This window comes from Streptosporangium fragile (genome assembly GCF_039534445.1).
GTDB classification, from domain to species: Bacteria; Actinomycetota; Actinomycetes; order Streptosporangiales; family Streptosporangiaceae; genus Streptosporangium; species Streptosporangium fragile.
On record NZ_BAAAVI010000004.1, the window covers coordinates 1 to 56,030 of the forward strand.

Here is a 56,030-nt window from a genome sequence, read left to right on the forward strand (position 1 = left end):
GGGACCTGGTCGGGCAGTGCCTGGCCAAGGATCCCGCGCGGCGGCCCAGCGCGGGTGAGGCGCTGATGCGGCTGCTCGGGCACGCCGGCGGCGCGACCGGCGGTCCGGGCACGCAGAGCGCCCCTGCACCCCTCTCCCCCCGGGGCATGCTCGCCGAGGGTGTGGCCGCCGCGGCCTGGCAGACCGGCCCGGACAACCACCCCCACCAGGTCGGTGTGCCGTACCAGACGGATCCGCACAGTCACGCGCCCCACCAGGTCGGTGTGCCGTATCAGACGGGGCCGCAGGTCGGTGTGCCGTATCAGACGGATCCGCACAGTCACGCGCCCCACCAGGTCGGTGTGCCGTATCAGACGGGGCCGCAGGTCGGTGTGCCGTATCAGACGGATCCGCACAGTCACGCGCCCTACCAGACCGGTGTGCCGTACCAGACGGTTCCACAGAACCGCCAGATCAATTCGAGCGGGTACCCGCCGTCGTACGGGCCCGTTCTCCAGGAGGTGGGCTACCCGCCGGGGCCGGGGGTGAAGCCGTTCCCCGGCGGGCAAAGGCGCATGCGCCGGATCTGGACCGTGGTCGGCGCGGGGCTCGCGCTCACGCTCGTCGCGGTGACGGTCACACTGGTGACCCGGGGCGGAACCACGCCTGACGTCGGCTCCAGCCCGCGGGCGGGAGCCGGGTCCACCGCCACCCCCACCCCCTCGGTGCCCACCGTGGATCGCGAGGTCAAGCTCCCGGGCACCTCCGTCACGATCCACGAGAGCGACGAGGATCCGATCAAGCTGACCTCGTACACCACGAAGGCGGGAAACGACCGCGCCCTCTACGTTCGCAAGGCCGGCACCCACGAGTTCGCCAAGAGCAACAAGTACGCCCACTACACGCTGAACCCCTCGGGCACCCAGGCCCTCGCCACGCATCGTTACTACAACGATGCCAACGAGGACATCCTCTCGATCGTCGACCACAAGACCGGGGCGGCCAGTGAGGTGAAGATCACCAGATCGCCGTTCTACGCGATCTACCCGCAGTGGTCGCCGGACGGCACCAAGGGCCTGGTCACCGTGTGCGAGACGGTCGAGGACGACGCCGCTCAGAAGCCATGCGGTTACGCGGTCATCGACATCGCCACGAAGAAGGTCACGCTCGTCCCGGCGAAGGAGAAGGACGTGGGGACGACATGGACCTACTTCTGGCGAGGTGACGGCCGGGCGGTCGGCAACTGGGCGATCAACGGTAAGACCAACCGCGTCCGCTTCTACGACCTGGAGGGCACCGTCCTGCAGACCCTGTTGGACGTGGGCACCCCGCTCTGGGTCGACGGGGACGACATCGCCCCGTCCGGCAAGCTGCTCATCACATACTGCAAGGGGACCACCAAGGAGATCTGCGTCTGGTCCACCACCGCCGACGGGGAGCCGAAGGTCCGGATCCCGTTCGAGACCAAGCGGGCCATCGGCTGGTACGACGACCAGCACATCGTGGTCTGGCGGGAGCGGGGCTCCCTCATCGAGGCCGTGCTGATCGACTTCAAGGGCCAGGTGAAGCGGGTGCTCGCCACCAGCACCAACCCCAAGGAGTTCGAGGATCAGTTCCTGCGCTACACCAGGGTCAGCTGAGCGGACGAGCGCCGCACCCCGTCCGAGGTGGCTCGACGCCGAGGATGAACGGCGGGGTGATCGTGTGGTGCGGGCCGTGTCCGGTGAGACCGTGCACGTCACCCCGTTCCGCCGTGCCCGGTGAGACCGTGCACGTCACGCCCGTTCCGTCGCACCCCGTCGGGGCAGGCGGGCAGGGTCACGGTCACCACCAGGCCGCCGCCCTCCCGCGGGCGGGCGGTGACCTCACCGCCGTGGGCCCGGGCGACGGAGCGCACGATGGACAGGCCGAGCCCGGCGCCCTTGGCGGTGACCAGGCGGTCGCCGCCCAGACGGCGGAACGGCTCGAAGAGCGCCGGGATCTCGTACGGCGGCACCACCGGTCCGGTGTTGCTCACCTCCACCTCAGCCCGGCCGTCGTCCCGGGTACGGCTGACGACGCGCACCCAGCCACCGTCCCCGGTGTTGTGCCGGATGCCGTTCTCCACCAGGTTGTGCACCAGCCGCTCCAGCAGAAGCGCGTCGCCGGCGGTGGGTGCCTCGTCCGCCCGCTCGTTCACGGTGATCCCGGCCTGCTCCGCTTCCAGGGCCGTCTGCGCGACCACGTGGCCGACCACGTCGGCCAGGTCGACGGGGAGCCGTTCGGTGACCTCGTTCTCCGAACCGGCCAGCAGGAGCAGCCCGGCGATCAGCCGCTCGTGCCGGGAGTTGATCTCCAGCAGGTTCTCACCCAGCTGTTTGACGTCCTCGGAGGCCGTCTTGCGGTGCATGGCCAGCTCGACCAACGCCCGGCCCAGGGTCAGCGGGGTGCGCAGCTCGTGTGAGGCGTTGGCGACGAAACGGCGCTGCCCGTCGAAGGACCGGTCGAGCCGCTCGACCATGGTGTCGAAGGTGTCGGCGAGATCCTTGACCTCGTCGTCCGGGCCGCGCAGGGCGATGCGCTCGTGCAGCCCGCGGTCGGCCGCCGGGGCCGCGGCGATTCGCCGGGCGGTGTCGGTGACCCGGTGGAGCGGCGCGAGCACCCGGCCGGCGACCAGCCAGCCGAAGCCCGCCGCGGCGCCGCCGACGACGACGAGCGCGATCCCGCCCTGGGTGAGCAGCGAGGCGGTCGCGGCCTCGTGCAGCCTGTCCTGCTGGTCGTCCATCCATTTCTGGGCGTCGGCCTGGGTGAGGATGTCGCCGTCGCCGGTGAACGCGAACAGCTGCCGGGACGGCGCGCCGTTCCCGGTCGGGGACGGCGCGGACTGGGCGGGAAGCGTCGTGCGGGCGAGGACCTTCATCCCGCGGCGTGTGAGCTCCTGGTTGAACAGCGCGTACGTGGTGCCGAGCAACACCATCCCGGCGACGAGGAACAGGCCGCCGTAGATCAGGGTCAGCCGGGCCCGCAGGCTGATGCGGCGCGGCGGCGGCTTCGGGACGTTCACGGGATCCGGTACCCCACTCCCGTGACGGTCTCGACGACCGGCGGGTCGCCGAGCTTGCGGCGCAGTTTGAGGACGGCGAGCCGGACGGCGCCGGTGAACGGGTCCGCGTGCTCGTCCCACGCCTTCTCCAGCAGGTGCTCGGTGGAGACCGCGGCCCCGTCGGCGCGCAGCAGCTCGGCGAGCACGGCGAACTCCTTCTTCGACAACGGCACGTAGCGGCTGTCGCGGAACACCTCGCGGCGCGCCGGGTCCAGGGTGATGCCCGCGCGGCGCAGCACCGGCGGCGCGGCCGGGCGGGAGCGCCGCCCGAGTGCTTGGACGCGGGCGGCCAGCTCGGGGAAGGCGAAGGGCTTGGTGAGGTAGTCGTCGGCGCCGAGCGAGAGGCCGTTCACCCGGTCGGTGACCTCGGCGGCGGCGGTGAGCATCAGTACCCGCGCCGCCGACCCGGCCCCGACCAGTGCGCGGCAGACGTCGTCGCCGTGCACGGCGGGCAGGTCCCGGTCGAGGACGACCACGTCGTAGTCGTTGACGCCTGCCCGCTCCAGCGCCGCCGCGCCGTCGTAGGCGATGTCGACCGCGTGGGTCTCGTCGCGCAGCCACTCGGCGATCGCGTCGGCGAGCAACGGCTCGTCCTCCACCACCAGCACCCGCATCTGTCGTCTTCCTTTCCACGCGCGGAACCGTTCCGCGTATCGGCGTGGGACGGCTCCCCGGGCAATGGTCGCCCATCGGGGTGTTTCCTTTCCGTTAGTGATCCTTTCCCCGCGCCCGCGGAAACGCCGGGGAAACGCGCCGTCGCGTTGCATCGCCTCCTGACAGGCCGGAACCGGTCCGGCCATGACCGGAGGAGACGACGCGATGCGACTGCGCACCCGCGGCGCGCTGGCGGCACTGCCGCTGGCGCTGATGCTGACCGTGACGGGATGCGGCTCGGACGACGGCGGTGGCACCACGGTGGCCTCGGCGGGCGGCGCCAAGAAGGACGGCGGCGGCAGCGCCGCCGCGAGCCTGAGCCCGGACGAGATGGGACTGAAGTTCGCGCAGTGCATGCGCGAGAACGGTGTCGACATGGACGACCCGGAGCCGGGCAAGGGTGTCCGGCTCGTGATAGGCAAGGACAAGAGCGTCGACCGGGCGACGGTGCAGAAGGCCATGGAGGCCTGCCGGGAGTACGACCCGATGGCGAACGGCTCCGCGAAGCCGGACCCCGAGGCGGAGGAGAGAGGCCGCAGGTTCGCCGCGTGCATGCGCGAGAACGGTGTGGAGGAGTTCCCCGACCCCGCACCCGGTCAGCGCGGGGTCAGGATCGACGGCAAGATCGGTGACGACCCGGACTTCGCCAAGGCCCAGGAGAACTGCCAGGACATCTTCTCGGGTGGCCCGGCCGGCCCGGCCGGCCCGGCCACGGGAGGCCAGTGATGGGCGGAGCCGCCGTGGAGGAGCGGGCGCCCGCGGAGGAGGTGCGCCCACGCCGGCGTGGGCGCGGTGGCGGGCGGGTCGCCGCCGCGGTCGTCGTCGTGGCCGCGGGCGCCGTGACCGCCGCCGTGACCGCCGCCGCGTTCGGCCTCGGCGGCGGCCCGGTGGGCGGTACGGCGCAGAGCGCGCTCCCGCCGAAGACCACCCAGGTGACCCGGGAGACGCTCACCGACGCCCGGAGCGCCGACGGGGAACTCGGTTACGGACCGGCCACCGCCGCGACCAGCCGGCTGCCCGGCACGCTCACCCGCCTGCCCGACACCGGCGAGCGGATCACCCGTGGTGAGACGCTGTACGAGGTGGACGGCAGGCCGGTGACGCTGATGTACGGCTCGATGCCCGCGTACCGCGCGCTACAGCCGGGCACCGAGGGCCGGGACGTCGAACAGTTGGAGAGGAACCTGAGCGCCCTCGGCTACAGCGGGTTCACGGTGGACGAGGAGTACACCTACGCCACGGCGGAGGCGGTCGGACAGTGGCAGGAGGACCGGGGCCTGGACGAGACCGGCGTCGTCGAGCTCGGACGCGTTGTCTTCGCCCCCCGCGCCGTCCGCGTGGACAGCCTCCAGGCGGGGAAGGGCGACCCGACGGCACCCGGCCGCAAGGTGCTCTCGTACACCGGCACCACCAAGGCCGTCACCGTGGAACTCGACGCCGCCGACCAGCGGCTGGCGAAGAAAGGCGCCAAGGTCACCGTCACGCTCCCCGACGACACGACCGTCAACGGCCGCGTCGACGAGGTCACCACAGTGATCGAGCCGGGCGACGGCCCGGGTGACGACCCGCAGACCAAGGTCGAGGTGGTGGTCGAGCTCACCGGTAAGAAGGCCCGGAAGGCCGCCGACGCCTACGCCCTGGCCTCGGTGGACGTCTCCTTCACCGCCGGTACGCGGGAGAACGTGCTCACCGTCCCGGTCGCCGCGCTGCTGGCGCTGCAGGAGGGCGGCTTCGGCGTGGAGGTCGTCACGGGCTCCACCTCGGCGTACGTCCCCGTCCGGACCGGCCTTTTCGCCGGCGGGCAGGTGGAGATCTCCGGAGACGGGATCACCGAGGGCACGACCGTGGGGATACCGAAATGATCTCCCTGACGGATGTGACCAAGGTCTATCCCGGCGGCGTCACCGCGCTCGCCGGTGTCTCGCTGCGCATCGGCCGCGGCGAGCTCGTCGCCATCGTGGGTCCGTCCGGTTCCGGCAAGTCGACCATGCTCAACGTGCTCGGCACCCTTGACCGGCCCACGTCGGGCAGCGTGCGCATCGACGGGTACGACGTGGCCCGGCTCTCCGACGCCGAGCTGTCCGCGCTGCGGGCGAGCCGCATCGGCTTCGTCTTCCAGCAGTTCCACCTCGCCGCGCGCACTTCGGCGCTGGACAACGTGGCAGACGGGCTCCTGTACTCCGGGCTGCGGCCCGGCGAGCGGCGCCGCCGGGCCGCGGCGGCGCTGGAGCGGGTCGGCCTCGGCCACCGCATGGACCACGAGCCGCACGAGCTGTCCGGCGGCGAGCGCCAGCGCGTCGCCGTCGCGCGGGCCGTGGCCGGTGATCCCCCGCTGCTGCTCGCCGACGAGCCGACCGGCGCCCTCGACTCCGCCTCCGGGGCCGGGGTGATGCGGCTGCTGCGGGAGCTGCACGCCGCCGGCACCACCGTTGTGATCATTACGCATGATCGGGAGATCGCCGCGTCCCTGCCCCGCCAGGTGCGGATGCGCGACGGCCGGGTGGTGGCCGACTCCGCGCGGCGCGACGTCGTCGTGTCGGATGTCGCGGTGCCGGACGTCGTCGTGTCGGATGTCGCGGTGCCGGACGTCACCGTGCCGAGGGAGGGCTGATGGCCGCCGACGTGATGCGGCCGGCTCGGATGCGGCCGCGTGATGTGGTCAAGGTCGGCGCGGTGGGCCTGCGCACCCGCCCGTTGCGGGCCTTCCTCTCCGCGCTGGGCATCGCCATCGGCATAGCCGCGATGGTCGCCGTGGTCGGCATCTCCTCCTCGTCCCGCGCCGATCTCGACCGCACCCTCGCCTCGCTGGGCACCAACCTGCTCACCGTCTCGCCGGGCACGACCATGACCGGTGAGCAGGCCCGGCTGCCCGTCGAGTCGGAGGTGATGGTGGGCCGGATCGGGCCGGTGGAGTCGGTGTCGGCCGTCGGTCGGGTCGGCGATGCCAAGGTCTACCGCACCGACAAGATCCCCGCGACGGAGACCAACGGGATCGCGGCCTACGCCGCCCGCGTCGATCTGCGCTCCACCATCGGGGCGCAGGTCCGCAGCGGCACCTGGCTCAACGCCGCCACCGGCACCTACCCGGCGACGGTGCTCGGCGCGACCGCCGCGGAACGGCTCGGGATCGGCCACGCGGGTCCTGGCACGCAGGTGCTGATCGGCGGCGAATGGTTCACCGTCGTCGGCGTCCTCGCTCCGGCCCCGCTCGCCCCCGAGCTGGACAACGCGGCGCTGGTCGGCTGGCCGGCGGCCGAGTCCGAACTCGGCTTCGACGGGCATCCGACCACCATTTACACCCGCTCCGAGGAGTCGCAGGTGGAGGCGGTCCGCGCGGTGCTCGGCGCCACCGCCAACCCGGAGGCCCCCAACGAGGTCGAGGTCTCCCGTCCCTCGGACGCGCTCGCCGCCCAGCAGGCCGCGGGCGAGGCGTTCACCGGGCTGCTGCTCGGCCTGGGCGCGGTGGCCCTGCTCGTCGGCGGTGTCGGGGTGGCCAACACCATGGTCATCTCGGTGCTGGAACGACGGGCCGAGATCGGCCTGCGCCGCTCGCTGGGCGCGACCCGGGGCCAGATCCGCATCCAGTTCCTCGCCGAGTCGCTTCTCCTCTCCGCCCTCGGCGGGGTCGGCGGTACGGTGCTGGGCACCGCGGTCACCTCCGGTTACGCCGTCTACCAGGGCTGGCCGGCCATCGTCCCGCCGTGGGCGGTGCTCGGTGGAGTCACCGCCACCCTCGCCATCGGTGCTCTGGCCGGTCTCTACCCGGCGATCCGCGCCTCCCGCCTCGCCCCCACGGAGGCGCTCGCCACACCGTGAACCTGGCGATCGGGGCTGTCCGCCGTGCCGGGGCAGGCCGACCCGGACCCGCCGTGCCGGGACAGGCCGTGCACTACGGCCGCGTCTTCAAGACGTTGCGCCTGCTGCAGTTCCTGCACGACGAGGGCCGCCGCCGCGTGATCCGCACCGCGGAACCATCGACGGTTCGGCCGCCAGGGCTGCCCGTCGGGTGTCGTGGGTTGGGGGCGGGCATACCAGGCGCGGGCGTACCGGGCGCAGGGTCGGTGTCAGTCGTCGATCGCCTGGTAGAGCGTGGTCCAGAAGTCGTGGATAAGCCGCGCCGAATCCGGGGTGGACAGCCCGACCTGGGTGAGCAGGAGCCCGGTGAGCTGGTTGTCCGGGTCGGCGTAGGTGGTGGTGCCGCTTCCGCCGTCCCAGCCGAACTGGCCGACGGGCGCGTAGTCGCCGCGGTAGGTGCGCACCGCCATCCCCATGCCCCAGCCGCCGTGCTGCCCCTGGCCGTGGGACACATGGACGTTGTTGACGGCCATGGCGTGCCGGGCGGCTTGCTGCTCGGGCGTGAGGCGGTTGGTGGTCATCAGCTGGACGGCGGGCCGGGACAGGATCCGTTCGCTGCCGTGCATCCCGTGGTTGAGCAGCATCCGGAAGTAGGCGTGGTAGTCGTCGACGGTGGAGACCAGCCCGCCGCCGCCGCCCTGGAACGCCGGAGGCCGGCTGTGGCGTCCCCCCTTGGCCTCGTCCCACACGAGGAACTCTCCGGTCTGCGGGTCGGGGGCGTAGAGGGTCGGCAGCCGGTCGATCTTGTCGGCGGGCACGTGGAAACCGGTGTCGGTCATGCCCAGGGGGTCGAAGATGCGTTCGCGCAGGAACGTCTCATACGACTGGCCGGTGACCCTGGCCACCAGCACGCCGATCAGATCGTTGCTGATGTGGTACTGCCAGTGTTCTCCGGGCTGGTGCATCAGCGGAAGCGCGCCGAGGCGGCGCATCCACTCGTCCGGCTCGGGCATCGGCTCCGGTCCCGAGGGCGTGAGCCCCTGCTCGAAGATCGCGCCCATGATCGGCGTGCCCAGCGCCGTCATATCCATGCCGAGTCCGAACGTGGAGGTCAGCAGGTCCCGTACGGTGATCGGCCGCCGCGCCGGCACGGTGTCGTCCAGCGGGCCGTCGATCCGCTTCAGCACCCGCCGGTCGGCGAGTTCGGGCAGCCACGGCTCCACCGAATCGTCCAGCCGCAGCCTGCACTCGTCCAGCAGGACCATCGCCGCCGCGATCGCGACCGGCTTGGACGTGGAGGCCATCCGGAAGATGGTGTCCCGGCGCATCGGCGTGCCACCGTGATGGCGCATCGTCCCGATCGCTTCGACGTGCGTCTCACCGCCCCGGCTGACCAGGGCGACGAGTCCGGGGATCTTCCCGGTCTCGACATGCCGTGCCAGCACGTCGCGCAGTCTGCGCAGCCCCGTTTCGGAGAAACCGCTGTTGCTTTTTTCCATCATGAATCTCCTTGCGCACAGTGTTCGATCTGCCGGACCGTCCCGGCCTGGCGCTCATGGCTTCGATGGGCGACGCACGGGGGTCGGGGTGAGCTCGGTCCTGGGGACTCCCTCTGCGGCGTCACCGGCATCCGCCGTCGTTCGGGAATCTCTGAACGCCTGCGACGCTACATTGCGTTCAGAAATCAGTCAACATACGACGAGGGCCTGTTTTTCCTGCTTCTCCCAGTAATAGCGGTCTCATTTGCAATGAGTGTGAAGCTGAATGCAATCAATGATCAGTTTTGCATTGCAATGAGATGCGAGTGAATGCATACTGTGCAGCGGGTGCGCGGGCACCGGGTCCCGCGCATGTCGACACATGGGAGACGAGCACCGATGCCCGGAGGCAGACTCACCAATGAGGACCGTCAGCACATCGCTGCGGGGCTGGCCGAGGGACTCGGATACACAGAGATCGGCAAGCGCCTGGGGCGGCCCGCCTCGACCATCATGCGCGAGGTCACCCGCAACGGCGGACCCGGCGGTTACCGGGCGGACCGGGCGCACGAGGCCACACGCCATCGTGCGCGCCGGCACAAGCAGGCCCGGCCTCCGGCGCCGCCGGTCCCCGGCAGCGGCCATGGGCGGGACCCCCAAGCGGTCCGGGACTTCACGGAGTCCTTCACCGCCCTCCTCGTTCGGCAGGGGCTGCCCCGGATGGAGGCCAGAGTGATGGCCTGCCTGCAGATCACCGACTCCGGCGCTCTCACCGCCGCCGACCTGGTCCAGCGGCTTCGCGTCAGCCCTGCGTCGATCTCGCACGCCGTCGCCTTCCTCGAACAGCAGGGAATGCTCAGGCGGGACCGAGTTCCCGGCGAGCGCCGCGAACGTTATGTCATCGACGATGAGATCTGGCTCCGGTCCCTCCGCGCATCTCTGCAGATGAACGACGCCCTGGTGGCCGCATCGCAGCGCGGAGCCGAGATTTTCGGGACCGCGACCCCGGCGGGTGCCCGCTTCGAGTCCTCCGCCGAATTCCTTCTCCTCGTGAGCGAGGCCCTCCGGCAGGTCATGGAGCAGTGGCGGCAGAGCCAGGCCGCCCGGAGCGCCCGGCACCCGGACACGCCGACCACACGGGATGAACTCGCGTACTGGACCGAGAAGACGAGCGGGCAGCCGGCGGGTGATCGGCAACGCTCTGACAGGCCCGCCTCGGGGGCGGAGGGTGTTTCGTGAACGGCCGCCCGGTGGACGGCCGGAGCCGGACCGCCTCCGCCGCCCGCCTCGCGCTCTTGCAGGCACGGGTGTTCACCCCCGGAGAGCCCTGCGACGATCCGAGGGCTCCGGCCTCGGGGCGCGCGGCCGGGCCTGCCGCGTCGGCGAGCCGGGGGCACCGCGGCGGTCTTCCCGCCGTGCGGGAGGGACGCGGGCGTGGCGGGAGGCCGCCCGGCTCAGGAGCCGGGCGGCGGGGCGACCGAGGACCGCACGATGAGACGTGAGCGGAGGGTGTGCATCTCGCGGCGGGGTTCGGCTCCCTCAAGCGTGTCGAGGAGCACCTCCGCCGCCTTCGCGCCGAGCTGGTGCACGGGCTGCTCGATCATCGTCAGGGGCGGCTCCATGACCGCCGCCCAGGCGCTGTCGTCGAAACCGATCAGCGCGATGTCACGCGGGTAGGAGAGTCCCGCCGCCCGCAGGGCGCGCAGGGCTCCCGTCACCGCCTCGGTCTCGGTGCAGAACACCGCGGTTATGCGGTCGGGGAGGGCGAGCATGCGGGCGACCTCCTGGGTCGCCCGCTCCTCGGTCTTGGGCCCGACCATCACCAGCTCGGGGTCGAAGAGGATGCGCGCGTCGTCGAGCGCGTCGAGGTATCCGCGCAGGCGCTCCCCGTCGGTCCACAGGTTGCGGGACGTCTCCGCCAGCAGCCCGCGCCGGGTGACGGGCCCCTTCGCCGCGGACGGCCCCCACACGAATCCGATGCGGCGGTGCCCGGCCGCGATGAGCATCTCGACCGCCTCCCGCGCCGCGTCGCGGTTGTCGATGACGACCGCGTCGAGGTCGAGCGACGCGACCGCACGGTCGACGAGGACGACGGGGATGCCCCGGTCCATCGCCGCCTTGATGTGCGCGACCTCGCCGCGGGCGACCGCGGCCGACGCGACGATGATGCCGTCGACGCGCTTGTCGATGAGCACGTTCATCGCCGCGACCTCCTCGTCGAGGTTCTCGTACGTGCTCAGCACGATCGTGTCGAAGCCCCGGGCGCGGGAGGTGTCGGAGATGCCGCGCATCACGCCGGCGAAGAAGGGATTGCCGATATCGGCGACGATCACTCCCAGGGTGTGGCTCACGCCTGTCGACATGCTGCGCGCGAGCGCGTTCGCGCGGTAGCCGAGCTTCTCGGCCGCCGCGAGCACCCGCTCCCGCAGTTCCGGGCTGACGTACCCATACCCGCCGAGCGTGCGGGCCGCGGTCGCGCGGCCGACGCCGGCCTCGGCGGCCACCTCGGAGATCGTCGGCGGCCCCGCCGCCTGGCTCCGGTCAGCTGGCATGGATCCCGCCCTCATTTCTCACGTTCGGAGGATCGCCACATGCTAACCACGGCCGGTCACCACGGCGGTGGGTCTGCCGTGGCCGAACGCGCCTTCGACGAAGCACTGATCGTAGGCGGCTTCCGCGCCGTCGCGCAGGGCTCTTTCGATCATGTCATGTCGCGGCGGGGTGCTCGTGGACCAGCCGGCGCGCAGCAGGGAGACCTCGAATCCGGCGAGGAAGGCGTCCCCGCAGCCCATGGTGTCGATGATCTGCCCCGGGTCGTCCACCCGGCGCGCCGGAGCCTCGACCGTGACGTGGCCGTCGTACGCGATCGCCCCGTCCACGCCGCGGGTGGCGAGCGCGAGCCCCGCGCCCCGCCGCACGACCTCGGCCAGGAGCGTGCGCGTGGCGGTTTCGTCGAGGTGGGAGCAGGACATCAGCACCAGGTCGGTGTGCGGGCAGACGCGGTCGAGGTACGCGGGGGTGCGGTACTCGTCCTCGCTGGAGAGGTCGAAGCTCACCAGCGTGCCGAGTCCGGCCAGCTTCGGCAGTTCGCTCTCGCTGCCGGAGTACACGCTTGAGTGCACGAGGTCGAAGGACGACACGTAGCCGAGCAGCCCGTCGTCGAGCACGAGCGGCTCCCGCACCGTGACCCCGCCGCCGTTCCAGCCGAGGAAGACGCGGTCGCCGTCGTCGACGCGCAGGGTGGAGACGCCGGTCTCACCGGCTCGCACGACACAGCGGTCGACGGCGATCCCCTGGGCGGTGATCGCCTCGACCAGGAAGCGGCCGAGCTCGTCGTCGCCGAAGACTCCCAGGTAGCCGGCTTCGAGGCCGAGGCGGTGGGCGTACACGGCGACGTTCACGCTGTTGCCGCCCGGGTAGTCGATGCCGCGGTCGACGAATCGGTCGACGACGTTGTCGCCGAAGCCGAGGACTCTCATAGGACTCTCCTGTGCGCGGGCCCGGTGCGTTGCGGAGCGGGGGCCCGGGAGGGGGACGCGCACGCCGGCGGGGCGCCGGCGTACGCGGACGGTCGGTTGCGGCAGGTGCGAGGGGGATCGCCGAAGGCCGCGCGTGGGTGCCCCGCCCGGACGGTCCGCCGGGCGGGGCGGGGGCTTTCTAGTAGTCCATGACGCGGTAGTAGCGGCGCAGGTCGAGCGAGTGGTCGCGGACCCTTTCGAGGTGCTTGCTGACGCGGCCCATCACGGTGTCGAGGACGAGCGGCGCGAGCAGGCCGCGGAACTCCGGGCTGATCCCCTCAAGCGGGTAGTCGCGCGTGTCGAAGACGGTGACGTCCTTCGAGATGCGCTTGGCGAAGGACTCGACGCGGTCGGTGAGGGCACGCGTCTCGTCCTCGCCCTGGAAGATGACGACGCTCGTGTCCTCTTCGAGCAGTTCGAGTGAGCCGTGGAAGAACTCGGCGCTGTGCACCCTGGTGGTGCGCAGCCACTGCATCTCCTCGAGGATGCACATGGAGTACAGGTAGGTGAAGCCCCACAGGTTCCCGCCGCCGACGAGGAAGTGGTAGTCGGTGTCCTTGTGGGCCTCGGCGAAGTCGGACGCGACGGGCTCGGCCTGCTTCGCCACCTCGACGAGGATCTGCGGGATGTTCGCGAGTTCGCCGGCGAACTTCTCGTAGCCCTCGAACTCACCCCTGCGCGAGAGCAGCCGGCCCATGAAGAGCAGCATCTGCGGGTCGAAGGGCCACGCCTTCGGCTCGGAGATGAGGGCGACGTCGACGTTCTGCGCGATGGGCGACTCGGGGTACCCGGTGAAGCCGATCGTGTAGACGCCCTTGGACTTGCAGTACTCGATGGCGCGGATGCTGTCGTCAGTCGTGCCCGAGACCGAGGTGAAGATCGCCACCGAGCGCTCGCCGAGGGTGGCGTCGCCCGAGACGATCAGCTCCGCCGCGATCACGGAGCGCACGCTGAGGGTGGAGCTGCGCCGGGCGAGGTGCTCGTACGGCCACATCTGGGCGTAGGTTCCGCCGGCGCCGACGAGGAAGAGGTTGTCGAACCCCTCGTCCACGAGGCGGTCGACCAGTTCCTCGATCTGGGGGCGCAACGCCACCGTGCTCGCAAGCTGTGAGAGGAATTCGGGCTCGTTGAAGCCGAGCATCTTCGTGTCCTTTCGGGAGTGCGTGGGGTCGGCGCCGCTCCGTGGCTGATGGCGACTGATACCGGTATCACGCGGAAGTCACGCTGGCACAGTAGGCGGCCGACGTCAACACCGCAACCGGCCGCGTATCGTGAACACCGCGCTGACCAGGAATTACAGGTCACATAACGACATCGAACCGGAAAGCAAAAAAAGATCTTGTTTCTGGGTCTGGTACCGGTATCAGAAGGTCTGTACAGTCAGCCCACACCAAACGGTTCGTGTTGGAGACACCACACGACGGATCTGAGGTGCCACGGCACCGGCGGTCCCCTCTCCCCCCGAGAGAAAGGAAGGCCATGCGCCCTCGCGCACTGACGACGTTCGCGGCACTCGTCGGGACCTCTGTCCTCACCCTCACCAGCTGTGCCGGCGGCGGCGGTGGCGGAACGGCCGACGCCCCCGCGGCCGACGTCGCCGCCGCCCCGGAGTTCTCCGGCACCCTGAGCATCCTCACCAAGTTCGCCGGCGACCCCCTTGAGCCCTACTTCAAGGACCTCGCCGCCGAGTACGAGAAGGCGCATCCCCAGGTGAAGGTCGAGCTCATCCAGGAGACCGACCAGAGCATCAAGGACAAGACCAAGACCCTGACCGCCTCGGACGCCCTCCCCGACATCTTCTTCACCTGGACCGGTAACTGGGCGGAGAACTTCGTGCGCGGTGGCCGCGCGGCCGACCTCAGCAAGGTGATCGGCCCCGACACCGAGTGGGGGAAGACCTTCAGCAAGGCGTCGCTCTCCGCCTTCGCCTTCGGCGGCAAGTACTACGGCATCCCGCTGTACAACAACGGCAAGTTCATGGGCTACAACAAAAAGGCCTTCGACAAGGCCGGGATCAAGGTGCCCACCAGCTTCGAGGAGCTCCTCGGCAGCTGCCGGACGCTGCGCGAGGCCGGGTACGAGCCCATCGCCTTCGGCAACAAGGACGGCTGGCCCGCGCTGCACTACATGCAGCAGCTCTTCGCCTACTCCGTGCCGAGCGACGTCTTCCGCGCCGACTTCAACCCCGAGACGGCCAAGCTCGACCACCCCGGCTACGTCAGCGCGCTCAAGCAGTTCAAGACCCTCGTCGACAGCTGCACCGACACCGGCAAGGGCACCAACGGCGTGCTCTACACCTCGGCGCAGGAGGCGTTCGCCAACGGCAAGGCGGCGATGTACTACCAGGAGATCCTGGAGTTCGACTCCGTGACCGGCGAGAAGAAGCTCCCCGTCGACGACTTCGGCATCTTCCCGCTGCCGGTCCCCCAGGGCGCCGCGGGCAACCCCAAGACGATCGAGGGTGCGCCCGAGGGTTACTTCGTCAACGCCAAGTCGCCGCGGGTGGCGCTCGCCGTCGACTTCATGAAGTTCGTCACGAGCGCGAAGAACGCCAAGACGCTCTCCTCGCCCCCGTACGGCCAGCCCAGCACGGTCATCGGCGCCGTCACGTCCGAGACGTCGAGCAAGGCCGTGTTCGAGGGCATCGAGGCGGTCAACCAGGCGCCGGAGCTGGCCAGCTGGCTCGACATGGTGACGGTGCCCGAGGTCTCCGACGCGTGGCTGGCCGGTGGTGAGGCTCTCATCAGCGGCGGCATGACCCCGGAGAAGGTGCTCGAAAGCGTGCGCCAGGCCTCGAACTCGGCCAAGTAGCCCCAGTCGAAGGGAGAGCGTGCCGGTGCGCGCCGTCTTTCACCGGGCACTCGGGCTCGCGTGGGTCATCCCCGCCCTCGCGGTGGTCGGGGTGTTCGTCTACCTGCCGCTCGTGCAGAACTTCGGGTTCAGCGCGCTCGAGTGGGACATCTACAGCGGGGAGCAGGAGTACGTCGGCCTGGAGAACTACAGCAAGCTGCTCAACGACCCGGTCTTCTGGTCGTCGTTCGGCAACAACGTGCTGTACGCGGTCGTCTCGATCGTGTTCCAGGTGTTCGGCGCGCTCCTCCTCGCCGCGCTCATCGAGAGCATCCGGAGCGACCGGTGGCGGCGCAACCTCCGGGCGATCTACTTCCTTCCCTCGGCGATCTCGCTGACCGTCGCGGGCCTGCTCTTCTACTTCATCTACGAGCCGAACCTGGGCCCGCTCAACCACCTGCTCGAAGCGGTGGGGCTCGGCGAGTTCACCCAGGCGTGGCTGGGCCAGGAGAGCACCGCGATGCTCGCGATCATCGCGATGAGCCAGTGGCAAGGCTTCGGGTACTCCACCCTGCTGTTCGCCGTCGCGATCCAGCGCATCCCGTCGGAGATCTACGGCGCGGCGGCCCTCGACGGCACCGGGCCGATCCGCCGTTTCATCCACGTGACGCTCCCCCTGGTGCGGGAGATGACCGGGCTGATGATGATGGTCACCATCTCGGGCGCGTTCCAGGTGTTCAACGAGGTCATGGTGATGACCAGCGGCGGGCCCAACAACTCGACCCAGGTGATGGGGACGTGGCTGTACCGGAGCGGTTTTGTCCGCAACAACTTCGGCTACGCCGCCGCGATCGCCACGGTGCTCTTCGTGATCACCCTCGGCATCGCCCTGGCGCAGATGTGGGTCACCCGCAGAAGAAGGGTGGAATGGTGAGTCGCCTGAGCTTCCTGGGCGTGATCGCACGCCTGTTCCTGTGGGCCTTCCTCCTCGGTCTCGCGGTGATCGTGCTCTACCCGCTGCTGTGGATGGTCCTCAACGGGTTCAAGACCAACGCCGAACTCTTCGGCAACCCCTTCGCCCTCCCCGCCGACTGGAGTTTCGAGAACTACCAGAAGGCGTGGAACCGCGGGGTGAGCGACTACCTCACCACCAGCGTGCTCGTCACGGTGACGTCGACGATCGCCACCGTGTTCATCAGCGCCTGGGCGGCCTACGGCCTCACCCGCGTGGAGATCCCGTTCAGCAGGACGGTCGCCGGGCTGATCCTCGGCGGGCTCATGCTCACCCCCACCGTGGCGCTCGTGCCGCTGGTGAAGATGTTCCAGGCGATGGGTCTGTACAACAGTTTCTGGGCGCTGCTCATCCTGTACACCGCCTTCCGGGTGCCCTTCACCACCTTCCTCATCCGCGCCTACATGATCGACCTTCCGCACGAGGTCGACGAGGCCGCCAAGATGGACGGCGCCAGCCGCTGGACGGCCTTCTGGCGGATCATCCTGCCGATGTGCAAGCCGATCATCACCTCGACGGTCATGCTGCACATCCTCTTCGCCTGGAACGAGTACCTCTTCGCGATGGTCTTCACCAGCGGCGCCGGCGTGCAGACCCTCCCGGTGGGCCTGACGAGCCTGATGAGCAAGCACGGCACCGACTACCCCGTCGTCTTCGCCGGCATGGTCATCGCGGCGGTCCCGGTGGTGCTGCTGTTCATCTTCGGTCAGCGTTACATCGTCAAGGGTCTCGCCGACGGAGTCGGCAAGTGACCGCGGCGCACCCCGTACGGCAGGAGCCTCGATGACTCTCTCCCTCCGGCAGATCACCGGTTCGAACTTCGCGTACCAGCACCTGCCGTTCGAGCGGTTCCTCGACGACGCCGCCGACCTCGGCCGCGAGCAGGTGGAGCTGTGGGGCATCGCGCCGCAGCTCCACGTCCCGCAGCTGAGCGACGCCGAGGCGCGCGCCATCCGCCGCCGCGCCGAGTCGCGCGGCCTCACGGTACGCTGCCTCACCCCCGAGCAGGTGATGTACCCGGTCAACGTGGCCTCGCCCGTCACCTGGCTGCGCGCGGCGAGCATCGGCATGTTCCGCCGCGCGGCCGAGCTGTGCGCGGAACTCGGAGCGGAGCTGCTCCTGCTGACTCCGGGCCGCGGGTTCGAGAACGAACCGGTGGAGGCCGCGTGGCGCCGCTCCGCCGACGCGATCGGCGAGATCGCCGCCTACGCCGGCACCCTGGGGGTGACGTGCGTGGTCGAACCGTTGCAGCGCGTGGAGTCGAACCTCGTCAACGACTCCCGCGCGCTCGCGAGGATGCTCGACGAGATCGGCGCGCCGAACCTGGGCGCCGTGCTCGACACCGTGGGCATGGCCGTCGCCGGGGAGAGCGTCGACGACTACTTCGACGTCCTCGGCGACCGCGTCCGCCACGTGCACCTGATCGACGGCCGGCCCGCCGGACACCTGGCCTGGGGCGACGGGGAGCTGCCGCTGGCCGACTACCTCGCCGCCCTGGACCGCCGGGGATACCGCGGGTACATGACCTTCGAGCTCTTCGGCGACGGCGGTTACGCGTTCGAGCCGCGGCCGGTGGTGGAGCGGTGCCTCGCGGCCGTGCGGGCCGCGCTCGCCGCCTCCGGCCGGCCCTGAGCCTCCGGGACACCGGCGAGTCGCCGGCCGGGGCCGGTCCGCCGGGATCGGCCGTTCGCCGGGACGGCCGGTCCGCCGGGATCGGATCGGCCGTTCGCCGGGATCGGTCGCTCGCCGGGATCGGCTCGGCCGCCGGGCTCGGCCGTCCGCGCCCGCCGCCGTACCCTCGGCGGTCTCACGTCCTGCCGGGTCATCGCCTAAAGTCGGGCGAATGGCCCCGACTCCCTCCCGGCTGGCCTGGCTGGACGCCCTACGGGGGCCCGCCGCGCTGGCCGTCGCACTGCACCACTCCGCCTGGACCTTCATCCCGGGCATCTGGGGCGAGGTGGATCGCAGAATCGACGTCGGCACCTGGGGCGTCTTCGTGTTCTTCCTGGTCAGCGGCTATATCATCCCCGCCTCCCTGGAACGGCGCGGCGACCTGCGGGCCTTCTGGATCGGCCGGGCCTTCCGCCTCCTCCCCCTGCTGCTCACCGCACTCGGCCTGGCGCTCCTCCTCGCGTACGCCGGTGCGTACGCCCTCCACCCGGGGCTGAGCCTGCGTCCCCTTCCCCTCGTCGCGCTCGGGAACGTGACGATGCTGCAGGAACTCCTCGGCGTGCCCCCCGTCATCAACGTGATGTGGACGCTCTCCTACGAGATGGCGTTCTACCTTCTGGCGGCCGGGCTGTTCACCGCGGGGCAGCAGCACCGGCCGGCCGTGACCGCGGTCGTCCTGGCGCTGCTGGCCGTACTCCTCGGGCTCCTGACGCGGGGCCCGGCCATCGGCGGCCGGGCCGACCTGGTCGCCACGCTCCTCGGCGTCGCGGTCGTCGCGGTCATCGTCGTGTCGGCGCGGGCGCGCGGCGGGACACGCACGGCCGCCGCGGTGACGGGCGGACTCCTCGGCCTCGCGCTGGTGATCCTGGGCAGCCGGATCGGCGCGTGGCAGGGCCTGATCATCCTGGCCGTGATGTTCGCCGGCACGGCCGTGTACCGCGCCGAACAGGGGACGATCCGGTGGCGTACCGCCGTCGCCGCCGTGGTGACGGTCCTGGCCTGCGGGGTCTTCGCCAAGGACGACCCCGGCTGGGCGCCGGCGATCCTGTCGGCCGCCGCCTTCTTCGCGGCCGCGTTCGCGCTGCGGCGCAGGTCGTTCCCCCGGTGGCTCGCCCACCTCGGGGTGATCAGCTTCTCCCTCTACCTGCTGCACCCGCTCCTGTTGGGGGTGAGTCCGAACCTTCCGCTGTTCTTCCTCGTCCTGGTGCCGCTCGGCCATCTGACCCACCGCCTGATCGAGGCCCCCGCCCAGCGCCTCGGCCGCCGGCTGGCCCGGTCGTCAGCGGGGGAGCCGGGGTCGCCGGCGGCTTTTCCGCGGTGAGTTGGCCGTCGTGCCAAGGCTCGTGGGATTGTTGCGCCCTATGAATAGATCGTCCAAGATGACGCACATCCTCCTGGCAGCCGTGTTCGCCGCCGGCCTCTCCGCTTGCTCAGGGGAGGGCACCTCGTCCGCTCCCTCCGCCGCCCCGGCCGCCGCCGAGACCTCCCCGGCTCCGGCCGCCGCCGAGACCGCCGCCGACTCCCCGGCCGCTTCCGCCGCCGAGACCGCCGCCGAGACCTCCCCGGCCGCTTCCGCCGAGCCCACGGCGGGGACGCCCGACGAGGGCGACGGGGCGGGGGACACGGGACCCGCCGTCGCGCTGATCGGAACGCTCGGCGTGGATCTGTCACAGCCGGGCTGGATCACGGTGCAGCTCGACGGGGGTGACACCCAGCCGGTCATGCTCAGTCCGGGCGCGGTGGTGCTCGACGTGCAGGGAGCGGTCTGCGACGAGGGCAAGCTTCCGCACAAGTGCACCGCGGCGCAGCTGGAGAAGGCGCTCAAGGCGGGCAAGTCCTTCTACGCCAAGGTGACGCTCAAGGGCGGGGTGGCCATGCAGGTCGAGGAGATCGTCCAGAACTGACGGCTTCCCTCCCCGCCCGGGGCGGGGGGATTCCGCGATTCCCGGGCAGGCGTTCCCGGTATGCCGGGTGTCCGCCGGCCGTCGGCGAACGGGCCGGGCGGCTCCGGGCGTTCCCCGGGGTTCCGGAGGTTTCAGAAGCTCCGGGAGCTTCGGGAGTTCCGGGGGCCAAGGGGTTCCGGGCGGCTTCGCCGGCCCGGCCGGCGACCTGCGACCGCCCGGGGGCAAGCACCTGTCCGGGGCGCGTCAGAACGTGAAGTCCTCGGCGGAGTCCTCCGTCCCCTGCGTTCTCCGCAGTTCGGCCCGGAGGCCGGGCACCAGGAGTTCGAGAGCCCTGTGCCATTCACGGTGACGCCCGGGGTGCTCCACCATGGCTCCGCACGTCCTGCACATGGGTGGCTGGTTCTGCGTCATGCGGGGATCCCTTCGACGTGGGCGATCGGTACCAACACCTGCCCTGCCGTGCGGTTCCGGAACCACCTTTCCGGAACCGGCCGCCGCGCCCGTGCGGTCGCCCCGGTCTTCCCGCACCGCGGTCGCCCCGGCCATCCGGAGCTGACAGGGCGGCGGCGGACCGGATCGTCGACCGGGTCGACGCCGTCCCCGATCGCGGGCACGGTGGGAACGGTCTCCGGCGCGGCTCTGCCGCGCGGCGTCTCCAGGACCGGCTCGTTGAGCGCGTCGACGAGTTGCTCCTCCTCGTAGGCGAAGCGCGCCTCCAGCCTCGGCGGCCGGCCGGTCGAGTTCCGCCCGGGTCCGGGTCAGTGCCCGGGTCCGGGTCGGGCCCGGCCGCAGGTCTGCGTTCAAGGCTCGCTTTCACGGTTCACGTTCAAGGCTGTCGGCCGAGGTTCGGTTCCGGGTCCGCGTTTGGTACGGCAATACGGAAATCCAGTGTCATTCCATGACATAGGGGTACGGCCTGGGGATACCCGGAGGTCCATCACCGGCCGCGGCAGACCTTCCGGTTTTCCGGCGCCCGCGCCGAGGAGACCGCCACGGCCGACGGGGCGGCGTGGCCGCCGGGCCGGGCCGCCGGTGGACCGGGATCGGAAAGCGACCAGTCGGATGAGGTTCGTATGAGCCAGGAACACGTTCGCATGAGCCAGGAGGGCGATCACATGAGCCAGGAGGGCGATCGCACGACGGACCGCCTCGCCCGCGCGCTGGGCTGGGCCAGCCTTGGCCTGGGCGCGGTGCAGATCGCCGCCCCGGGCGCCGTCGGCCGGCTCAGCGGTGTCGGTGACTCGGCCCCGGCCCGGGGCACGGTGGTGCTGGTGGGCGCGCGTGAGCTCTTCCACGCGGCGCTCCTGCTGGGCGGCGACAGACCGGCACCCTGGGCGTGGACGCGCGTCGCGGGCGACGTCCTGGACCTGACGATGCTCGGCCGGGTGGTCGCCGCCCGTACCGGTACGCGGCGCCTCCGCGCCGTGGCCGCGACGGGGGTGGTCGCCGGTATCGCGGCCGTGGACCTGTGGACCGCGCTCCGCGTGGGCCGGCGCGGCGCGGGAAGGCCGGGCGGGCGCGGTGCGGGAGGGCCGGGCGGGCACGTCCGGAGCCTGCGCGCGGCCATCACGGTCAACCGCCCCCGCCAGGAGGTGTATCGGTACTGGCACGACATCGAGAACCTGCCCCGTTTCATGATCCACCTGGAGTCGGTGAAGACGACCGGCGACGGGCACTCGCACTGGAAGGCGAAGGCGCCGGCGAACTGGACCGTCGAGTGGGACGCGGAGACCGTCCAGGACCGGCCGGACGAGGTGATCGCCTGGCGCTCCATGCCGGGCTCCGCCGTCGGCAACCGCGGCCTCGTGCGCTTCACCGACGCCCCGGGCGGGCGCGGCACCGAGGTGCGGGTGGAACTGGACTACGACGTGCCGGGCGGCCGGCTCGGCCTCGCCCTCGCCAGGCTGCTGGGCGAGCACCCCGAACAGCAGGTACGGGACGACCTGCGCCGGTTCAAACAGATCGTGGAGACCGGCGAGGTGGTCCGCTCCGAGGGCAGCCCGGAGGGCACCCGCGCGCTGCGGCAGGCGATGCAGCGACCCGCCCAGCCGGTGAGATGAGGGGGATCCCATGAAAGCCATCTGCTGGATGGGCCGGAACACGGTCGAGGTCCAGGAGGTTCCCGACCCCAGGATCCTGAACGCCCGCGACGCCATCGTCCGCGTCACCTCGACCGCGATCTGCGGCTCCGACCTCCACCTCTACGACGGCTACATCCCCACCATGAAGAAGGGCGACATCCTCGGCCACGAGTTCATGGGAGAGGTGGTGGAGGTGGGCCCGGAGGTGAAGACCCTGCGGGTCGGCGACCGGGTGGTCGTCCCCTTCCCCATCGCCTGCGGCAACTGCGGCGCCTGCGAGCACGGCCTGTACTCGGTGTGCGAGAACTCCAACCCCAACGCCGGCCTGGCGGAGAAGTTCATGGGCCACTCGCCGTCCGGCATCTTCGGCTACTCCCACATGCTCGGCGGCTACCCGGGCGGCCAGGCGGAGTACGCGCGCGTGCCCTTCGCCGACGTGGGGCCGATCAAGATCGAGGACGGCCTGCCGGACGAGAAGGTGCTGTTCCTGTCCGACATCCTGCCCACCGGGTGGATGGGCGCGGAGATGTGTGACATCAAGCCCGGTGACGTCATCGCCGTCTGGGGGGCGGGACCGGTCGGCCAGTTCGCCGTCGCGAGCGCCTTCCTGCTGGGTGCCGAGCGGGTCATCGCCATCGACCGCTTCCCCTACCGGCTGCGGAACGCCGAGCGCGCGGGGGCGGAGACGCTCGACTACGAGGAGGTCGACGTCTTCGACGCGCTGCGGGAGATGACAGCCGGCCGAGGTCCGGACGCGTGTATCGACGCCGTCGGCATGGAGGCGCACCACCCGACCCCGGCCGTGCACGCCTACGACCGGGTCAAGCAGGCGACCCGGATGGAGACCGAGCGGCCGCACGCCCTGCGCGAAGCGATCATGTCCTGCCGCAACGGCGGGACCGTCTCCGTGATCGGCGTCTACGGCGGCTTCGTCGACAAGTTCCCGATGGGCTCGCTGATGAACCGATCGCTCACGTTGCGGGCCGGTCAGTGCCACGTCCAGCGGTACCTGGAGCCCCTGCTGGGCAGGATCCGCAACGGTGACATCGATCCCAGCTTCGTCATCAGCCACCGCATGGCGCTGGAGGACGCCCCGCGCGGCTACCGGATGTTCAGGGACAAGGAGAACGAGTGCAACAAGATCGTCCTCGTCCCGTAGCCGCGGGGGTGTTCCCGTCGAGTCACCCGGTCAGCCGCCCATCCGCTCCACCGGTCTGCCCAGCAGCGCCGCGCGCGCGGGGACCAGCGTCGCCGCGAAGGCCAGGCCCAGCGTGACGGCGACCATCACGGCGTACGTCAGGGGCGGCACGTACGGCAGCGGCGACTCCGTTATGCCGTAGCTGATCGCCACCAGCGTCGGCGCGGCCACCGCCGTGCCGACGGCCACCGCGATCCCGCCGACCAGCACCGCCTCCCAGCGGATCATGCCGAGCACCTGCCGCCGGGTGCCGCCGACCACGCGCAGCAGGGCGAACTCCCGAACCCGCGCCCCGGTGGCCATGACCAGGGTGTTCACCACCGAGATGACGATGAACACGATGATCAGGCCGAGCGCCAGGAGGTTGGCCCAGGCGTTCTGTTCCTGTTCCACGTCCCGCACGGCGGAGGCGCCCGCCCGGTCCAGGACGGCCAGGCCCGGAGAGAGCGTGGTGAGCGCGTCCCGCAGGTCGCTCCGGCCGGCGGTCACGAGGACCAGCCGGTCGGTCAGGCCGGTGGCCGTGTGGGCGCGCACGTGAAGGCGCCCCGGGGCAGGTCGATCGTTATCCCGCGCAGCGCGTGCACGGTCTGCTTCCGCTGCCTGTATATCTTGGTCACCGCGTTCAACCGCACCGCGTATGCCGTCATGGGCCTCTTCCCGCTCCCCGACCGTGCTCCGTCACCCTGCCCGGGAGGCATGACGGTGCCGCGCATGGCGACGCCGCGTCCCCCGGATCTTCGCGACAAACGTACAAATCACCAGATGCCGGGCACGAGCTTGCTCTCCCCCGGTTCGGGGTAGTGCTGGCCCTACCCCTGCCCGCGCGATCTCCCGGTCCCGTACGGAGGGCCGGGACGGCGGCCGACCAGAGCGGGGGCGATATGCGGCGCGGACCGGGGCGGGGGCGATATGCGGCGCGGACCGGGGCGCGACACGGGCGGGGGTGCGACACGGGGGTGTGACACGGGGCGGCGCGAGACGCGGGCCGGGGTGCGATACGGGGCGATGTGAGACGCGCGCCGGGTGCGATACGGAGCGGGGCGGTTTGGGGCGGAGCGAGACATGGGCCGGGACCGGGCGCGGGCCAGGACGGGTAAAGGCCTCCCCAACCCGTTCGTGTCGCGATCGCGAACGAACGCGGGCGCGTGTCTTCTGGGCGGGAGTGTTGCCCCGCTTTCCTGGAGGTCGGAGATGAGAAAGTCGCTCCACGCCGGCGTACTCGCGCTCGGCTTGCTCGCAGCCGGTTGCGGCGGTGCCGAGGAGGGAGGCACGGCCGGATCGATCACTGCGGATCAGGTCAAAGCCTCGCCCACCTCGTACGAGAGCCCTGCCGCGTCCCCGACGGCGGGCGCGGCCAAGGTCGACCTGGGAGAGACGAAGATCGGGAAGGTCCTGGTGGGTGCGGACGGCCGCACGCTGTACCTGTTCGAGAAGGACAAGGACGGGAAGTCGGCGTGCAGCGGCGACTGCGCGACGGCGTGGCCGCCGTACGTCACGGACGGCAAGCCCGAAGCGGGAGAGGGCGTCAAGGAGGGCCTGCTCGGCACCACCGAACGGGAGGACGGCACGAAGCAGGCGACCTACAACCGTCACCCGCTGTACTACTACGCCAAGGACACCAAGGCCGGGGACGTCCTGGGCCACGACATCGAGGGCTTCGGCGCCGAGTGGTACGCGGTGAACGCGGACGGCAAGAAGGCCAAGGGCTGAGGTCCTCGCCGGGGCCGATGACCCCGACCACGCCCGGTGGCCCACAGGACCGCCCCGTAGGCTCGTTCACACGATGAAGATGATGACGTTCAACGTGCTCAACGGTGGCGAGGACCGGTTCGACCGGATACGCGCGATCGTCGCGGCGGAAAGGCCCGACCTCCTGGTATTCCAGGAGTGCGTCGGCTGGGAGGACGGCGAGAGGCTCCGTGCCGTGGCCGCGGCGATCGGGGTGCCCGCGACCGGCGACCACCTCGTCATGGGACGCGCCAATCGCAGGGGAAGCGGCAGGCGGTACAACGTCTGCCTGGTGTCCCGGCCGCCGATCCTGAGCCACCGGGTGCACGCGCCGTCGCCGATGGCCCACTGCCTCGTCGAGGCCGAGATCGCGCCCGCCGGGGACGGCCCGCCGCTGCTGGTCCTCGGTACGCACCTCGTCTGGACGGACGAACGGGCGAGGCTGGCCGAGGTGGACGAGATCCTGCGCCTCGTCCCCCCGGCGGCCGTCGCCGAGCGCGACTGCGTGCTGCTCGGCGACCTCAACGCGCTGTCCCGGCACGATCCCCACCCCGCCGATCTGGGTGACCGCCTCGCCGCGGCGGGCATCGGCAAGTACGGCCACCCGCCCCGGTTCGACGTGATGGACCGCCTGGAGGCGGCCGGCTGGGTCGACGCCCTGCGGGCCGCGCCCCGCTCACCGCGCTGGGTCACCGCGCCGCGCGAGCGGAACGGCGTGCGGGTCGACACGCGCCCGGACTACGTGCTCGTCTCGCGCCCGCTCGCCGCCAGGCTCGCCTGGGCCGACGTGGTCGACACCGGCACGGCCTCGGACCACCACGCGGTCGTCGCCGCCGTGGATCGGGGGCGGGAACCCGCGGGAAAGCCCGCCGATCACACCGCGGCGGGGCCGGGGGCCGTCCCGCGGCTCACATCTTCGTGAACCCGGCCCACCACGTGCACCTGACCGTGTCAGCGCACGGCCACAGCCGGGCCTCCTCGGTGGCGGAGAGCAGGTCCAACGCCCCGATGTCGATTTCCCCGCCCTCAGTCGCGTCGCGCTCCCTCGGGCCAGATGACACGGACGTTCATACCGCGCCGCCGCGCCTCGGCCACGACGTCCGCCGTTCCGCCGTAGCCTCGTGCGGGCCTGCCGTCCCAGACGGCGAACAGTTCGTCGGCGTGGTCGAGCATGAGACAGCCGGCGGCCATGTGCGATTCGGGGGTGGAATCGACGAACTCCAGCTCGTGAACACGCTCGGCCAGGCCCAGCAGGGCGTCGTACTCATGGCGCGTCTCGGCGGGCAGCCCTTCCCGATACCGCCGTGCGGGAATCACCGCCTCCAGGGTTCCGCCCAGGGTGATGACGGCGCGGGCGAAGATCTGGTCGGCGCCGTCCGCGAGGCAGGACAGGCCCGTGATCGCCGGGGCGTGTCCTGCCAGTGATTCCCGGATCGCTTCGCTGACCAGCGCGACGGTCTCGGCGGGAAGGCCACGATGCCCGGAGACGGCGATACGGATCATGAAGCTATTTTTAGAGGAGAATCGTCCGGAGATGGTCATCGAACGCGCGGACGCCGGCCGTCACCGGACCGCCGTAGGTCCGGCGGAACCGCCTGGCGCGCTGGATGACCCGTTCGGAGCCGTAGGTCACCCCCACCGTCAGGGCGCCCGTGGCCAGGTGGAAGGCCTCGTCGTAGTGCCCGGACATGGCCTTCGCCGTGGCGATCTCGATCATCAGCACTCCGCGCTGCTTGGTGGCGGGTTGCGTGGAGGACAGCGACTCGGCGAACGCGGCCACGGCCTCGTCGGCGCGGCCGAGCCGCACCATGACCAGGGCGCGGTATCCCGCGAGCTTCGCATGATCGAACGGGAAGACCCACGGCCAGGGCGGGGCTGACGCCCGTTCGCCGGCCAGCACCGCCGATTCCGCCTCCCGCAGCGCTCCCAGCGCCGCGGAGGCATCGCGGGCGGTCGCGTGGCCGAGCGCCTCGATGCTGGACAACCACGCCCGTGCGATCGCCGGTGGGCGCTCACCCAGCTCCTGCCGGGCTTTCGAGAGCAGTCCCAACGCCGACGCGGGATCGTCCGCGTCGATCTCGAAGGCCGCCAGGCTGCCGATCATGTATCCCGCCAGCAGCGAGTGCCTGGCCTGACGGGCGCTGCCGATCGCCAGACGGTAGTAGGTGCGGGCGGTCCCGGTGTCCTGCATGTCGGCATGGACCCAGGCGGCGAACCCGGCGGCCTCGCTCAGCACCGCGCGGATGTCGTCCGCGAAGCGGGATCGCTCCGCCCGCCCGAGGACGCGGTTCGCCAGGTCCACGTGGGCCACGGCCCCCCGTGCCAGCTCACGGGCGGGGGTGGTGGCTTCCAGTCGTCTTTGCGCGCCGGTGATGCTGGTCAGTGTGGGCGCGGTGGTCTCGTTCACCTCCGCGCGTCTGGGCAGTGGCAGGGCGGCCAGCGCCGTGAGGGCCACCGCCTTACCGAAGTCTCTGCGTTTCGTCGGATCGTCATCCCCTCGGACACCGAATCGGAGCAGGTGAAGAGGAACTCCGATTCGGAGTGATATCTCCCGAACCTGGTCCACGGTGAGCGATTGGCGATTACGCACGACTTTGGACACCCAGCTCTGGGAGTAGCCGACAGCCTCCGCCAGTTGGCCCTGTGTCCATCCGTTGGCACGCTGTATCTCGACAAGAACGGCGGGAATGTCGCACTCGGCAAGAGCGGCGGCCACGGCGGGCGCAGACCAGAACTGAGGCGGAAGACAGCCCTGGTTCTGATTCACAACGTTAGGTTAGGCGCGAGAGTGCCATCGCACGGAAATTCCCGAGGAGAATATCCCCAGCGCCATGAGTGCTACGGCATTCACCGGGGCTTCTTCCGCACTGAGGATCGCTGCATGAGCGCCTCTCCGCTCCACGTAGCCGAGCGACTACGGGTCGCACTGGAAAGTTTCGGCATTTCTGCTGATGTGCATGACGGTCATGGCATCGCTCTCGTCTCGGTCCGGGTGGGTCTGGTCGTCTGGTGCCACGGTGACCGTTACTGGTGGCGTACCGGCTGGAACCCCACCCGTCAGCGGTTCACCTACACCTGGCACGCGGCAACGGACCCTGCCGGGGCCGCACGCCGGGTCGCGAGCCGCTGCGCCGACCTCAGGAACAGGCACCCGCTGTCCGAACTGGTGACGGAAGCCCGCAGTGAGGTCGTCTGACCAGTCCGTGAGCGAGGACGTCGCGATCGCGCCGCGGTCGGGAAGAGGACGTCATGATCGCGCCGCGGTCGGGAAGAGGACGTCGCGACCGCGCCGAGGCCGGGCGGCGCCGGGCCGGTGGCGATCCGGCCCCGTCAGGCCGCTGAACGGCCCCTGATCACCCCTTCACGGACCGGCGGGGTGGCGCAGTGCATGGAGGGCCTGCGCCACCCCGCCCTGCCCGGCCGGGAAGGCCGTCACCCGGGGCGATTCGATGCGTGGCGGCGTTTCCGTCGTCACTCCGCCGGAGCCGCCGAGGCCGTTCCGATCCGGAGAACCGCGTCCTCACGTCGGTCACCGGATTCGCCGGGGTGTCCAAGAACGAAGACCGTGGCGTCACCTCCGTGCCGGGGCCGCACGAGTGGCCTTTCGCGCGTCCCGGGCGAAGGTGACAGTGCGCGGAGGATGGCGAGGAATCCATCACGATCTGCACGTTCAAATCTCGGAGTACTTTATCGAAGGATAATAGTGTCATCCCGAGACATCCATATTTGGCCTTTGGAAGGCGGGGTAGAAAGATCCCCGCGGTCGATGTTCACGGAGAAATCGGGAATGCCGTGTGCCGCCCCGCGCATCCGTTCTGCCGGGGTGTCAGTCATACGCCTTCTTCTGGTGGCGGACGGCCTTTCCGGCATCACCTGGTGGCGGGGCTCTCGCCGCCCCGGCCGGCGGTGAGCCGGTCTCGTGCCGTCACGCGTGAACGGTCGCTACGTGGACTGCCGGATGACCAGTTCCGTGGGGAGGGTCGCCGAGGAGACGGGCCCGCCGTCGAGGTGGCGCAGCAGCAGGCGCACCGCCGCCCGCGCCTGCTCGGCCCGCAGACCGCGCACCGTGGTGAGCGGGGGGACGGCGTAGCAGGCGGCCTCGATGTCGTCGAAGCCGACGACCGCGACGTCGTCCGGCACCCGGCGTCCCGACTCGTGCAGCACCCGCAGGGCACCCAGTGCCATCAGGTCGCCTGCGGCGAAGACCGCGTCCAGGCCCGGGTCGTCGCGCAGGAGCCGGCGCATCGCCTCCGCCCCGGACGCGTGGGTGAGATCGCCGACGGCGACGATCAGCCGGTGCCCCGCCTCCCGCAGGGTCTCGCGGTATCCGCGGAGTCGCTCCTGCGCGGCGGTCACGTCCGGCGGGCCGGAGATGGCGGCGATCCTGCTCCGCCCCCGGTCCAGCAGATGCCTGACCGCCGCCGCCGCGCCCCCCGCGTTGTCGACGTCGACGTACGGCGTGCGGGTCGCCACCGCGGGCCTGCCGAGCAGCACGGCCGGCACGCTCGTCCCGGCCAGCGCGCCGGGCAGCGTGTCGGCGCCGTGCGCCGACACGAGCACGACCCCGTCCACGTGCCCCGAGGTGACGTACTGCTCCACCCGCTGCCGGCTCCGGGGCGTGTCGGCCAGCATCAGCGTGACGTGTTTGCCCGCCTCCTCCAGCTCCCGCACGGTTGAGCGGACCGTCGCCGAGAACAGGGAATCGCCGGCGTGTGACCCGTCGGAGACGTCGGAGACGACCAGCGCGACCGTGTCGGTGCGCCGGGTCACCAGGCTGCGGGCGGCCGAGTTGGGGACGTAGCCGAGCTCGGCGACGGCCTTCATGACGATCTCGCGGAACTCGTCGCTGACCATGCTCTCACCGTTGATCACCCGGGAGACGGTCGATCTCGACACGCCCGCGCGGGCGGCGACCGCCTCCAGGGTGGGCCGTCTGGCGCGCTCGCGGCGCAGTCCGTTGCGCCGGATCACCTCGCGGTACCACAGGGCGCTGTCCTTGGGCAGCCGCCGCTGCGTCTCGAAGTCGACGTGCACGATCCCGAAGCGCTTGTGGTAACCCTCGGCCCATTCGAAGTTGTCCATCAGCGACCAGGCCAGGAAACCGCGCAGATCGACCCCGGCCTCGATCGCCTCGTGCGCCGCGCGCAGGTGGTTGTCGAAGAACGCCGTGCGGTCGGTGTCGTGCACCCGGTCACCGGTCACGACGTCGTCGAACGCGGCACCGTTCTCGGTGACGATCAGGCCGACCTCGGGGAAATCGCGCGAGAGCCGGACGAGCAGCCGGGACAGGCCGGTCGGCACGATCGGCCAGCCCATGGCGGTCGTCGGCGCGTGGGCGCCGCTGAACATGACGTCCTCCGTGCCGGGGTAGGCCGCGTTGGCCGGCTCTCCGGGCTCGGAGCGCACCACGCACGGGGTGTAGTAGTTGATCCCGAGCAGGTCGATCGGCTGGTTGATCGTTTCGAGGTCGCCGTCGAGGACGTGGCCGAGACCGGCGATCCGGTCCACGATCGCCAGCACCGGCTCGGGATACTCCCCGCGCAGGACGGGGTCGAGGAACTGCCGGTTGAGCAGGCAGTCGACCCGGTTCACCGCCTCGGCGTCCGCGGCGGACGGCACGAGATCCGGATCGCTCACCTGGCCCGGGGTCATCACCGGGGCGAGGTTCAGGGTGAGCGCGATCTCGCGGGCGCCCGCGTCGCGCAGCACCCGGGCACCGAGCCCGTGGGCGAGCAGCAGGTGGTGGGAGGCCCGGAACGCCTCCGCCGCCGAGGCGCGGCCCGGCGCGTGCGCGCCGATGCCGTACCCGAGGAAGGCCGCCACCCAGGGCTCGTTGATCGTCATCCAGGTGCCGACCCGGTCGCCGAGGCGATCGTGCACGGCCCGCGCGTAGTCGGCGAAGCGGTGGGCCGTGTCACGGTCGGTCCAGCCGCCGCGGTCTTCCAGCTCCTGGGGCAGGTCCCAGTGGTAGAGGGTCACGTAGGGCGTGATGTCGGCCGCGAGCAGCTCGTTGACCAGCCGGTCGTAGAAATCGAGCCCGGCTGCGTTGACGGGGCCCGAACCCGACGGCTGGACGCGGGGCCAGGCCACCGAGAAGCGGTAGGCCCCGAGGCCGAGCTCGGCCATCATCCGGACGTCGTCGGCGTGGCGGTGGTAGTGGTCGCAGGCCACGTCGCCGGTGTGGCCGCCCGCCACCCTGCCCGGCGTGCGGGAGAACGTGTCCCAGATCGAGACGCCTCGACCACCCTCGCGTGTGGCCCCCTCGACCTGGTACGCGGCGGTGGCCGCACCCCACACGAAGCCGTCGGGGAAGGACAGGGTCTCACCTCGCGCGGAGATGGTCGTTGCGGTCACTCGCCGGCCCCCTCGTCTCGCTCGCGTCCGTGATCGGCGGCACAGCAGCCCGTGCCACCGACAATGGTGCCCCAGCCGGAGGCGCGGGGGTACCCGGCCGTCGGCTGAGGCCGTCCGGCCGCATCACCGGAGGGGACGGTGCTCTCCGGTGGGCGGGTGGTGCCGGAGACGGACGTGAGCGGGTGTCGGGTCGAGGACGTGAGCGGGTGCCGGATGGGAGGCGTGGACGGGTGTCAGGCTGAGGGCGTGAGCGGGTGCCGGGCTGAGGGCGTGAGCGGGCGCCGGGCTGAGGGCGTGAGCGGGCGCCGGGCGGGGGTCAGTCCTCGGTGAGCTTGAACACGCGGTCGACCAGCTGGTGGAGGTGATTCTGGAAGCGCCGCTGCGTCTCGGGGTCGTCGGCCAGGGAACTGCCGCCGCGGGCGAGCGCCTCGCCGTGCAGGAAGCCGTACACGCTCCAGATCAGCGTCCGCACCATCAGCTCCAGATCCACGCGGTCGTCGATCAGTCCGGCCCGCGCGGCGCCGCGCAGCGCGTCGCGGGTGCGGTTGATGAGGCGGAGCGCGTAGTTGCGTTCGAGGTCGGGGATGTCGGCGGCGTCGCCGAGCCAGCGGTGCATCCACAGTGCGGGGATCTGCGGGTTGGCGATGCAGAACCGCAGGTAGTCATCGGTGAGCCGGTACATGGCGGCGGCGACCTCCCGGCGGTCGGCGGCGTCCGGGAGGGCGCTGAGCGCGTTCTCCACGACGACGCGTTCCGCCTGGTGGGAACGCTCTATGACGGCGAGGTACAGGCCGAGCTTGTCGCTGAACCGCTCCTGTATCCAGGCCGGATCCTGCCCGGTGGCCTCCGCGACGGCCTGCAACGACGTGCCGTCGTAGCCGAACGCGGCGAACAGCCGCATCGCGACCTCGATGACCGCATCGCCCTGCCTGTCGTCATCCAGAACCATGGATCCGATTCAAGTCGCTTGATCAGGTAGAGGTGGTCAAGCGCTGGTTCGGGGGTGGTCAAACCTGCGTATGCGATGTCCTGCCGGACCCGTCCCGCCGGTCCGTCCGGCGGGCCGGGCGGTCCGGACGGTCCGCGGGGAGTCGTACGGGCTCTACCGGTCCGTCCGGCGGGGCCGCGCGGTCGGACGGTCCGGACGGTCCGCGGGGAGTCGTACGGGCTCTACGGTCGGCGGGAAGCGGCGCGGGCTCTACGATCCGCGGGTCAGGACGGCAGGATCCGCAACTCGCCCTCGCGGGTCAGCGCGGTGATCCGGCGCGGGGCCTCGGGGTTCCACCGCACCTTGGTGATCGTCTGCGCGGCGTCGACCCGTATGTCGTACCCGTCGGCCTCGGGGACCCGCACCTCCACGTCCCCGGCGGTCCGCACCACGGTCCTGACGTCGGTGGGCGGCCCGGAGAACTCCAGGATGGCGTGGCCGGTGCCGGTCTCGACGTCGGCCTTGGCCGAGCGCAGGGCGACACCGTCCACGCTTCCCTCCTCCGAGCGCACCCAGAGCGTGCCCGGCGTGTCCCGCACCATCACGTCGCCCGTGGTGGTCGTCAGCCGCAGGTCGCCCCGGATGCCGTTCACCCCGACCGTCCCGGAGTGGGTCGTCACCTCGACGTCGGTGGTCACGGGCAGGCCCAGCGTGTAGTCGGCCCGGCAGGCGGGAGGGTGGTCCGGCGGCTCCACCCTGGGGCAGCGGATGCCGAGCCGGAGCGTCTGCCCGTCCCACTCCTCGGTGACCGACGGCCTGAGCCCGATCCAGGAGACCGACCGCTCCAGGTCCAGCCACCCGGTCTGGCCGGGGACGACCGAGACGTTGACGGAGCCCGTGGCGTCCACGACGATCTTCGGCGACGTGAGCGCGCGCGACGACAACGTGGTCTCCACCGTCTCGCCGACCGCGGTGGCCTCGATCCACACCGCCACGGAGGTCACGATCACGGCGAGCGCGGTGAGCGCGCCGCCCACGACGATCCAGGCGATCCGGGCTTTGCTTCGTATCGGCATGCTCTTGTCAGACCTTCAGGAATCGCAGGACGGCCAGTACCCGGCGGTGGTCCTTCTCGGCGCCGGAGAGGTCGAGCTTGGTGAATATGTTGTTGATGTGCTTTCCGACCGCGCTCTCGGAGATCACCAGGGCCTCGGCGATCCCGGCGTTGGACCGCCCCTCCGCGATCAGCGACAGCACCTCGTGCTCACGGCGGGTCAGCCGGTCGAGCGGGTCGCTGTGCCTGCGCAGCAGGAGCTGGGCGACCACCTCCGGGTCGAGGGCGGTGCCGCCCGCGGCGACCCGGCGCAGCGCGTCCAGGAACTCCGTGACGTCGGCCACCCGGTCCTTGAGCAGGTAGCCGATCCCGCTGGTCGCGGTGGACAGGAGTCGGGCGGCGTAGCGCTCCTCGACGTACTGGGAGAGCACGAGGATGGCGAGCGTCGGCCGCTGTCGGCGTAGCACGAGCGCCGCGCGCAGGCCCTCGTCGGTGTGGGAGGGCGGCATCCGCACGTCGGTGACGACGAGGTCGGGCTCGTGCTCGTCCACGGCGCGCAGCAGTCCGTCGGCGTCGGACACCGCGGCCACGACCTCCATGGCGGCCGAGCCGAGCAGGCGGATGAGGCCCTCCCTGAGCAGGACGGAATCCTCGGCGAGTACTACGCGCACGGCAGCTCCACTCTGATCGTCGTCGGCCCGCCCTGCGGGCTGTCGACGATCAGGATGCCGTCCACCGACCCGACCCGCTGGGCCAGGCCGCGCAGCCCGCTGCCCCGGCCGGGATCCGCGCCGCCCCGGCCGTCGTCGCGTACGGCCAGGTGGAGGCGGCCGTCGCGCTGCTCGACCGTGACCTCGGCGCCGGACGCCTCCGCGTGCTTGGTGATGTTGGTCAGCGCCTCCGACACCACGAAGAACGCCACCGCCTCCACCGTCGGGGAGACCCGCTCGGGCATGTCGACGTGGAGCCGTACGGGGAACGGGGCCCGCGCGGCCAGCCCGGACAGCGCCGCGTCCAGGCCCTGGTCGTTGAGTACGGCCGGGTGCAGCCCCCGGACGAAGTCGCGCAGCTCCTTCAGGGCCAGCTTGGCCTCCTCGTGCGCCTGCACGATCACCTCGCGGGCGGGTTCGGGCAGGTCGGTGAGGGTGGCGCGGGCCATGCCCAGGTTCATCGCCAGCGACACCAGCCGCTGCTGGGTGCCGTCGTGCAGGTCACGCTCGATCCGCCGGCGTTCGGCGTCGGCGGCGTCGACCACCTCGGCGCGGCTCTCCTGGAGGGTCTCCACCCGCATCACCAGCTGGTCGCTGACGCTGGGGCCGAGCAGGGCCTCGGCGGCGATCGCGTCGAGCAGGGTGAGCCCGCGGGCCAGCCACGGCCCGGCGACGAGCAGGGACCCGGAGACGAGGACGAACGCCACGCTCTCCACGGTCTCCTCCAGTATCCAGCTCCGCACCGCGAACACGCCGGTGACCAGACCGCCCGCCCAGACCCCGACGACCGCCACGGCCCCGATCCCGCTGGTCAACGGGGCCAGCAGGTGGTAGGCGAGGCGGCGCCAGGCGCTCCACGTCCGCGCCTCCTCGACCAGCCGCCTGAGCGGGTTCCTGCTGAGGCGGCGGCGCGGGACCGGGAGGATGTCGACGCCGAGGAAGGCGGAGAACCGGGATCGCTGCACCTGGGTGAGCAGCCGCACGACCTCGAAGAGCAGCAGCAGCGCGACCACCGGGACCACCACGGTCCACACCAGCAGCACCGACGCCGCCACCAGTACTCCGATCACCGCCGACCCCAGCAACGCGATCGGCAGACCCGTCACCAGGTGCGCGGTGCGGAGCCAGGTCGGCGCTGACCAGTGAGCGCTGATCCTCGCCCAGGGAGTGGTCAACTCGGTGGGGGTCATGGGACCACCGTAGGGACTGCGGCGGCCCCGGGCACATGGGCGAGGTATCCCGGAAAAAGGTGAAGAAAACCCCACCTTTGCGCGGTGAGGGCGTCGGCTACGCGCTCCTCCGCGTCGGGGGGCTCGCCGACCCGGGGGCAGGCATCCCCCGCGACCTGTCGCCGGGCAGGGCGGCGACGGCGGCGGCGATCAGCGTGGGGAGCGCCAGGGACCACAGGAAGGCCGCCCGGTAGCCGTCGGTGAGCGCCTGCGCGCCGGTCGCCCCGCCGGCGACCGCCGCCGCGACCGCGTTCAGCACCGCCAGGCCCAGCGGCCCGCCGAGCTGGAAGGAGGTGTTCAGCAGGCCGGAGGCCAGCCCCTGGTCGCCGTCCGCGACTCCGGTGGTCGACACGATCATCGAGGGGGCGTACATCAGTCCGGCTCCCAGCCCGCCGAGCAGCAGGCCCGGCAGCACCCCGGTCCACAGGGCGCCGGGCGGCGCCAGACCGAGCACGAGCAGCCCCAGCGCGGTGACCGCGGCGCCTCCGGCGAGCATCCGCCGTACTCCGAACCGGGCGACCAGGGCGCCCACCCGCCCCGAGACCACCACGATGATCGCGGTGACGGGGGCGAAGGCGAGCCCGGTCTGCAGGGGGGACAGCCCGGCGACGTTCTGCAGGGAGAGCGTGGTGAAGTACTGCGTCACCAGCGCGGCGGCGGCGGACAGGGCGCAGATCAGGTTCCCGTACCGCACGTTGGGGTCGGCGAGCATCGACAGCTTCACCACCGGTTCGGCCACCCGCCGCTCGACGACCGCGAACACCGCGAGCATGGCGACCGAGGCCGCCGCCATCGCCCAGACGGCCGCCGTCGGGCCCTCCGCGGCCCGGGTGACCGCCGCGACGAGCAGGACCGCGCCGCCGGTGAGGAGGGCGGCTCCGGTCAGGTCGAGGCGGCGGGGCCCGCCGGGGCGGTGGTCGCCGACCAGTCGCAGCACCGCCAGGATCACGGCGGCGCCGACCGGTAGGTTGATCATGAAGATGGCCCGCCAGTGCACCAGGTCGGTCAGCAACCCGCCGACCAGTGCGGCGCCGGTCGCTCCGGCGGAGCCCACCGCGCCCCAGACGCCGAGCGCCCGGTTGCGCGCGTCGCCCTCGGCGAACGCGGTGGCGACCAGCGCCAGCGCCGTGGGTGAGACCAGCGCCCCGCCGACCCCCTGCAGGGCGCGTGCGGCGAACAGCACCGCCGGACTGCCGGCCAGTCCGGCCAGGGCCGAGGCCGCGGTGAAGACCACGAGCCCCGCGACGAGGACGCGCCGGTGCCCGAACAGGTCGCCGACCCGCCCCGCGGTGATCATGAATCCGCCGTACGCAAGGCCGTAGGCGGTGACGACCCACTGCAGATCGGCCTCGGCGACGCCCAGATCGGCGCGGATCGACGGCAGGGCCACCGTCACCACCACCAGATCCAGGACAAGCATGATCTGGGCGGTGCAGAGCACCGCCAGCAGCAGGCCGGGCCGCCGGGCGGCGCGGGGTTCAGCCATGGGCCCGGACCCCGGTGGGGAGGGCGAGCGCCCGCGTGTTCCCATACATGACCGGTCTCCTCCTAGTTTATAAACGAACGTTCGTTTATAAACGTAGACCGGCCGGGTGGAGTTATCAATCGAGCATTCACCAACGGGTCGGGGCACGCCGTCATCCGGCCCGCCCGCGACCAGGCCGCGGGGCTGAGGCCCCACGATGCGGCGGCGGTCGCGCCGACCCCGGGCTTCCTGCGCTCGGAGGCCATGCCGGACCACTTCGGCGTCACCGAGGAGAACCGGCGGGACGGCGCCCTCAAGGACCCGCGCTTCGCGGCCTCGGAGGCGTCCGCCCACATCGGCCGGGCCGCGGTCGCGCCCGCCGCCGATCCGGAGATCATGGCCGGGTCCGGCGGCCCGTACGGCACCGGCGGGCCGGCCGCGGAGTACGGCTCCGCCCACGTCGACGGTTCGCGTCCCGACTTCATGACGTACTACCGCGGCGTCCCCTCGACCGGGACGCGTGACGCCAGCGACATAACCCTAAAGGGGTTATTCATGGGTTATAAATAGAGGCGACCGTCTTCGGGTCATGCCCGCCGCGGCGCGGTTCGCCGCACCCCGGGCGCCGGCACGGCGTGGATTCGCGTGCCCGTCCCAGGACGTGCATGCCGGGCCGACCGAAGGGACCTCGTCCATGAAGCGCGTGCTGCTGCTGGCGACCGGTGACACCATCGCGCACTCCTACGGGCCGGGCCACCCGTCGGTCGCGTCCGGGGCGGAGCTCCTGCGGAGCCTCCCCGCCGGCGCGCTCGCGGCGGACGTCGTCGCGGAGGACGTGATGGCGGAGCCGAGCTGGGACATGTCGCCCTCCACCATGCTGGAGCTGGCGCGCAGGGCGCGGACCGCGCTGCTGGAGCGCGGGTTCGACGGTGTGGTGATCACCCACGGCACCGACGCGCTGGAGGAGACCGCGTACCTCGTCGACCTGCTCGCGGGCCGGGCCGCCGAACGCGGCGGCATCGTGCTGACCGGCGCCGTGCGTTCCCGGGACGAGCTGTCCGGTGACGGCCCGCGCAACCTGGTCGCGTCCGTCACGGCCGCCGCAGACGGGGCGCTGCGCGGCGCCGGGGCCGTCGTCTGCGTCAACGACGAGATCCACGCGGCCCGCTGGGTCACCAAGGTCGACGCCGCGAGCGTCGCGGCGTTCTCGTCGGCGCCCTTCCCCACGCTGGGCAGGGTGTCCGGCGGCCGGGTCGAGACGCTCGCCGCGCCGCCGCCCCGGCCGCCCGCGACGGCGGGGGAGCCGGCCTCGGACGTCGCGCTCGTCAAGACCTATCCCGGGATGGACTCCGTCCTGCTCACCGCGGTCGTGGACGCCGGGGCCCAGGGGATCGTGCTGGAGGGCACCGGCCTGGGCAACGTGCCCGTCAGCCTCTTCTCGACGATCGCCGAGCTGACGGAGTGGGGGATCCCGGTCGTCGTCGCCTCCAGGTGCCGGACCCCGGCGACCCCCCTGGAGGACATGCGCCTGGGCACGGGCCTGGCCGCCACCGTGGGGGCGATCGGAGCCCGCGGTCTGGCGCCCGCCAAGGCCCGCTGCGCGCTCATGGTCGCCCTGGCGACGGGCGGGGTCGACGCCGTCCGGGCCTGGTTCGCGAGGCTCTGACATCCGGACGTGACGGCGGAGATTTAAGGACGGATCAAATTCCGGGGAAGAGGAGTATCCCGGCGCCGGATGGGCAGAGGGAGGAAGTCCGTGGTCCGGCGGAGGGCTGGGGAGGCCTCCGCCGGACCACCCTTCACGCCGCGCTATCGCCTCCGGGCGTCGCCGCCGCGGTATCACTTCCGGGCATCGCGGTGGGTGCGTCGACGCCGCGCGGGACCGTACGGGGTGGTCGCGTCCGTGCGGGTTCGCGCATCCGGCCACGTACGTTTCGGGCTCGCCCCCGGGAATCGGCGCGGCGTGGGCTCACACCGCGTAGGCGGTCCGCCAGTCACCGCAGTGGGACGGGGCGAGGGACGGCAGGGAGCTGACACAGACCCTCGTCTCCACGCGCGTCACGCCTTCCTTCTCGTAGGCGAACCTCGCGGTCTCGCCGGGCCGGCAGGCGCGGTTGGCCACCACCTCCGGGCCGTCGTGACCGCTACCGGGGGCGTACGTGAGCCGCGCCTCCAGGTGGGCGCACGTGCCGTCGTCCTCCATGGCTCGGAGGTCCCCGTTGGCCAGCAGGCCGCTGATCTCCAGGCGGCCGGGCGAGGTCCCGCCGGCCGCGACGATCCGGCCCGAGACCGAGGCCGTGCCGTTCGCCGAGCTCTGCGGTCCCAGGGCCGCGGTCGTGGCGGCGGCCACGGGGCGGGCGGCGAACGCCGCGGAGGGCGCGCCCTGCCCGTCGGCCGAGGCGGTGAGCGGGGATGCGACGGTGAGCGCGCCCACGGTGGCGGTCACGGCGACGGTGACGGCGAGCAGGCCACGCGTGAGCGGCTTCATGATCGGCTTCTCCTTGCGGTGCCCCGGGCCGGCTCGGTGCCGGCGTCGGCGGCGGGGCGTGTGAAGATGAAAGCCTCCGGCGCTTGCAAGGTCCCTGCACGACGCTTATCGCGAGCTGGCGACGGGATGGAGGCCGGGTGCGTGCCCGCGTGGGCGTCCGGCCGCAAGCATGGCGGGGGGTACGCCACGGATGTCCGGCCGCAAGCATGGCGGGGGGTACGCCCACGGACGTCCGGCCGCAAGCTCCGCCACCCGGGTGGCCCACGGAGGTCGCACAGCATAGGGGGATAATCCAGTGCAGTTCAGACTGTCCCCGCCCTAGTGTTCGGCACATGACTCGGACCGTCACGGCGCGGGACCACGTCGACCGCCGGGCGCTCGCCGCGGCCGGCGTCACCGTGCTGCTGTGGGCCTCGGCCTTCGTCGCCATCCGCAGTGCCGCGCGGCACTTCGACCCCGGCGCCCTGGCCCTGGGGCGGCTCCTCGCGGGCTCGGCCGTGCTCGGCGTCATCCTGCTGGTCCGGCGTGAGGGGCCGCCGCCACGGGCCGCGCTGCCGGGCATCCTGGGCTCGGGGATCCTGTGGTTCGGCCTCTATATGGTCGCGCTGAACTGGGGCGAGCAGGAGGTCGACGCCGGCACCGCGGCGATGGTGGTCAACATCGGCCCGGTGCTGATCGCGCTCCTGGGGGGCTGGCTCCTCAAGGAGGGCTTCCCGCCCCGGTTGATGGCCGGAATGGCGGTGTCGTTCGCCGGAGCCGTCGTGGTGGGCTTCTCCATGTCCGGCGGCGGCCACGCGTCGGTGGCCGGCGTCCTGCTCTGCCTGGTGGCCGCGGTGACGTACGCCGCCGGCGTCGTCTGCCAGAAGCCCGCGCTGCGCCACGCCTCGGCCCTGCAGGTCACCGCGTACGGCTGTTTCGTGGGCACCGCCGCCTGCCTGCCGTTCGCCGGGCAGCTGGTGTCGCAGGCGGCGACCGCTCCCCTGCCCGCCACGCTGAACGTCGTCTACCTGGGCGTCTTCCCGACCGCCCTGGCCTTCACCACCTGGGCCTACGCCCTCGCCCGCACCACCGCGGGCAAGATGGGCGCCACCACCTACGTGGTTCCCGCACTGGTCGTCCTGATGTCCTGGGCCGTCCTCGGCGAGGTCCCCGGCTGGTTCACCCTGGCCGGCGGCGTGCTCTGCCTGGCCGGTGTGGCCGTCTCACGGGGCCGGGGGAGAGCCGGGGGCGTGTGACGGCCGCCGGGCCCACGCCGGGAGCGGACCGCTCCGCAGGGACCGGACTCTCCGCCGCGCCGGACATGCCCCCTCGGGGACCGGTTCCGGCCGGGGTGCCGCGCGGAGGGGCGTCCGGCTGCGCCGGCGGGACGGCAGGGACCGGGCCGGGGCGCCGCGCGGCGGCGGGGCGGGTTCCGTGGCGAACGGGACGCCGAACGGCGAGGCGGAGCTCGGCGGGAGGAGCCCGGCTCCGCCGTCACCGTCAGGCGGGGATCGAGACTCCGAGGCCGCCGCGGGTCTCGGCGCCGTAGCGCTCCTTCTCCTTGGCGATGTCGAGCGGCTTGATGGCGGCGCGGCCCCGCAGCAACTCGTCGGTGAGGAGGTCGGCCGGGACGAGCCAGGACACCTCGAACTCCAGCCCGTCGGGGTCCTTGGCGTACAGGGCCTTGGTGGTGGAGTGATCGGAGGCGCCGACCAGGGCGTTGAGCTCGCCGAGCTTCAGGGCGACGCGCTCCAGCTCGGCCAGGGTGTCGACCTCCCAGGCCAGGTGGTAGAGGCCGACGGTCGAGCGCCCGGCGCCGGAGGAACCCGCCTGGGAGCCGATCTGGAACAGGCCGAGGTCGTGGTCGTTGGTGGAGCCGGACGCCTGCAGGAACGCGGCGCCGGGAGCGCTCATGACGACCTTGAAGTCGAGGGCCTCCCGGTAGAAGGCGACGCTGCGCTCCACGTCGCGCACGAAAAGGACCGCGTGGTTGAGTCGCTGGACCGGCATGGTTCCTCCCCTAAAGCTTGAACGCTCAAGTAGATTACCCCCAATTGCTTGAGAGTTCAAGTAAGCTGGCGCCGTGACGCGATGGCTGGACGATGACGAGCAGCGCACCTGGCGGGCGTTCCTGGCGGCCTCCCAGCTGGTCCAGGAGGAGCTCGACCGGCAGTTGCTGCGCGACTCCGGGATGCCGCACGCCTACTACACGGTGCTGGTCAGGCTGTCGGAGGCGCCGGGGCGGACGCTGCGGATGAGCGAGCTGGCGGCGCAGGTCAACTCCTCGCAGAGCCGTCTTTCGCACGCGGTCAAGCGCCTGGAGGAGCGCGGCTGGGTGCGCCGCGAGCCGTGCGCGGCGGACAAACGCGTCAGCTGGGCGGTCCTCACCGACCGGGGGTTCGAGGTGCTCGCCGCCGCGGCCCCCGGCCACGTGGAGGCGGTGCGGCAGAGCCTGTTCGACCGCCTCGACCCCGATCAGGTGCGCCGGCTGGCCGAGATCTGCGCGGCGGTCCTCGCCGGATCCGCCCCGGATCCGGAGACCTCGCCCGATCCGGGGCCGGGCGCCCCCGCGGCGCCCTGACCGGGCGCCTCGCCGTATCGTTCCCGCCCGGTTGTCGGTGGCACGCCGTACCGTTGGGCGCGGCCATTCGACGCAACGGGGGGATACGAGCATGGCGGATGTTTCCCGGACCGGGACGAACATCGACTACGAGGCGAACCGGATGCTCTTCCGGGTCGTCCACGAGATCGCGGTGCGGCACGCCGGGGCGAGCGTGCCCGAGGTGATGGCGGTGTTGCGCCTGCGTCTGACCGGCATCCCGGGGCTGGACGACCACGGGATGCGCCGGATCGCCGAGGAGATCAGCGTGGGGCGGGATCCGTCCGGGCTGTAGCCACGTGGCTCCACGGGTCGGCGACGACCCGGTGGATGACCTGCCCGGCCGCGCCGAGGGTCGCGGCGTCGCCGCCGAGCCGTGAGACGGTCAGCTCGGGGACGGCGTGGCGCATCGCGGCCAGCCGGGCGGTCATCGTCTCGCGCACCGGATCGCGCAGCCATGGGAAGAGCGGGGCGAAGACCCCGCCCAGCACGATCGTCCCCGGGTCCATCAGGTGCACCGCGGAGGTGAGGGCGACGCCGAGCGCCTCACCGGCGCGCTCACAGGCGCCCAGCGCGTCCCGGTGGCCCGCCTCCAGGCGCTCCAGCAGCCTCGGCACGCCCTCGGGCGCCCCGGCCAGTCCGGCGGCCCGCAGGAGGGCGTCCTGGCCCGCGTACTGCTCCAGGCAGCCCCGGCCGCCGCAGCGGCACGCGGGGCCGTCGGGGGAGACGACCACGTGTCCCAGCTCCCCGGCGAGACCCCGGGCGCCGCGGAAGAGGGCGCCGCCGACCACCAGGCCCGCACCGATGCCGATCTCCCCCGACACGTGCAGGAAGTCGCCGGGCGCCGCGCCGAACCAGAGCTCGCCGAGGGCGGCCAGGTTGGCCTCGTTGTCCACCTCGACCGGGAAGTCGAGCAGGTCGGCCACGCGGACGTCGTGCCAGCCGAGGTTCGGGGCCGCGTGCACCAGCCCGTCGTCCACGGGGCCGGGCACCGCGAGGGTGGAACCGGCGATGACGAGACCGGCCAGGCGCGCTTCATCCACAGCCCTGTGGGCAAGTCTCCGCAGGTGAGAGAAGGTTTCCACAGGCGAGGACGCGCGGTTGTCCACAGCCTGTGCATACCGGAGCCGCACCGTGAGGGTGAGGTCGACCACGCATGCCGACAGGTAGTCGACGTTGATCTCCAGGCCGAGCGCCGCGACGCGCCCGCCGCTGAGGGTGACGGCCGTGCCGGGTCGCCCGCGCTCGCCGTCCCGGAGCGTGCCGGACTCGGTGACCATGCCCGCCCGGAGCAGGTCGCCGACCATCTTCGACACCGTCGTCTTGGTCAGCCCGGTGATCTCGGCCAGCGCCGCGCGGGTGACCGGCCCGCTCCTGCGCACCTCGGCGAGGACCACGCCCAGGTTGCGGGCGCGCATCGAGTCGTGGCGTACGGCCTGCGTCATGGAACACCCACCTCTTGACGATCCCACCACCCCGATCCATATTAAGTCCATAACATGGATTAAATCGGAGGAACGCAGATGAGCGCCTACACCCCCAAGCCCGAGGATCGCTTCACCTTCGGGCTGTGGACTGTCGGCTGGCAGGCCCGCGACCCCTTCGGGGACGCCTCCCGGGCCCCGCTGGACCCGGTGGAGAGCGTCCACCGGCTCGCCGAGCTCGGCGCGTACGGCGTCACCTTCCACGACGACGACCTGCTGGCCGTCGAGCCCGACCGCGACAAGGCTGTCGCGAACTTCAAGAAGGCGCTGGCCGACACCGGGATGAAGGTCCCGATGGCCACCACGAACCTCTTCACCCACCCGGTCTTCAAGGACGGGGCGTTCACCAGCAACGACCGCGACGTCCGCCGTTACGCGCTGCGCAAGGTGATGCGCAACGTCGACCTCGCCGCCGAACTGGGCGCGACCACCTACGTCTGCTGGGGCGGGCGCGAGGGCGCCGAGTCCGACGCGGCCAAGGACATCAGGGCCGCGCTCAGCCGCTACAAGGAGGGCATGGACCTGCTCACCTCGTACGTGATCGAGCGGGGCTACGACATCCGGTTCGCCATCGAGCCCAAGCCGAACGAGCCGCGCGGCGACATCCTCCTGCCGACCATCGGCCACGCGCTGGCGTTCATCAACGAGCTGGAGCACCCCGAGCGGGTCGGCCTCAACCCCGAGGTGGGCCACGAGCAGATGGCCGGGCTCAACTTCGTGCACGGCATCGCCCAGGCGCTCTGGCACGGCAAGCTCTTCCACATCGACCTGAACGGCCAGCACGGGCCCAAGTACGACCAGGACCTCATCTTCGGCCACGGCGACGTGAAGAGCGCCTTCTTCCTGGTCGACCTGCTGGAGAACGGCGGCTACGACGGCCCCCGCCACTTCGACTACAAGCCGCTGCGCACCGAGGACTCCGAGGACGTCTGGGTCTCCGCCGCGGCCAACATGCGCACCTACCTCATCCTGAAGGAGAAGGCCAGGGCCTTCCGCGCCGATCCCGAGGTCGCCGAGGCGCTGGCCGCGAGCCGGGTCGCCGAGCTGTCCGAGCCCACGCTGGCCCCGGGCGAGACGCTCGCCGACCTGGCCCGCGACGACTTCGACCCCGACAAGGCCGCCGAGCGGGGCTTCCACTTCACCCGCCTCAACCAGCTCGCCGTCGAGCACCTCCTCGGAGTCCGGGGATGACTCTCGTGGCCGGGGTCGACTCCTCGACCCAGAGCTGCAAGGTGGTGATCAGGGACGCCGTGACGGGCGCCCTGGTCCGCCAGGGCCGCGCCGCGCACCCGGCGGGCACCGAGGTCGACCCCGAGGTCTGGTGGACGGCGCTGCGGGAGGCGCTGGCACAGGCCGGAGGGCTGGCGGGCGTCGAGTCCCTGAGCATCGGCGCCCAGCAGCACGGCATGGTCTGCCTCGACGAGTCCGGCGCCGTCGTCAGGAAGGCGCTGCTGTGGAACGACACCCGCTCCGCCGGAGCCGCCGCCGACCTGGTCGCGGAGCTGGGCGGGCCGCAACGCTGGGCCGAGGCGGTGGGCAGCGTGCCCGTCGCGTCGTTCACCGTGACCAAGCTCCGCTGGCTGGCCGAGCACGAGCCCTCCTCCGCCCGCCGCACGACCGGGGTGTGCCTGCCGCACGACTGGCTCACCTGGCGGCTGGGCGGGCGGTTCGTCACCGACCGGGGTGACGCCTCGGGCACCGGGTACTGGTCGCCCTCGGCCGGCTCCTACCGCACCGACCTGCTCCGGATGGCCTTCGGCGCCACCCCCGACCTCCCGGCCGTGCTGGGGCCCCGTGACTCCGCGGGCGAGGTGCTGGCCACCGCGGGCGTGCCGGTCGAGGGGACGGTCCGCCTCGCGCCGGGCACCGGCGACAACATGGCCGCGGCCCTGGGCGTCGGTGCCGTGCCCGGAGACGTGGTGGTCTCGATCGGAACCTCCGGGACGGCCTTCGCCGTCACCGACACCCCGAGCGCCGACCCGAGCGGCCTCGTGGCCGGGTTCGCGGACGCCACCGGGCGGTTCCTGCCGCTGGCGTGCACGCTGAACGCGGCCCGGGTCCTGGAGGCCGCCGCACGTGTGCTCGGCGTCGGGCTGGACGAGTTCGACCGGCTCGCGCTCTCGGCCCCGGCCGGGGCCGGCGGCCTCGTCCACGTGCCGTACCTGGAGGGCGAGCGCACTCCCAACCTGCCCGGCGCCACCGGGTCGCTGCACGGGCTGACCCTGGGCACCTCGACCCCGGCCCACCTGGCCAGGGCGGCGGTGGAGGGCCTGCTCTGCCACCTCGCCGACGCCTTCGACGCCCTCGGCCTCGACCCGGCCAGGATCCTCCTCATCGGCGGCGGCGCCCGCTCGGAGGCCGTAAGGCGGATCGCCCCCGCGGTCTTCGGGCGGCCGGTGGTCGTCCCCGAACCGGGCGAGTACGTCGCGGACGGCGCGGCCAGGCAGGCCGCCTGGCTGCTCGCCGGCGGCGACGAGCCGCCGGCCTGGGAGACCGGCAAGGCCGAGCACTACGAGGCCGACCCCGTACCGGAGATCAGGGCCCGCTACGCCGAGGTCCGCGACCTCCGCTGACGGTCGTGGCCCTCCCGCGGGGACGGCGTGCCCCCCCGCGGGGACGGCGTGGCTCCCGCGGGGACGGCGTGGCCCCTGCGGGGACGGCGTGGCCCCGCACGGCCGCGACCGTCCCCGCGGGGGAACCCTCCGGAGGGCCCGGGGCTCAGGGACGCCTCAGGGTCGGGTCAGGGATGCCGCCGGATGTTTGAAACGCCTGCCGCGGACAGTCTTGACGCATGCCCGTGTCCAAGAGGCTCTACCCCCTGATCGCGTGTGCCGGGATCGTGACGGCCGTCGTGGCCGCGGTCCTCGGCCGGCTCGACCCGGCGCCGTACCTGGACGTGTTCAACCTGACGATCAGCGAGTACGCCGTGCTGGACCGAGGGGGAGCCGACGAGCTCGCGCTGGCCGCGCTGGGGGGCGCGTCCTTCGTGACGGTCGTGGGGCTGCGGGCCGCGGGGGCACCGATGGGCACCGCGGCCGAGCGGTTGCTGCTGGCGTGGAGCGCGGCGCTGGTCGTCCTGGCGGCGGTGCCCGGCGTGGCGCCGGGACTGGGCGCGGAGCTGACCGTCCAGGCGCACCGCTACGCGTCGGCCGTCGCCTTCGTCGCCCTGCCCGTCGCCGGCGGGCTGATGGCGGGGCGCTTCCGCGAGGACGGGCGGTGGCGGGCGGTGGCCGGGCCGGTGGAATGGCTGGCGCTGGCCGGCGGGTTCGGGCTGCTGGCGATCACCTACGTCGCGCTCCCCGGGCACGGGGTGCTGATCGGCCTCGTCGAGCGCGTCCTGCTCGGCATCGGGACCGCGCTGATCGCCGTGCTGGCGGTCCGGCTCGCGCGGCTGACCTGGGCGCGGAGCGTCCCTCACGCCTCGCGTGCCTCACGCGCGGCTCTGAGCTGACACCTCACTTCTCATCCCTATTTCATGCCATGTCACAAATAGGCTACAAATAGCAGGAGCCGCCAGTGCTATTCTCGTCGGCGATCTAGAGGTCGCCGCGGATCCCTCCCTGGCGTTCCGAGAGCGAACCGTTGAGGTGACATGGCATCGAGCAGGTCCATCCGGTTCAAGGTCTCGGTGCTTCTGGCGATCCCGATCACCTCGCTCGTCGGGCTCTGGGGCTTCGCGGCGACCGTCACGGTCGGCGACTCCGTGAGCCTGCTCACGGTGGGCAGGCTGTACAGCTCCATCGGCACGGCCGCCGGCGACCTGAGCGCCGCGCTCCAGCGCGAGCACATCCTCTCGGCCGAGTACCTGGCCACCCGCTCCGCGGCCGACCGCGACACCCTCGCCGGCCAGCGCGTGGTCAGCGACCAGGCCCGCACCCGCTTCCGGAGGGCGACGAGCACCGAGGAGGTGCAGTCGTCCATGTCGGCGGAGACGAAGGCCCGCTACGACGAACTGATGAAGCGCGTGGACGCGGTCGGCGCGGTCCGCGCCAAGGTCGACGACGGGCGGATCGGGCCGATGGGACTCTCCCGGGAGTTCGCCCTGGTGCCCGACGCGTTGCACCGGCTCTACGTCACCGTGAGCCTCAGCGAGGACCTGCCGCTCTACCGGCAGGTGCGCGGCATCGAAATGATCGGCCAGGCCAAGGACCTGCTCAGCCGTGAGCGGGCGCTCGCCACGGGCGCGCTGGCGCTCAGGCAGCCGATGACGGACGACGAGCTGCGCCTGTTCACCCGGCTGGCCGGCAACCGGGCCTTCCTCATGGAGCAGGCGCTGTCCGAGCTGGAGCCGGAGCTGCGCGGGCCCTTCACCGAGCTGGCCGTCTCGCCGCTGTACGCCCGCTTCACCGACATGGAGAACCGCCTCCTGGGCGGCTCGACCGTCTCCCCGGCCGAGTGGCGGACCGCGGGCGACGATCTGGACGCCTTCTACCAGCGGTCCCTGACCGAGGCCGGCGTCGCGCTCGGCGAGCGGGCCGCCCCCTCCGCCACCGCCACCTTCGTCCGCGCCGGGGTCGCCGCCGTGCTCGGGCTCCTCGCGGTCGCCGCGTCGCTGCTGGTCTCGTACCGGATCGGCAGTGGCCTCACCCGGGAGCTCGCCGGCCTGCGACGGGCCGCCGCGGACCTGGCCGAGGTGCGGCTGCCGCAGATCATGGAGCGGCTGCGGCGGGGCGAGCGGGTCGACGTGACGGCCGAGGCCCCCACGCTGGAGCCGTTGGGCAGCACGGTCGAGGTGCACGACGTCGCCGTCGCCTTCGACAGCGTCCGGCGCAGCGCCCTGGACGCCGCCGTGGAGCAGGCCAGGCTGCGCGACGGCGTGTCCCAGGCCTTCCGCAACCTCGCCCGGCGCAGCCAGTCGCTGCTGCAGCGCCAGCTGAAGCTGCTCGACGGCATGCAGACGCAGGCCGAGGACCCCGAGACGCTGGACGGCCTCTTCCAGCTCGACCACCTCACCACCCGCATGCGTCGCCACGCCGAGGGCCTGGTGATCCTGTCCGGCGGCGCCTCGGGCCGCAAGTGGCGCTCGGCGGTGCACATGGAGGACGTGCTGCGGGGCGCCGCCGCCCAGGTCGAGGACTACGCCCGGGTGCGCATCTTCCCGATGGGCGGCGCCACCCTGGTCGGCAACGCGGCGGCGGACATGACGCACCTGTTCGCCGAGATCATCGAGAACGCCACCGTCTTCTCCCCGCCCGACAGCCTGGTCTCGATCCGGGGCGAGCTGGTGGGCCGGGGCTTCGTCGTCGAGATCGAGGACCGCGGGCTCGGGCTGACCGCGGAGAAGCGCGCGGCGATCAACGAGCGCCTGGCCAGCCCGCCGGAGTTCGACCCCGCCGAGACCGACCGGCTGGGCTTCACCGTGGTCGGCCTGCTGGCCGCCCGCTACAAGGTGGACGTGACGCTGCGCCCCTCCCCGTACGGCGGGACCGGGGTGGTCGTCCTGCTCCCGGAGGAGCTGCTGGGAGACCCGGAGCCGGTCGATCCGCCGGTTCTGACCGTGCTGCCCGAGCCGTCCGCGACCCCCGTGGTCCCGCGACGCGCCGGGCCCGCGGTGCCGGTCCCGGCGGACCTGTGGCGGCCGACGCGGCGCGGCGGCGGCCTGCCCCGGCGGACGCGCCAGGCGGACGCGCCGCCGCGCCCGGTCGAGAAGCCCCGCCTGTCCGGGGTCGAGGCCCGGGAACGCTCCCCGGAGGAGGCGAGGGCACTGATGAGCGCCCTGCAGTCGGGTTGGCAGCGCGGGCGGGCCGAGGACGGGGACGGCGGTGACGAACGGTGAGCCGCGGGCGGGGGGACGACAGGCGCGGGTACGGGTACGGCGGGTGCGGGAGCGCCGCCGCGGACGGATCCGCGGAATCCGATCGATCGGGCCGGTGGGGGCCGGCCACCAGCGAGACCATCAGAGGGGAAGGGGTTTAACCACGTGCCGGGTGAGCTGTATTGGCTTCTTGATGACTTCGTCACGAGCGTCGCGGACGTCTCGCATGCGCTGATCCTGTCCAACGACGGGCTCATGATGGCCTCGTCCCGGGGGCTGAGCAAGGAGGACGCCGACCATCTCTCGGCGGTGGCGTCCGGGTTCCAGAGCCTCGCCAGGGGGACCAGCCTGCAGTTCGGCGGGGGGACGGTACGCCAGACGATGGTGGAGATGGACTCCGCGTTCCTCTTCGTCACCGCCGCGGGCCAGGGCAGCTGCCTGGCGGTCATGACCACCGGCGCCGCCGACGTGGGGTTGATCGCCTACGAGATGGCACGTCTGGTCACCCGGGTCGGCCAGCATCTGGCCACCAACCCCCGGATGGCCGGTCAATGAGCGGCGACGTCGAGTGGGTGGACGAGGAGGCCGGGCCCGTCGTGCGCCCCTACGCCGTCACCGGCGGGCGCACGAGGTCCTCTTCCGCCACGTTCGACCTGCTCTCGATGGCGGTGGCCACGGGGACGCCGATCTCCGCCGGCGCGCACCTCGGCTTCCAGCACCGCCGGTTGCTCCACCTGGTCCGGCGGGCTCGCCCGATCGTGGAGATCGCCTCGGACTCCGGGCTGCCGATCGGGGTGATCAAGGTCCTGCTGGGGGACCTCCTGGACCACGGACTCATCCTCGTCCGGTCGCCGATTCCCGCCGCGTCGGCGCCGCCGGAGAGCCTGCTCCGTGAGTTGATCAGCGGTCTGCGCGCCCTCTGACGGGGCTTCCCAGGGGCTTCCCCCGGTTTCCGAGGGCCCGCCGAGTCTTCGGCGGGCCCTCGGGGCCCCGGGGGTCTCCGGAGGGCTCCGGAGGGCCCGTGAAGGCCCTCCGGAGGGCTCGGGAGGGCTCTGTGAAGGTTCCGCGGGAGGCTCGGGAAGGTCCCGCGAAGGCTCTCTTCGGAGGGCGGGACCCGCGGGAGGGTTCCCGCCGTCGCGGGGCCGGGCCCCGGGGAGGGGCCGCGGCCTGCCGGACCGCTCAGCTCTGGTTCGCGGTCAGCACCTTCAGCGAGTGCTCCACGAGCGTCACCAGCACCGTCTTCGCCGAGGCACGGCGCCGTACGTCGCACAGCAGCACCGGCACGTCCGGGTCGAGGTCCAGGGCGACCCTGACCTCTTCGGCGTCGTGCCGATCGGCGCCGTCGAAGCAGTTGACGGCCACGATGAACGGCGTGCCGCGCTGCTCGAAGTAGTCGATCGAGGGGAAACAGTCGGTCAGCCGCCGGGTGTCGGCGAGCACCACCGCGCCCAGCGCGCCGTAGGACAGCTCGTCCCACATGAACCAGAAGCGCTCCTGACCGGGGGTGCCGAACAGGTAGACGACCAGGCCCTCCCTGATCGTGATGCGGCCGAAGTCCATGGCGACCGTGGTGGTGGTCTTCCCCTCGACGCCCTCGACGTCGTCGATGCCGATGCCGCGGTCGGAGAGCACCTCCTCGGTGCGGAGCGGCCGGATCTCGCTGATGGCGCCGACGAGCGTGGTCTTGCCCACCCCGAAGCCGCCCGCGATGAGAATCTTGAGGGCGACGGGTTCGTCAGAGGGCCCGAAGTCCATTGATCACTTCCTTGAGAATGCGCTCGCTCGCAGATGCGCGCCCGATCGAGATGAGCTTGTGGTCCTTGAGGTCGCCGAGGAGGACGCGGACCACCCCGAGCGGCAGATCGAGGTCCGAGGCGATGTCCGCGACCGAGGTGGCGGTGGTGACGAGGGCGAGGATGCGTTCCTGCTCCGGCCCGGGAACGAATCCTCCGGACGGGGCGACCCCGGTCGCGGTGACCATCGCGACCAGGTCCAGCGTGTCACCGGAGGAGCGTGTACGGCCGCCGATGAGCGCGTAGGGCCGGACGACCGGCCCGGCCTCCTCGTCCATCCACTGTGTCATCCGGACCTCCTGCGATGGGCTAGGGGATCGAACGGTCCGTACGGGAGTGGGACGTCGCCTCGCTCGCTCATGAGAGGCCTTGACGGGGGTTGGTGGAGATGTGCTGGCCGACCCGCTTGACGAGCATCGCCATCTCGTAGGCGATGTGGCCGACGTCGGCGTCGGAGCTGCTCAGCACGGCCAGGCAGGTTCCCTGGCCGGCGGCGGTGACGAACAGGAACGCCGACTCCATCTCCACGATGGTCTGGCGCACCTCGCCGCCGCCGAAGTGGCGTCCCGCGCCGCGCGCCAGGCTCTGGAACCCGGAGGCGACCGCGGACAGATGTTCGGCGTCCTCGCGGCTGAGGCCCTTCGAGAACCCGACGGCCAGCCCGTCGGTCGAGAGGATCACCGCCTGGCGCACCGCGCCCACCCGGTTGGTCAGGTCGTCGAGGAGCCAGTTCAGCTCGCCGGTGCTGCTCAATTTTCCGGTCATTTGTCCCCCTTGTCGCCTGTCGTGTGGTGTGCGAAGTCAGTGCTCTGTTCCTCGCGCCCGCGCCGCGCGCCCGCCTGGAAGGCGGAGAACAGCGCCCGCACCTCCTCGGGCGAGCGCTCTTCGCAAGATTCCGCCTTCGGCGCCCGGTCGGCGGGCGCCGGGTCCGGCTCCTGGCGAAGCTGGGGTGCCAGGTTCGCCTGCCGGATCCGCCGGGGCAGCCCGCCCGGTCCCTTCGGGGGCTCCACGGCCGCGTGACGCGTCGGGCCGCCGTGCCCGGTCGTGGTACGGGCCGGGGCCTCCTCGGGCGTCTCGTGGGCCTTCCGGGGCGCCTGAAACGGTTCGTGGGAGGGCGCCGGCGAGGACGAGACGCGGGAGCCCGCCTCCTGGACCGGCTCGCGGCGGTCCGGCGTCTCCGCCGGGTCCTCGGGCCGTCCCGCGGGCCGGCCGTTCGCCGGACCGCGGGCGGGCAGATCGGTCACCACGCTGAGGGACGGGACGGAGGGCGGCGCGGCCGGCACCGTCGTCCTCGTCCTGCAGGGCAGGCCACCCGCGGGCCGGCCGCCGCCCGCGGGGGCAGGGGGCGCCGCGGGGGCGGGGTCGAGCGCGGTCGGCGGGGCGGCCTCGGACAGCTCACCCGGCCGGTCGGCGATCCGCTCGGCGGTGAGGCTCAGCGGCGAGTCGGGGTCGGCGATCAGCGCGCGGGGGACGAGCATGATGGCCGTGGTGCCGCCGAACGGCGAGCCGCGCAGCACGACCTGGACGCCGTGCCGGGCGGCGAGCTGCCCCACCACGAACAGGCCGAGGCGGTCGCTGTCGGCGAGGTCGAACTCCGGCGGGTCGGCCAGCTTCTCGTTGATCGCGGCGTACTCCATGGCGCTCAGGCCCAGGCCGCGGTCCTCCACCTCGACGGCGAACCCGTTGGCCACCACGTCGCCGCGCACGGTCACCGTGGTCTGCGGCGGGGAGAAGATCGTGGCGTTCTCGATGAGCTCGGCCACCAGGTGCGTGAGGTCGGCGACCGCGGAGCCGTCGAGCGACACGTCGGGCAGCGGCAGCACGTTGACCCGGGTGTAGTCCTCGACCTCGGCGATCGCGGCCCGCAGGACGTCGACCACCGGCACCGGCTTGCGCCAGGCCCGGCCCGGCGCCGCGCCGGACAGGATGATCAGGCTCTCGGCGTGCCGTCGCATGCGGGTGGTCAGGTGGTCGAGCCGGAACAGGTCCTCGAGGCTGTCGGGGTCGGTCGCCCGGCGCTGCATGCTGTCGAGCAGCGTGAGCTGGCGGTGGAGCAGGCTCTGCTTGCGCCGGGCCAGGTTCACGAAGACCTGGCTGACGCCGCGGCGCAGGTTGGCCTGGCCGACCGCGGCCTCGACGGCGGTGCGCTGCACCGAGCTGAACGCGTGGGCCACGTCGTGCACCTCGGCCGAGCCGCCCGCCTTGATCGGCGGCGCCTCGGCCTGCACGTCGACCTCCTCGCCGCGCCGGAGCCGTTCCACGACGCGCGGCAGCCGCACGTCCGCGAGGTCGAGGGCGGCCGAGCGGAGTCCGGCCAGCTCGCCGGCGAGCCGGCGGCCGAAGCGCACCGAGAAGACGATCGAGGCGATCACCGCGATCAGGCCGACGCCGCCGGCGATCGCGATGCGGGCCATGATGTCGGTGGCCACCGCCCCGGTCCGGTCGGACAGCTTCTTCGAGGAGGCCTGGTTGACCTGGTCGAGCCAGGCCGTGATCCCGCTGGCGGTCGCCTTCCACGAGGCCGCCTCCGGCGGCAGCTGATCGCCGCGGGACTCGGAGATGGCCTTCTCCAGCTCGGTGAACTTCTCGAAGGCCGAGGAGGCGAAGGTGTCCCGGTAGGGCTTGCCCAGCTCGGCGTCGAGCGCGGACACGCCACGCGCGTGCAGGAAACGCCGGAGCGAGACGTAGTCGGCGAAGGCGAGGCGCTCCTCGTGGGTCAGCCGCTGGTCGATCAGCGCCCCGCTGACCAGCGCGTTCTCCCGGGCGATCATCTCGTGGGCGTTGCCCATCGCCTGCATGGCCGCGGCCTGCTGGAAGATCGTCAGGTCGGGCACCGCGGACATCTGCTCGTAGACCACGAAGACCGCGTCGAGGATCTGGTTGTAGCTGGAGAGCGCGCTCAGCCGCGAGTGCCGGCCGCTGTCGATGCCCGCGCGAACGGAGGGGAGCCGGTCGAGCTGGCGGAGCAACCCGTTCAGCGACGTGCGTAGTTCCGGACTGCCGGAATCATCCTCGACCGTGGCCTTGCGGAACGCCTCGACGGCCCGGTCGGTCCGGGCGCGCTGGTCACCGATCCCGCTGGTGAGCACCCGGGAGCTGATGGCCACCGATGACTGGGTCCGCTCCGCCTGGAGCTGCAGGCCCAGCTCCGTGGAGGTGACGCCCACCGACTGGTAGAGGCTGTAGGCCCGCAGCAGGCTGATCCCGTCCCCCACGGTCAGGTTGAGGACGAAACCCCACAGCGCGCTCAGGGAGAGCAGCGGCAGGAGCAGCAGCAAGAAGATCTTGAACCGAATCGAGCGGTTTCCAGAGCCCATGTCCACTCGTCCCAACCTCTGAGCGTGTGGAGGCTCGTGCCGTTTTAGGGATGTATACGCCTCCGGAAGATCGCACAGGAGACTAGCACCGAATAAGGTTGCCGCGCAGTGGAGGATCGGATGATTACTGTGATTACAGGGGCCAGTGCCGGGATCGGCGAGGCCGCCGCGGTGGAGCTCGCACGGCGCGGGCAGCGGGTTGTTCTGGTCGGCCGTAATCCGGCGAAGGTCGCCCGGGTGGCCGAGCGGGTGCGGGAGGCCTCCGGGGCCGTCCCGGCCACGTTCACCTGCGACTACACCTCTCTTGACGACGTGCGGCGGCTCGCCGCCGAACTGCGCGGCCGCTACGAGCGGATCGACGTCCTGGTCAACAACGCGGGCGTCATGACCACCGAGCGGAAGCTCACCGGCGACGGCCACGAGACCATGATCCAGGTCAACCACCTCGCCCCCTTCCTCCTGACGAACCTGCTGCTCGACCGGGTGAAGGGACGCGTGATCACCACCTCCTCCCGGGCGGGCAAGACCGGCCGTCTGGACCCGTCCGACCTGAACCGCGACCGGAGGCGCTGGAGCGGCTGGCTGCAGTACGGCGACTCCAAGCAGGCGGGAGCACTGTTCACGGTGGAGCTGGCGCGGCGGCTGGCCGGCACCGGGGTGACCGCCACCTGCTTCCACCCCGGCGTGATCAAGACCGAGTTCGCCCCGTCGACGTTCATGATGTGGATGGTCAAGAACGTCCCCGGCATGGGCCAGACCGCCGAGCAGGGCGCGAGCACCATGGTCCACCTCGCCACCCACCCGGACGGCGCCGCCCACCCGGGCCGCTACTTCGCCAAGAGCGCCCCCGCCGCCGTTCCCAAAGGGATGACCGACCCCGACCTCGCCCGCGCCCTCTGGGACGCCAGCGCCGCCGCCGTCGCCTGACCGCCGCCCGGCCGGGCGGCGCGAAGTCCGGCTCGGGGGTGCGAAGTCCCGTGCCGGGCGGCGCGAAGCCCGGCTCGGGGGTGTGAAGTCCCGCTCCGGGCGGGGCCCGCTCCCTGGTGACGCGGGCGGCGGGAGGGAGGTCGCCCTTCCGGCGCGGGGAAGTTCCCCCGGGCGTCATCGGCCGTTCGCCGGACGTTGGGCGCGGCCGGTTACCGTCCGGGGGCTGTGAGCGCCACGACCCCGCTGCGGGCGGCCCCTGCGCCCGCCACGGGCCGAGACCCCTTCTACGACAACGCCAAGTTCCTGGCGATCACCCTTGTCGTCTCCGGCCACCTCATCGAGGACCTGCGGGACGTGGCCGTCGCGCACGCCGCCTACCTCTTCGTCTACACCTTCCACATGCCGCTGTTCATCGTGCTCAGCGGCTACCTCTCGCGGAACTTCACCTTCTCGTCGGGCAAGGCCCGCAAGCTCATCAGCGCGCTCGCCGTGCCGTACGTGATCTTCGAGCTCGTCTACGCGCTGCCCCGCCTCGTCCTGTACGGCAAGCTGGAGATCAGCCTCCTCGACCCGTACTACCTGACCTGGTTCCTGATGTCGCTGTTCCTGTGGCGGCTGTCCACGCCGGTCTGGCAGCAGCTCCGGTGGCCGCTGGTGATCGCGGTCGGCCTCTCGCTGCTGTCGGGGATGAGCAGGCTCCCCGACGAGCTGTCGATGAACCGCACGCTCGGGCTGCTCCCGTTCTACGTGCTGGGGCTCATGCTGCGCCCGGAGCACTTCGCCTGGCTCCGGCGGCGGCGGGTCCGCGTCGCCGGGGCGCTCACCCTGGCCGCCGGGGCCGCCCTGGCCCTGGCCGTGCACACCCACGTCAAGACCGAGTGGATCCGCTGGCGGCACGCCAACGACGCGATCGGCGTGGACGACCTCACCGGCAGCCTGATCCGCCTCGGCATGCTGGCCGTGGGCGCGCTGCTGGTCGCCGCGTTCCTGGCGGTCACCCCCTCCCGCCGCACCTGGTACTCCGGGCTCGGTGCCGCGACCATGTACGCGTACCTGCT

Annotated in this window: 54 protein-coding genes (1 of these 54 running past the window's edge); 30 read left to right on the plus strand and 24 right to left on the minus strand. The window is 71.9% G+C overall.

The annotated features are described in order from the left end of the window. On the plus strand, positions 1–1,619 hold a 1,619-nt coding region (locus ABD841_RS03780), incomplete at its 5' end, for a TolB-like translocation protein (RefSeq protein ID WP_486389200.1). 98 nt (positions 1,620–1,717) lie between these two features. Here ABD841_RS03780 and ABD841_RS03785 read toward each other — a convergent pair. Further along, positions 1,718–3,022 (minus strand): sensor histidine kinase, encoded by a 1,305-nt coding sequence (locus ABD841_RS03785; RefSeq protein WP_344967875.1) that lies wholly within the window; start codon positions 3,020–3,022, stop codon positions 1,718–1,720. Next, a complete protein-coding gene (locus tag ABD841_RS03790) occupies positions 3,019–3,675 on the minus strand; it encodes a response regulator transcription factor (RefSeq protein ID WP_344967877.1) in 657 nt (218 codons plus the stop codon). The genes ABD841_RS03785 and ABD841_RS03790 overlap by 4 nt, the downstream gene beginning before the upstream one ends. Positions 3,676–3,880: 205 nt before the next feature. On the opposite strand from ABD841_RS03790, the gene ABD841_RS03795 reads away from it, so the two are divergent. From ABD841_RS03795 to ABD841_RS03810, 4 genes are read left to right on the plus strand one after another with little or no spacing between them, the layout of a single operon-like run. After that, positions 3,881–4,441: a hypothetical protein gene (locus tag ABD841_RS03795; RefSeq protein WP_344967879.1), complete on the plus strand. Its 561-nt coding sequence runs from the start codon at positions 3,881–3,883 to the stop codon at positions 4,439–4,441. Next, positions 4,441–5,577, plus strand: a complete 1,137-nt coding sequence (locus ABD841_RS03800) for an efflux RND transporter periplasmic adaptor subunit (protein WP_344967881.1) — start codon at positions 4,441–4,443, stop codon at positions 5,575–5,577. Before ABD841_RS03795 ends, ABD841_RS03800 begins: the two co-directional genes overlap by 1 nt. Further along, positions 5,574–6,326 (plus strand): ABC transporter ATP-binding protein, encoded by a 753-nt coding sequence (locus tag ABD841_RS03805; protein ID WP_344967883.1) that lies wholly within the window; start codon positions 5,574–5,576, stop codon positions 6,324–6,326. The genes ABD841_RS03800 and ABD841_RS03805 overlap by 4 nt, the downstream gene beginning before the upstream one ends. After that, a complete protein-coding gene (locus ABD841_RS03810) occupies positions 6,326–7,531 on the plus strand; it encodes an ABC transporter permease (RefSeq protein WP_344967885.1) in 1,206 nt (401 codons plus the stop codon). The genes ABD841_RS03805 and ABD841_RS03810 overlap by 1 nt, the downstream gene beginning before the upstream one ends. Positions 7,532–7,779: 248 nt before the next feature. On the opposite strand, the gene ABD841_RS03815 is transcribed toward ABD841_RS03810, so the two are convergent. Continuing rightward, positions 7,780–9,009: a serine hydrolase domain-containing protein gene (locus ABD841_RS03815; RefSeq protein ID WP_344968218.1), complete on the minus strand. Its 1,230-nt coding sequence runs from the start codon at positions 9,007–9,009 to the stop codon at positions 7,780–7,782. 378 nt (positions 9,010–9,387) lie between these two features. On the opposite strand from ABD841_RS03815, the gene ABD841_RS03820 reads away from it, so the two are divergent. Beyond that, positions 9,388–10,227, plus strand: a complete 840-nt coding sequence (locus ABD841_RS03820; protein ID WP_344967887.1) for a GbsR/MarR family transcriptional regulator — start codon at positions 9,388–9,390, stop codon at positions 10,225–10,227. 215 nt (positions 10,228–10,442) lie between these two features. Here ABD841_RS03820 and ABD841_RS03825 read toward each other — a convergent pair whose 3' ends face one another. The 3 genes from ABD841_RS03825 to ABD841_RS03835 form a co-directional block, all read right to left on the minus strand. Further along, a complete protein-coding gene (locus ABD841_RS03825; protein WP_344967889.1) occupies positions 10,443–11,540 on the minus strand; it encodes a LacI family DNA-binding transcriptional regulator in 1,098 nt (365 codons plus the stop codon). 42 nt (positions 11,541–11,582) lie between these two features. Next, positions 11,583–12,467, minus strand: a complete 885-nt coding sequence (locus ABD841_RS03830) for a PfkB family carbohydrate kinase (protein ID WP_344967890.1) — start codon at positions 12,465–12,467, stop codon at positions 11,583–11,585. Positions 12,468–12,645: 178 nt separating this feature from the next. After that, the gene (locus ABD841_RS03835; RefSeq protein WP_344967892.1) at positions 12,646–13,647 is read right to left on the minus strand and encodes an SIS domain-containing protein; all 1,002 of its coding nucleotides are present in this window, start codon (positions 13,645–13,647) and stop codon (positions 12,646–12,648) included. Between the two features lie 338 nt (positions 13,648–13,985). On the opposite strand from ABD841_RS03835, the gene ABD841_RS03840 reads away from it, so the two are divergent. The 6 genes from ABD841_RS03840 to ABD841_RS03865 all read left to right on the plus strand — a co-directional run bounded on the left by ABD841_RS03840 (position 13,986) and on the right by ABD841_RS03865 (position 19,883). Beyond that, the gene (locus ABD841_RS03840; RefSeq protein ID WP_344967894.1) at positions 13,986–15,317 is read left to right on the plus strand and encodes an ABC transporter substrate-binding protein; all 1,332 of its coding nucleotides are present in this window, start codon (positions 13,986–13,988) and stop codon (positions 15,315–15,317) included. Between the two features lie 25 nt (positions 15,318–15,342). Beyond that, the gene (locus ABD841_RS03845; protein WP_344967896.1) at positions 15,343–16,230 is read left to right on the plus strand and encodes a carbohydrate ABC transporter permease; all 888 of its coding nucleotides are present in this window, start codon (positions 15,343–15,345) and stop codon (positions 16,228–16,230) included. Continuing rightward, positions 16,224–17,060, plus strand: a complete 837-nt coding sequence (locus tag ABD841_RS03850; protein WP_344967899.1) for a carbohydrate ABC transporter permease — start codon at positions 16,224–16,226, stop codon at positions 17,058–17,060. Before ABD841_RS03845 ends, ABD841_RS03850 begins: the two co-directional genes overlap by 7 nt. A gap of 31 nt (positions 17,061–17,091) precedes the next feature. Next, entirely contained in the window at positions 17,092–17,940 is an 849-nt protein-coding gene (locus ABD841_RS03855; RefSeq protein WP_344967901.1) for a sugar phosphate isomerase/epimerase family protein, read from the plus strand. 211 nt (positions 17,941–18,151) lie between these two features. Beyond that, positions 18,152–19,300 carry an acyltransferase family protein gene (locus ABD841_RS03860; RefSeq protein WP_344967903.1) on the plus strand — a complete coding sequence of 383 codons (1,149 nt, stop codon included), beginning with the start codon at positions 18,152–18,154 and terminating at the stop codon, positions 19,298–19,300. Between the two features lie 58 nt (positions 19,301–19,358). Beyond that, complete coding sequence (locus ABD841_RS03865; protein WP_344967905.1) at positions 19,359–19,883, plus strand: hypothetical protein; 525 nt, start codon at positions 19,359–19,361, stop codon at positions 19,881–19,883. Positions 19,884–20,126: 243 nt separating this feature from the next. On the opposite strand, the gene ABD841_RS03870 is transcribed toward ABD841_RS03865, so the two are convergent. Beyond that, positions 20,127–20,294, minus strand: coding sequence for a hypothetical protein (locus ABD841_RS03870; RefSeq protein WP_344967907.1), 168 nt, complete (start codon positions 20,292–20,294; stop codon positions 20,127–20,129). A 662-nt stretch (positions 20,295–20,956) separates the two neighbouring features. On the opposite strand from ABD841_RS03870, the gene ABD841_RS03875 reads away from it, so the two are divergent. Both ABD841_RS03875 and ABD841_RS03880 read left to right on the plus strand, forming a co-directional pair. Then, complete coding sequence (locus tag ABD841_RS03875; RefSeq protein ID WP_344967909.1) at positions 20,957–21,943, plus strand: SRPBCC family protein; 987 nt, start codon at positions 20,957–20,959, stop codon at positions 21,941–21,943. Between the two features lie 10 nt (positions 21,944–21,953). Continuing rightward, positions 21,954–23,123, plus strand: coding sequence for a zinc-dependent alcohol dehydrogenase (locus tag ABD841_RS03880; protein ID WP_344967911.1), 1,170 nt, complete (start codon positions 21,954–21,956; stop codon positions 23,121–23,123). Positions 23,124–23,153: 30 nt separating this feature from the next. On the opposite strand, the gene ABD841_RS03885 is transcribed toward ABD841_RS03880, so the two are convergent. Together ABD841_RS03885 and ABD841_RS03890 are read right to left on the minus strand one after the other, a co-directional pair. Next, complete coding sequence (locus ABD841_RS03885) at positions 23,154–23,696, minus strand: FtsX-like permease family protein (protein ID WP_344967913.1); 543 nt, start codon at positions 23,694–23,696, stop codon at positions 23,154–23,156. After that, complete coding sequence (locus ABD841_RS03890) at positions 23,669–23,809, minus strand: hypothetical protein (RefSeq protein WP_344967915.1); 141 nt, start codon at positions 23,807–23,809, stop codon at positions 23,669–23,671. The genes ABD841_RS03885 and ABD841_RS03890 overlap by 28 nt, the downstream gene beginning before the upstream one ends. 544 nt (positions 23,810–24,353) lie before the next feature. On the opposite strand from ABD841_RS03890, the gene ABD841_RS03895 reads away from it, so the two are divergent. Beyond that, positions 24,354–24,872 (plus strand): COG4315 family predicted lipoprotein, encoded by a 519-nt coding sequence (locus tag ABD841_RS03895; RefSeq protein ID WP_344967917.1) that lies wholly within the window; start codon positions 24,354–24,356, stop codon positions 24,870–24,872. Positions 24,873–24,945: 73 nt separating this feature from the next. Further along, positions 24,946–25,812, plus strand: a complete 867-nt coding sequence (locus ABD841_RS03900; RefSeq protein ID WP_344967919.1) for an endonuclease/exonuclease/phosphatase family protein — start codon at positions 24,946–24,948, stop codon at positions 25,810–25,812. A gap of 104 nt (positions 25,813–25,916) precedes the next feature. On the opposite strand, the gene ABD841_RS03905 is transcribed toward ABD841_RS03900, so the two are convergent. Both ABD841_RS03905 and ABD841_RS03910 read right to left on the minus strand, forming a co-directional pair. Beyond that, positions 25,917–26,393: a hypothetical protein gene (locus ABD841_RS03905; RefSeq protein WP_344967921.1), complete on the minus strand. Its 477-nt coding sequence runs from the start codon at positions 26,391–26,393 to the stop codon at positions 25,917–25,919. A 10-nt stretch (positions 26,394–26,403) separates the two neighbouring features. Next, positions 26,404–27,657, minus strand: a complete 1,254-nt coding sequence (locus ABD841_RS03910; RefSeq protein WP_486389201.1) for a helix-turn-helix domain-containing protein — start codon at positions 27,655–27,657, stop codon at positions 26,404–26,406. Positions 27,658–27,843: 186 nt separating this feature from the next. Between ABD841_RS03910 and ABD841_RS03920 the strand changes: the two genes are divergently transcribed. Then, positions 27,844–28,086, plus strand: a complete 243-nt coding sequence (locus tag ABD841_RS03920; protein ID WP_344967923.1) for a hypothetical protein — start codon at positions 27,844–27,846, stop codon at positions 28,084–28,086. Positions 28,087–28,832: 746 nt separating this feature from the next. Here the strand turns inward: ABD841_RS03920 and ABD841_RS40735 are convergent. The 6 genes from ABD841_RS40735 to ABD841_RS03955 all read right to left on the minus strand — a co-directional run bounded on the left by ABD841_RS40735 (position 28,833) and on the right by ABD841_RS03955 (position 36,651). After that, the gene (locus ABD841_RS40735) at positions 28,833–31,244 is read right to left on the minus strand and encodes a GH1 family beta-glucosidase (protein ID WP_425581944.1); all 2,412 of its coding nucleotides are present in this window, start codon (positions 31,242–31,244) and stop codon (positions 28,833–28,835) included. Positions 31,245–31,560: 316 nt separating this feature from the next. Beyond that, a complete protein-coding gene (locus ABD841_RS03935) occupies positions 31,561–32,193 on the minus strand; it encodes a TetR/AcrR family transcriptional regulator (RefSeq protein WP_344967925.1) in 633 nt (210 codons plus the stop codon). A gap of 263 nt (positions 32,194–32,456) precedes the next feature. Next, the gene (locus ABD841_RS03940) at positions 32,457–33,248 is read right to left on the minus strand and encodes a DUF4097 family beta strand repeat-containing protein (protein ID WP_344967926.1); all 792 of its coding nucleotides are present in this window, start codon (positions 33,246–33,248) and stop codon (positions 32,457–32,459) included. A 7-nt stretch (positions 33,249–33,255) separates the two neighbouring features. Beyond that, on the minus strand, positions 33,256–33,897 hold the full coding sequence (locus ABD841_RS03945) for a response regulator (RefSeq protein ID WP_344967928.1): 642 nt from the start codon (positions 33,895–33,897) through the stop codon (positions 33,256–33,258). Beyond that, positions 33,888–35,126: a sensor histidine kinase gene (locus ABD841_RS03950; RefSeq protein ID WP_344967930.1), complete on the minus strand. Its 1,239-nt coding sequence runs from the start codon at positions 35,124–35,126 to the stop codon at positions 33,888–33,890. The genes ABD841_RS03945 and ABD841_RS03950 overlap by 10 nt, the downstream gene beginning before the upstream one ends. A gap of 97 nt (positions 35,127–35,223) precedes the next feature. Further along, a complete protein-coding gene (locus ABD841_RS03955) occupies positions 35,224–36,651 on the minus strand; it encodes an MFS transporter (RefSeq protein WP_344967932.1) in 1,428 nt (475 codons plus the stop codon). Positions 36,652–36,894: 243 nt separating this feature from the next. Here ABD841_RS03955 and ABD841_RS03960 point away from each other — a divergent pair, with 243 nt between their 5' ends. After that, complete coding sequence (locus ABD841_RS03960) at positions 36,895–37,200, plus strand: SDR family oxidoreductase (RefSeq protein ID WP_344967934.1); 306 nt, start codon at positions 36,895–36,897, stop codon at positions 37,198–37,200. 124 nt (positions 37,201–37,324) lie between these two features. Continuing rightward, on the plus strand, positions 37,325–38,296 hold the full coding sequence (locus tag ABD841_RS03965; RefSeq protein WP_344967936.1) for an asparaginase: 972 nt from the start codon (positions 37,325–37,327) through the stop codon (positions 38,294–38,296). A 303-nt stretch (positions 38,297–38,599) separates the two neighbouring features. On the opposite strand, the gene ABD841_RS03970 is transcribed toward ABD841_RS03965, so the two are convergent. Continuing rightward, complete coding sequence (locus ABD841_RS03970) at positions 38,600–39,118, minus strand: hypothetical protein (RefSeq protein WP_344967938.1); 519 nt, start codon at positions 39,116–39,118, stop codon at positions 38,600–38,602. A gap of 332 nt (positions 39,119–39,450) precedes the next feature. Between ABD841_RS03970 and ABD841_RS03975 the strand changes: the two genes are divergently transcribed. Further along, positions 39,451–40,353 (plus strand): DMT family transporter, encoded by a 903-nt coding sequence (locus ABD841_RS03975; protein WP_344967940.1) that lies wholly within the window; start codon positions 39,451–39,453, stop codon positions 40,351–40,353. Between the two features lie 244 nt (positions 40,354–40,597). Here ABD841_RS03975 and ABD841_RS03980 read toward each other — a convergent pair whose 3' ends face one another. Continuing rightward, the gene (locus ABD841_RS03980) at positions 40,598–41,107 is read right to left on the minus strand and encodes a VOC family protein (protein ID WP_344967942.1); all 510 of its coding nucleotides are present in this window, start codon (positions 41,105–41,107) and stop codon (positions 40,598–40,600) included. Positions 41,108–41,180: 73 nt separating this feature from the next. On the opposite strand from ABD841_RS03980, the gene ABD841_RS03985 reads away from it, so the two are divergent. Together ABD841_RS03985 and ABD841_RS03990 are read left to right on the plus strand one after the other, a co-directional pair. Then, positions 41,181–41,678, plus strand: coding sequence for a MarR family winged helix-turn-helix transcriptional regulator (locus tag ABD841_RS03985; protein WP_344967944.1), 498 nt, complete (start codon positions 41,181–41,183; stop codon positions 41,676–41,678). Between the two features lie 91 nt (positions 41,679–41,769). Then, positions 41,770–41,991 (plus strand): hypothetical protein, encoded by a 222-nt coding sequence (locus ABD841_RS03990; protein ID WP_344967946.1) that lies wholly within the window; start codon positions 41,770–41,772, stop codon positions 41,989–41,991. Here the strand turns inward: ABD841_RS03990 and ABD841_RS03995 are convergent. Then, a complete protein-coding gene (locus ABD841_RS03995) occupies positions 41,960–43,141 on the minus strand; it encodes an ROK family protein (protein ID WP_344967948.1) in 1,182 nt (393 codons plus the stop codon). The genes ABD841_RS03990 and ABD841_RS03995 overlap by 32 nt on opposite strands. A 78-nt stretch (positions 43,142–43,219) precedes the next feature. Between ABD841_RS03995 and xylA the strand changes: the two genes are divergently transcribed. The 6 genes from xylA to ABD841_RS04025 all read left to right on the plus strand — a co-directional run bounded on the left by xylA (position 43,220) and on the right by ABD841_RS04025 (position 49,858). Then, positions 43,220–44,371, plus strand: a complete 1,152-nt coding sequence (gene xylA / locus ABD841_RS04000) for a xylose isomerase (protein ID WP_344967950.1) — start codon at positions 43,220–43,222, stop codon at positions 44,369–44,371. Continuing rightward, positions 44,368–45,753, plus strand: coding sequence for a xylulokinase (gene xylB, locus ABD841_RS04005; RefSeq protein ID WP_344967952.1), 1,386 nt, complete (start codon positions 44,368–44,370; stop codon positions 45,751–45,753). The genes xylA and xylB overlap by 4 nt, the downstream gene beginning before the upstream one ends. A 218-nt stretch (positions 45,754–45,971) precedes the next feature. Beyond that, positions 45,972–46,631, plus strand: a complete 660-nt coding sequence (locus ABD841_RS04010) for a DUF998 domain-containing protein (protein WP_344967954.1) — start codon at positions 45,972–45,974, stop codon at positions 46,629–46,631. Positions 46,632–46,772: 141 nt separating this feature from the next. Next, positions 46,773–48,956, plus strand: coding sequence for a sensor histidine kinase (locus tag ABD841_RS04015; RefSeq protein WP_344967956.1), 2,184 nt, complete (start codon positions 46,773–46,775; stop codon positions 48,954–48,956). Between the two features lie 144 nt (positions 48,957–49,100). Further along, positions 49,101–49,490, plus strand: coding sequence for a roadblock/LC7 domain-containing protein (locus ABD841_RS04020; protein ID WP_344967958.1), 390 nt, complete (start codon positions 49,101–49,103; stop codon positions 49,488–49,490). Further along, the gene (locus ABD841_RS04025) at positions 49,487–49,858 is read left to right on the plus strand and encodes a DUF742 domain-containing protein (RefSeq protein WP_344967960.1); all 372 of its coding nucleotides are present in this window, start codon (positions 49,487–49,489) and stop codon (positions 49,856–49,858) included. Before ABD841_RS04020 ends, ABD841_RS04025 begins: the two co-directional genes overlap by 4 nt. A gap of 256 nt (positions 49,859–50,114) precedes the next feature. On the opposite strand, the gene ABD841_RS04030 is transcribed toward ABD841_RS04025, so the two are convergent. The 4 genes from ABD841_RS04030 to ABD841_RS04045 form a co-directional block, all read right to left on the minus strand. Further along, complete coding sequence (locus ABD841_RS04030; protein WP_344967962.1) at positions 50,115–50,690, minus strand: GTP-binding protein; 576 nt, start codon at positions 50,688–50,690, stop codon at positions 50,115–50,117. Then, entirely contained in the window at positions 50,671–51,018 is a 348-nt protein-coding gene (locus tag ABD841_RS04035; protein WP_344967964.1) for a DUF742 domain-containing protein, read from the minus strand. Before ABD841_RS04035 ends, ABD841_RS04030 begins: the two co-directional genes overlap by 20 nt. A 67-nt stretch (positions 51,019–51,085) precedes the next feature. Next, positions 51,086–51,493, minus strand: coding sequence for a roadblock/LC7 domain-containing protein (locus ABD841_RS04040; RefSeq protein ID WP_344967966.1), 408 nt, complete (start codon positions 51,491–51,493; stop codon positions 51,086–51,088). Next, complete coding sequence (locus tag ABD841_RS04045) at positions 51,490–54,045, minus strand: sensor histidine kinase (protein ID WP_344967968.1); 2,556 nt, start codon at positions 54,043–54,045, stop codon at positions 51,490–51,492. The genes ABD841_RS04040 and ABD841_RS04045 overlap by 4 nt, the downstream gene beginning before the upstream one ends. Before the next feature lie 120 nt (positions 54,046–54,165). On the opposite strand from ABD841_RS04045, the gene ABD841_RS04050 reads away from it, so the two are divergent. Then, the gene (locus ABD841_RS04050; protein ID WP_344967970.1) at positions 54,166–54,972 is read left to right on the plus strand and encodes an SDR family oxidoreductase; all 807 of its coding nucleotides are present in this window, start codon (positions 54,166–54,168) and stop codon (positions 54,970–54,972) included. Between the two features lie 225 nt (positions 54,973–55,197). Further along, positions 55,198–56,030, plus strand: the 5' portion of a protein-coding gene (locus ABD841_RS04055; RefSeq protein WP_344967972.1) for an acyltransferase family protein. It continues 205 nt past the right edge of the window; only the first 833 of its 1,038 coding nucleotides appear in the window; it begins with the start codon at positions 55,198–55,200; its stop codon lies off the right edge, out of view.

Coding starts and splice junctions, on each gene's coding strand:
- ABD841_RS03790 (WP_344967877.1), bottom strand. CDS start 3,675: ATGCGGGTGCTGGTGGTGGAGGACGAGCCGTTGCTCGCCGACGCGATC.
- ABD841_RS03795 (WP_344967879.1), top strand. CDS start 3,881: ATGCGACTGCGCACCCGCGGCGCGCTGGCGGCACTGCCGCTGGCGCTG.
- ABD841_RS03800 (WP_344967881.1), top strand. CDS start 4,441: ATGGGCGGAGCCGCCGTGGAGGAGCGGGCGCCCGCGGAGGAGGTGCGC.
- ABD841_RS03805 (WP_344967883.1), top strand. CDS start 5,574: ATGATCTCCCTGACGGATGTGACCAAGGTCTATCCCGGCGGCGTCACC.
- ABD841_RS03810 (WP_344967885.1), top strand. CDS start 6,326: ATGGCCGCCGACGTGATGCGGCCGGCTCGGATGCGGCCGCGTGATGTG.
- ABD841_RS03815 (WP_344968218.1), bottom strand. CDS start 9,009: ATGGAAAAAAGCAACAGCGGTTTCTCCGAAACGGGGCTGCGCAGACTG.
- ABD841_RS03820 (WP_344967887.1), top strand. CDS start 9,388: ATGCCCGGAGGCAGACTCACCAATGAGGACCGTCAGCACATCGCTGCG.
- ABD841_RS03825 (WP_344967889.1), bottom strand. CDS start 11,540: ATGCCAGCTGACCGGAGCCAGGCGGCGGGGCCGCCGACGATCTCCGAG.
- ABD841_RS03830 (WP_344967890.1), bottom strand. CDS start 12,467: ATGAGAGTCCTCGGCTTCGGCGACAACGTCGTCGACCGATTCGTCGAC.
- ABD841_RS03835 (WP_344967892.1), bottom strand. CDS start 13,647: ATGCTCGGCTTCAACGAGCCCGAATTCCTCTCACAGCTTGCGAGCACG.
- ABD841_RS03840 (WP_344967894.1), top strand. CDS start 13,986: ATGCGCCCTCGCGCACTGACGACGTTCGCGGCACTCGTCGGGACCTCT.
- ABD841_RS03850 (WP_344967899.1), top strand. CDS start 16,224: ATGGTGAGTCGCCTGAGCTTCCTGGGCGTGATCGCACGCCTGTTCCTG.
- ABD841_RS03855 (WP_344967901.1), top strand. CDS start 17,092: ATGACTCTCTCCCTCCGGCAGATCACCGGTTCGAACTTCGCGTACCAG.
- ABD841_RS03860 (WP_344967903.1), top strand. CDS start 18,152: ATGGCCCCGACTCCCTCCCGGCTGGCCTGGCTGGACGCCCTACGGGGG.
- ABD841_RS03865 (WP_344967905.1), top strand. CDS start 19,359: ATGACGCACATCCTCCTGGCAGCCGTGTTCGCCGCCGGCCTCTCCGCT.
- ABD841_RS03870 (WP_344967907.1), bottom strand. CDS start 20,294: ATGACGCAGAACCAGCCACCCATGTGCAGGACGTGCGGAGCCATGGTG.
- ABD841_RS03875 (WP_344967909.1), top strand. CDS start 20,957: ATGAGCCAGGAACACGTTCGCATGAGCCAGGAGGGCGATCACATGAGC.
- ABD841_RS03880 (WP_344967911.1), top strand. CDS start 21,954: ATGAAAGCCATCTGCTGGATGGGCCGGAACACGGTCGAGGTCCAGGAG.
- ABD841_RS03890 (WP_344967915.1), bottom strand. CDS start 23,809: ATGACGGCATACGCGGTGCGGTTGAACGCGGTGACCAAGATATACAGG.
- ABD841_RS03895 (WP_344967917.1), top strand. CDS start 24,354: ATGAGAAAGTCGCTCCACGCCGGCGTACTCGCGCTCGGCTTGCTCGCA.
- ABD841_RS03900 (WP_344967919.1), top strand. CDS start 24,946: ATGAAGATGATGACGTTCAACGTGCTCAACGGTGGCGAGGACCGGTTC.
- ABD841_RS03905 (WP_344967921.1), bottom strand. CDS start 26,393: ATGATCCGTATCGCCGTCTCCGGGCATCGTGGCCTTCCCGCCGAGACC.
- ABD841_RS03935 (WP_344967925.1), bottom strand. CDS start 32,193: ATGGTTCTGGATGACGACAGGCAGGGCGATGCGGTCATCGAGGTCGCG.
- ABD841_RS03940 (WP_344967926.1), bottom strand. CDS start 33,248: ATGCCGATACGAAGCAAAGCCCGGATCGCCTGGATCGTCGTGGGCGGC.
- ABD841_RS03950 (WP_344967930.1), bottom strand. CDS start 35,126: ATGACCCCCACCGAGTTGACCACTCCCTGGGCGAGGATCAGCGCTCAC.
- ABD841_RS03955 (WP_344967932.1), bottom strand. CDS start 36,651: ATGGCTGAACCCCGCGCCGCCCGGCGGCCCGGCCTGCTGCTGGCGGTG.
- ABD841_RS03960 (WP_344967934.1), top strand. CDS start 36,895: ATGCCGGACCACTTCGGCGTCACCGAGGAGAACCGGCGGGACGGCGCC.
- ABD841_RS03965 (WP_344967936.1), top strand. CDS start 37,325: ATGAAGCGCGTGCTGCTGCTGGCGACCGGTGACACCATCGCGCACTCC.
- ABD841_RS03970 (WP_344967938.1), bottom strand. CDS start 39,118: ATGAAGCCGCTCACGCGTGGCCTGCTCGCCGTCACCGTCGCCGTGACC.
- ABD841_RS03975 (WP_344967940.1), top strand. CDS start 39,451: ATGACTCGGACCGTCACGGCGCGGGACCACGTCGACCGCCGGGCGCTC.
- ABD841_RS03980 (WP_344967942.1), bottom strand. CDS start 41,107: ATGCCGGTCCAGCGACTCAACCACGCGGTCCTTTTCGTGCGCGACGTG.
- ABD841_RS03990 (WP_344967946.1), top strand. CDS start 41,770: ATGGCGGATGTTTCCCGGACCGGGACGAACATCGACTACGAGGCGAAC.
- ABD841_RS03995 (WP_344967948.1), bottom strand. CDS start 43,141: ATGACGCAGGCCGTACGCCACGACTCGATGCGCGCCCGCAACCTGGGC.
- xylA (WP_344967950.1), top strand. CDS start 43,220: ATGAGCGCCTACACCCCCAAGCCCGAGGATCGCTTCACCTTCGGGCTG.
- xylB (WP_344967952.1), top strand. CDS start 44,368: ATGACTCTCGTGGCCGGGGTCGACTCCTCGACCCAGAGCTGCAAGGTG.
- ABD841_RS04010 (WP_344967954.1), top strand. CDS start 45,972: ATGCCCGTGTCCAAGAGGCTCTACCCCCTGATCGCGTGTGCCGGGATC.
- ABD841_RS04015 (WP_344967956.1), top strand. CDS start 46,773: ATGGCATCGAGCAGGTCCATCCGGTTCAAGGTCTCGGTGCTTCTGGCG.
- ABD841_RS04025 (WP_344967960.1), top strand. CDS start 49,487: ATGAGCGGCGACGTCGAGTGGGTGGACGAGGAGGCCGGGCCCGTCGTG.
- ABD841_RS04030 (WP_344967962.1), bottom strand. CDS start 50,690: ATGGACTTCGGGCCCTCTGACGAACCCGTCGCCCTCAAGATTCTCATC.
- ABD841_RS04035 (WP_344967964.1), bottom strand. CDS start 51,018: ATGACACAGTGGATGGACGAGGAGGCCGGGCCGGTCGTCCGGCCCTAC.
- ABD841_RS04040 (WP_344967966.1), bottom strand. CDS start 51,493: ATGACCGGAAAATTGAGCAGCACCGGCGAGCTGAACTGGCTCCTCGAC.
- ABD841_RS04045 (WP_344967968.1), bottom strand. CDS start 54,045: ATGGGCTCTGGAAACCGCTCGATTCGGTTCAAGATCTTCTTGCTGCTG.
- ABD841_RS04050 (WP_344967970.1), top strand. CDS start 54,166: ATGATTACTGTGATTACAGGGGCCAGTGCCGGGATCGGCGAGGCCGCC.